The organism is Bradyrhizobium sp. BRP56, assembly GCF_020194035.1.
In the GTDB taxonomy this organism is placed as follows: Bacteria; Pseudomonadota; Alphaproteobacteria; order Rhizobiales; family Xanthobacteraceae; genus Bradyrhizobium; species Bradyrhizobium australafricanum.
The window spans coordinates 1-53,517 of sequence record NZ_JADYVV010000068.1; the positions used below are offsets into that span (position 1 = coordinate 1).

Annotated in this window: 43 protein-coding genes; 15 read left to right on the forward strand and 28 right to left on the reverse strand. The window is 64.9% G+C overall.

Annotation, left to right across the window (positions count from 1 at the left end):
• Positions 1–283: 283 nt before the first annotated feature.
• The 3 genes from I6F38_RS34350 to I6F38_RS34360 form a co-directional block, all read right to left on the reverse strand.
• Positions 284–1,228: a DMT family transporter gene (locus tag I6F38_RS34350; protein WP_167350404.1), complete on the reverse strand. Its 945-nt coding sequence runs from the start codon at positions 1,226–1,228 to the stop codon at positions 284–286.
• A gap of 233 nt (positions 1,229–1,461) precedes the next feature.
• Complete coding sequence (locus I6F38_RS34355; protein ID WP_225163542.1) at positions 1,462–2,301, reverse strand: aldo/keto reductase; 840 nt, start codon at positions 2,299–2,301, stop codon at positions 1,462–1,464.
• Between the two features lie 265 nt (positions 2,302–2,566).
• Positions 2,567–4,051, reverse strand: a complete 1,485-nt coding sequence (locus tag I6F38_RS34360; RefSeq protein ID WP_225163572.1) for an aldehyde dehydrogenase family protein — start codon at positions 4,049–4,051, stop codon at positions 2,567–2,569.
• A gap of 117 nt (positions 4,052–4,168) precedes the next feature.
• Between I6F38_RS34360 and I6F38_RS34365 the strand changes: the two genes are divergently transcribed.
• Positions 4,169–5,254: a substrate-binding domain-containing protein gene (locus I6F38_RS34365; RefSeq protein WP_225163543.1), complete on the forward strand. Its 1,086-nt coding sequence runs from the start codon at positions 4,169–4,171 to the stop codon at positions 5,252–5,254.
• Positions 5,255–5,348: 94 nt separating this feature from the next.
• Here the strand turns inward: I6F38_RS34365 and I6F38_RS34370 are convergent, their stop codons facing one another.
• From I6F38_RS34370 to I6F38_RS34395, 6 genes are all read right to left on the reverse strand, one after another.
• A complete protein-coding gene (locus tag I6F38_RS34370; protein ID WP_225163544.1) occupies positions 5,349–6,248 on the reverse strand; it encodes an SMP-30/gluconolactonase/LRE family protein in 900 nt (299 codons plus the stop codon).
• A gap of 152 nt (positions 6,249–6,400) precedes the next feature.
• Positions 6,401–6,826, reverse strand: a complete 426-nt coding sequence (locus I6F38_RS34375) for a globin family protein (protein ID WP_225163545.1) — start codon at positions 6,824–6,826, stop codon at positions 6,401–6,403.
• Between the two features lie 115 nt (positions 6,827–6,941).
• Positions 6,942–7,736 (reverse strand): ABC transporter ATP-binding protein, encoded by a 795-nt coding sequence (locus tag I6F38_RS34380; protein WP_225163546.1) that lies wholly within the window; start codon positions 7,734–7,736, stop codon positions 6,942–6,944.
• A gap of 10 nt (positions 7,737–7,746) precedes the next feature.
• A complete protein-coding gene (gene ntrB / locus I6F38_RS34385) occupies positions 7,747–8,649 on the reverse strand; it encodes a nitrate ABC transporter permease (protein WP_225163547.1) in 903 nt (300 codons plus the stop codon).
• 61 nt (positions 8,650–8,710) lie between these two features.
• Entirely contained in the window at positions 8,711–10,021 is a 1,311-nt protein-coding gene (locus I6F38_RS34390; RefSeq protein WP_225163548.1) for a CmpA/NrtA family ABC transporter substrate-binding protein, read from the reverse strand.
• Between the two features lie 343 nt (positions 10,022–10,364).
• Positions 10,365–11,279, reverse strand: coding sequence for an intradiol ring-cleavage dioxygenase (locus tag I6F38_RS34395; RefSeq protein WP_225163549.1), 915 nt, complete (start codon positions 11,277–11,279; stop codon positions 10,365–10,367).
• A 169-nt stretch (positions 11,280–11,448) separates the two neighbouring features.
• Here I6F38_RS34395 and I6F38_RS34400 point away from each other — a divergent pair, with 169 nt between their 5' ends.
• The 3 genes from I6F38_RS34400 to I6F38_RS34410 all read left to right on the forward strand — a co-directional run bounded on the left by I6F38_RS34400 (position 11,449) and on the right by I6F38_RS34410 (position 15,824).
• Entirely contained in the window at positions 11,449–12,723 is a 1,275-nt protein-coding gene (locus tag I6F38_RS34400) for a serine hydrolase domain-containing protein (RefSeq protein ID WP_225163550.1), read from the forward strand.
• Positions 12,724–12,959: 236 nt separating this feature from the next.
• Positions 12,960–14,417, forward strand: coding sequence for a sensor histidine kinase (locus I6F38_RS34405; protein ID WP_225163573.1), 1,458 nt, complete (start codon positions 12,960–12,962; stop codon positions 14,415–14,417).
• Between the two features lie 87 nt (positions 14,418–14,504).
• Positions 14,505–15,824 carry a dicarboxylate/amino acid:cation symporter gene (locus I6F38_RS34410; protein WP_225163551.1) on the forward strand — a complete coding sequence of 440 codons (1,320 nt, stop codon included), beginning with the start codon at positions 14,505–14,507 and terminating at the stop codon, positions 15,822–15,824.
• 51 nt (positions 15,825–15,875) lie between these two features.
• Here the strand turns inward: I6F38_RS34410 and I6F38_RS34415 are convergent, their stop codons facing one another.
• Complete coding sequence (locus I6F38_RS34415; protein ID WP_057017519.1) at positions 15,876–16,133, reverse strand: hypothetical protein; 258 nt, start codon at positions 16,131–16,133, stop codon at positions 15,876–15,878.
• Positions 16,134–16,754: 621 nt separating this feature from the next.
• On the opposite strand from I6F38_RS34415, the gene I6F38_RS34420 reads away from it, so the two are divergent.
• Both I6F38_RS34420 and I6F38_RS34425 read left to right on the forward strand, forming a co-directional pair.
• Entirely contained in the window at positions 16,755–17,150 is a 396-nt protein-coding gene (locus I6F38_RS34420; RefSeq protein WP_016844123.1) for a helix-turn-helix transcriptional regulator, read from the forward strand.
• Positions 17,151–17,672: 522 nt separating this feature from the next.
• The gene (locus I6F38_RS34425; protein ID WP_157347619.1) at positions 17,673–18,005 is read left to right on the forward strand and encodes a hypothetical protein; all 333 of its coding nucleotides are present in this window, start codon (positions 17,673–17,675) and stop codon (positions 18,003–18,005) included.
• 40 nt (positions 18,006–18,045) lie between these two features.
• Here the strand turns inward: I6F38_RS34425 and I6F38_RS34430 are convergent, their stop codons facing one another.
• From I6F38_RS34430 to I6F38_RS34465, 8 genes are all read right to left on the reverse strand, one after another.
• Positions 18,046–19,128 (reverse strand): isocitrate/isopropylmalate dehydrogenase family protein, encoded by a 1,083-nt coding sequence (locus tag I6F38_RS34430; RefSeq protein ID WP_225163552.1) that lies wholly within the window; start codon positions 19,126–19,128, stop codon positions 18,046–18,048.
• A gap of 109 nt (positions 19,129–19,237) precedes the next feature.
• The gene (locus I6F38_RS34435; protein ID WP_225163553.1) at positions 19,238–20,308 is read right to left on the reverse strand and encodes an alcohol dehydrogenase; all 1,071 of its coding nucleotides are present in this window, start codon (positions 20,306–20,308) and stop codon (positions 19,238–19,240) included.
• A gap of 84 nt (positions 20,309–20,392) precedes the next feature.
• Entirely contained in the window at positions 20,393–21,361 is a 969-nt protein-coding gene (locus I6F38_RS34440; RefSeq protein ID WP_057017523.1) for an oligopeptide/dipeptide ABC transporter ATP-binding protein, read from the reverse strand.
• A complete protein-coding gene (locus I6F38_RS34445) occupies positions 21,358–22,344 on the reverse strand; it encodes an ABC transporter ATP-binding protein (RefSeq protein WP_225163554.1) in 987 nt (328 codons plus the stop codon). Before I6F38_RS34445 ends, I6F38_RS34440 begins: the two co-directional genes overlap by 4 nt.
• Positions 22,341–23,213: an ABC transporter permease gene (locus I6F38_RS34450; RefSeq protein ID WP_092082680.1), complete on the reverse strand. Its 873-nt coding sequence runs from the start codon at positions 23,211–23,213 to the stop codon at positions 22,341–22,343. Before I6F38_RS34450 ends, I6F38_RS34445 begins: the two co-directional genes overlap by 4 nt.
• Positions 23,200–24,150, reverse strand: a complete 951-nt coding sequence (locus I6F38_RS34455) for an ABC transporter permease (RefSeq protein WP_225163555.1) — start codon at positions 24,148–24,150, stop codon at positions 23,200–23,202. Before I6F38_RS34455 ends, I6F38_RS34450 begins: the two co-directional genes overlap by 14 nt.
• 6 nt (positions 24,151–24,156) lie before the next feature.
• On the reverse strand, positions 24,157–25,698 hold the full coding sequence (locus I6F38_RS34460) for an ABC transporter substrate-binding protein (protein ID WP_092082772.1): 1,542 nt from the start codon (positions 25,696–25,698) through the stop codon (positions 24,157–24,159).
• 117 nt (positions 25,699–25,815) lie between these two features.
• Positions 25,816–27,048 carry a CoA transferase gene (locus tag I6F38_RS34465; RefSeq protein WP_225163556.1) on the reverse strand — a complete coding sequence of 411 codons (1,233 nt, stop codon included), beginning with the start codon at positions 27,046–27,048 and terminating at the stop codon, positions 25,816–25,818.
• Between the two features lie 153 nt (positions 27,049–27,201).
• Between I6F38_RS34465 and glgA the strand changes: the two genes are divergently transcribed.
• Together glgA and I6F38_RS34475 are read left to right on the forward strand one after the other, a co-directional pair.
• Positions 27,202–28,629, forward strand: coding sequence for a glycogen synthase GlgA (glgA, locus tag I6F38_RS34470; protein WP_225163557.1), 1,428 nt, complete (start codon positions 27,202–27,204; stop codon positions 28,627–28,629).
• A gap of 141 nt (positions 28,630–28,770) precedes the next feature.
• Positions 28,771–29,868 (forward strand): class I SAM-dependent methyltransferase, encoded by a 1,098-nt coding sequence (locus tag I6F38_RS34475; protein WP_225163574.1) that lies wholly within the window; start codon positions 28,771–28,773, stop codon positions 29,866–29,868.
• A gap of 111 nt (positions 29,869–29,979) precedes the next feature.
• Here I6F38_RS34475 and I6F38_RS34480 read toward each other — a convergent pair whose 3' ends face one another.
• The 5 genes from I6F38_RS34480 to I6F38_RS34500 form a co-directional block, all read right to left on the reverse strand.
• Positions 29,980–31,611, reverse strand: a complete 1,632-nt coding sequence (locus I6F38_RS34480) for a L,D-transpeptidase (protein WP_225163558.1) — start codon at positions 31,609–31,611, stop codon at positions 29,980–29,982.
• Positions 31,612–31,874: 263 nt separating this feature from the next.
• Complete coding sequence (locus I6F38_RS34485) at positions 31,875–33,113, reverse strand: MFS transporter (protein ID WP_225163559.1); 1,239 nt, start codon at positions 33,111–33,113, stop codon at positions 31,875–31,877.
• Positions 33,114–33,201: 88 nt separating this feature from the next.
• Entirely contained in the window at positions 33,202–33,801 is a 600-nt protein-coding gene (locus I6F38_RS34490) for a PRC-barrel domain-containing protein (RefSeq protein ID WP_225163560.1), read from the reverse strand.
• A 47-nt stretch (positions 33,802–33,848) separates the two neighbouring features.
• The gene (locus I6F38_RS34495) at positions 33,849–36,050 is read right to left on the reverse strand and encodes an amylo-alpha-1,6-glucosidase (protein WP_225163561.1); all 2,202 of its coding nucleotides are present in this window, start codon (positions 36,048–36,050) and stop codon (positions 33,849–33,851) included.
• An 84-nt stretch (positions 36,051–36,134) separates the two neighbouring features.
• Positions 36,135–37,898, reverse strand: coding sequence for an ABC transporter ATP-binding protein (locus tag I6F38_RS34500; RefSeq protein ID WP_092082665.1), 1,764 nt, complete (start codon positions 37,896–37,898; stop codon positions 36,135–36,137).
• A gap of 313 nt (positions 37,899–38,211) precedes the next feature.
• Between I6F38_RS34500 and I6F38_RS34505 the strand changes: the two genes are divergently transcribed.
• From I6F38_RS34505 to I6F38_RS34530, 6 genes are all read left to right on the forward strand, one after another.
• Positions 38,212–39,279: a glycosyltransferase family 4 protein gene (locus I6F38_RS34505; RefSeq protein WP_057017535.1), complete on the forward strand. Its 1,068-nt coding sequence runs from the start codon at positions 38,212–38,214 to the stop codon at positions 39,277–39,279.
• 302 nt (positions 39,280–39,581) lie between these two features.
• Positions 39,582–40,835, forward strand: a complete 1,254-nt coding sequence (locus tag I6F38_RS34510; protein WP_168857900.1) for an ABC transporter substrate-binding protein — start codon at positions 39,582–39,584, stop codon at positions 40,833–40,835.
• Between the two features lie 16 nt (positions 40,836–40,851).
• The gene (locus I6F38_RS34515) at positions 40,852–41,721 is read left to right on the forward strand and encodes a branched-chain amino acid ABC transporter permease (RefSeq protein WP_225163562.1); all 870 of its coding nucleotides are present in this window, start codon (positions 40,852–40,854) and stop codon (positions 41,719–41,721) included.
• The gene (locus tag I6F38_RS34520) at positions 41,721–42,707 is read left to right on the forward strand and encodes a branched-chain amino acid ABC transporter permease (RefSeq protein WP_225163563.1); all 987 of its coding nucleotides are present in this window, start codon (positions 41,721–41,723) and stop codon (positions 42,705–42,707) included. The genes I6F38_RS34515 and I6F38_RS34520 overlap by 1 nt, the downstream gene beginning before the upstream one ends.
• Positions 42,708–42,717: 10 nt before the next feature.
• Positions 42,718–43,467 carry an ABC transporter ATP-binding protein gene (locus I6F38_RS34525; RefSeq protein ID WP_225163564.1) on the forward strand — a complete coding sequence of 250 codons (750 nt, stop codon included), beginning with the start codon at positions 42,718–42,720 and terminating at the stop codon, positions 43,465–43,467.
• Positions 43,460–44,164 carry an ABC transporter ATP-binding protein gene (locus tag I6F38_RS34530; protein WP_225163565.1) on the forward strand — a complete coding sequence of 235 codons (705 nt, stop codon included), beginning with the start codon at positions 43,460–43,462 and terminating at the stop codon, positions 44,162–44,164. The genes I6F38_RS34525 and I6F38_RS34530 overlap by 8 nt, the downstream gene beginning before the upstream one ends.
• A 232-nt stretch (positions 44,165–44,396) precedes the next feature.
• Here the strand turns inward: I6F38_RS34530 and I6F38_RS34535 are convergent, their stop codons facing one another.
• Together I6F38_RS34535 and I6F38_RS34540 are read right to left on the reverse strand one after the other, a co-directional pair.
• On the reverse strand, positions 44,397–46,340 hold the full coding sequence (locus I6F38_RS34535) for an alkyl sulfatase dimerization domain-containing protein (RefSeq protein WP_225163566.1): 1,944 nt from the start codon (positions 46,338–46,340) through the stop codon (positions 44,397–44,399).
• A gap of 49 nt (positions 46,341–46,389) precedes the next feature.
• Entirely contained in the window at positions 46,390–48,210 is a 1,821-nt protein-coding gene (locus I6F38_RS34540) for an NAD(P)/FAD-dependent oxidoreductase (protein WP_225163567.1), read from the reverse strand.
• Between the two features lie 122 nt (positions 48,211–48,332).
• Here I6F38_RS34540 and I6F38_RS34545 point away from each other — a divergent pair, with 122 nt between their 5' ends.
• Complete coding sequence (locus I6F38_RS34545) at positions 48,333–49,121, forward strand: IclR family transcriptional regulator (protein WP_225163568.1); 789 nt, start codon at positions 48,333–48,335, stop codon at positions 49,119–49,121.
• Positions 49,122–49,177: 56 nt separating this feature from the next.
• Here I6F38_RS34545 and I6F38_RS34550 read toward each other — a convergent pair whose 3' ends face one another.
• From I6F38_RS34550 to I6F38_RS34560, 3 genes are read right to left on the reverse strand one after another with little or no spacing between them, the layout of a single operon-like run.
• Positions 49,178–50,281 (reverse strand): ABC transporter ATP-binding protein, encoded by a 1,104-nt coding sequence (locus tag I6F38_RS34550; RefSeq protein ID WP_225163569.1) that lies wholly within the window; start codon positions 50,279–50,281, stop codon positions 49,178–49,180.
• A 15-nt stretch (positions 50,282–50,296) separates the two neighbouring features.
• Entirely contained in the window at positions 50,297–51,322 is a 1,026-nt protein-coding gene (locus I6F38_RS34555) for an extracellular solute-binding protein (protein WP_225163570.1), read from the reverse strand.
• Between the two features lie 23 nt (positions 51,323–51,345).
• A complete protein-coding gene (locus tag I6F38_RS34560) occupies positions 51,346–53,088 on the reverse strand; it encodes an iron ABC transporter permease (RefSeq protein WP_225163571.1) in 1,743 nt (580 codons plus the stop codon).
• Positions 53,089–53,517 lie beyond the last annotated feature (429 nt).

Below are 53,517 nucleotides of genomic sequence, written 5' to 3' on the forward strand. Positions count from 1 at the left end.
TTCGATCGCTGTATTGCCGCTCGGATCGCGTGCGTGGTCGTGGCGCTGCCATGGAGTATCTGGCCCATAGGTCCTCCCGGAATGAAGGACCAGTTTGGCTGATTCCCCCACACTCCGGGACCAGACAGCTAGGGTTAGCACGCGGCGAAGTGTGAGGTTGCCGATCGTTTCCGAAATCCGGTGATTCAGCGACCCGACATCAAAGATTCCGGCCCGACTGTTGTACCCGCGCAACGCTAGTTGAAGCCGGCTTCGCAACCGACGCACGATTTCGTCCGGACGCTCAGGCGTTCGGCGACGGCTCGCTGGCCACGGTCAGTAGCTGCGACCGTCGGACGCGCTCGCGATGCGCGGTGTAGAGGCCTGAGGCGACGATGAAGCCGGCGCCGAGAATGGTCCAACGGTCGGGCACTTCGCCGAAGATCAGGAAGCCGAGGATGCTGACCCACAGCAGCTGCGTGTAGGAGAACGGCGCGAGCACCGAGGCATCGCCATAGCGGAACGCCAGCACCACGATCCACTGTCCGACGGTGGACGCAACACCGATCAGGATGCCGAACATGATGTCGTGCCAGCTCGGCGTGACCCAGACGAACGGCACCAGCGCGCTGACGATGGCGACGCCGACGATCGACGAATAGGTCATCACGGTGATCGGGCGCTCGCTGCCGCTCATCATGCGCGTCAGGATCAACGTAGCCGCCCACGCCAGCGCCGAGACGATCGGAAAGATCGCGGCGGGATGGAAGGCACTGGTGCCCGGCCGCAGGATGATGAACACGCCGGCGAGGCCGACCGCGGTCGCGATCCAGCGTCGCATACCGACCCTCTCACCGAGGAAAGCGATCGACAGCGCGGTGACGAACAGCGGCGAGACGAAGCTGGTGGCGGAGGCTTCGGCGATCGGCAGGAAGCCGAGCCCCGTGATGAAGATCAGCGAGGAACCGAGCAGCGCGGCGCCGCGCAGCACGTGCAGCCCCGGACGGCTGCTGCGCAGAGCGAACAGCGGCGAGCCCGGCAGCATCGCCGGCGTCATGATCATCGCGAACACCAGGAAGCGGATCCAGGCGATCTCGATCGAGGGCAGCGTGGAGGAGAGATATTTTGCCGTGACGTCGGAGGTACCCAGGAACACGGTCGACAGCAGGATCAGCGCGATGCCCTTGAACGGCCGGTCGGTGCGGGCGGGCGCCTTGCTTGTCGCTGCGGGCGCGGTCTTTGCGGGCAATGAAAGGGGAACGGTGTCCAGCCTGGCGGCCACGGCTGCGGGGGGCGGTGTCACGGCAATCTCGAAGGCAAAATAAAGGGAATCTGCTGCACGTACAAAACGCCAATTCCGCCGTGAGAACAATGCCCGAAAACGGGACTCCGATATGCGCCAGCGCGCACGACCGCCCGCCGCAGGCTGTGTGCCGCCGCAACTGCAACAGTTTGTTAAGAACTGTGTGGAGCGGAACGCGCTCAGAGCATCGGCAGCGAGCGCGGTTTCGGCCCGCGCGGGAACGCGGCATCGAGCGCGGCGAGTTCATCGCCGCTGAGCTTCAGAGTTCCTGCCGCCGCATTCTCCGCCGCGTGTTCCGCGTTCGACGCCTTCGGAATCGCGAGCACCGACGGCAGCCGCGTGAGGAAGCTCAGCGCGACCTGGCGCGGCGTTGCCTTGTGCGCCTGCGCGATCGATTGCAGCACCGCGCCGGCCTTGGTCGATAGCGAAGGAAAATCATTGTGACCGAACGGCGAGTAGGCGACGACGGCAACGCCGTGCTGCTCGCACCACGGAATCACGGCGTGCTCGATGGCGCGCTCCTGCAGATGGTAGAGCACCTGGTTGCAGGCAATCGTGCCCTCACCCGCGACATCGAGCAGTTCGTCGAGATCCTCGGCGTCGAAATTGCTGACGCCCCAGGCGCGGATCTTGCCCGCCGCGATCAATTCGTCGAACGCCGCGACCGTCTCGGCAAGCGGAGTGGTTCCGCGCCAGTGCAACAGATAGCAATCGAGGCGATCGGTCTTCAGCCGCTTCAGCGAGCGCTCGCAGGCGGTGATAGTGCCGCGCCGCGAGGCGTTGCTCGGCAGGACCTTCGAGACCAGGAACAGTTCGTCGCGCCGGCCGGACATCGCATCCGCGATCACGAGCTCGGCGTCGCCATACATCTCGGCGGTGTCGATATGCGTCATGCCGGCATCGATGCCGCGCTTCAGCGCAGCGACGGCCGCCTTGCGGTCACCGCGATCGAGATACCAGGTGCCCTGCCCGATCACCGAGACCTGCGGGCCGTTGTCGCCGAATTTTTTCGTCTGCACGATCGCCTCGTTCTGCGTAGTTCCCTTGTGGCTCCGCGCAGGACGATAAAGCATACCGACGACCATGTCTCCACATCGTCATCCCGGCGATATCTCCACATCGTCGTCCCGGCGAAGGCCGGGACCCATACTCCGCAGCAGTCGTTGTTGGCGCGACTCGTCATTCCACCCGTGTGCAACAACAGATATTCGTGGTTATGGGTCCCGGCCTTCGCCGGGACGACAGCTGTTTTGTGACGCGCGCTCTCGCGTCTCTCGACGCGCGTCAAACGTTGAGGTTCATCCACACCGCCTTCGGCTCGGTAAAGTTATCGAGCGCGGCGGTGCCGTGCTCGCGGCCGAGGCCGGAATCGCGCTCGCCGCCCCACGGCAGCCGCACATCGGTGTAGCCATAGGTGTTGATCCACACCGTGCCGGCGCGGGCCTTTTTGGCGAAGCGCTGCACGCGGCCCATATCGGCGCTCCAGACGCCGGCGGCGAGGCTGTAGGCGGTGCCGTTGGCGATGCGCAGCGCATCGGCCTCGTCCTTGAACTTGATCACGCTGACGACGGGGCCAAAAATCTCCTCCTGCGAGATGCGCATCTCGTGCGCGACATTGGCGAACACCGCAGGGCTGATGAAATAGCCGCGGTCACCGACCCGCGCGCCGCCGGTGGCCAGCAGCGCGCCTTCATGTTTGCCGATCTCGACATAATCGAGGATCGAGCGCATCTGCTTCTCGGAGATGACCGGCCCGAGCGCGGTGGCGCGATCGGCGGGATCGCCGATCCGCAACGCTTCCGCACGGGCGACCAGACGCTCGACCACCTCGTCATAGGCGTTCTCCTGCACCAGCACGCGCGAGCCGGCCGAGCAGACCTGCCCGGCGTTGAAGAAGATGCCGGCAGCCGCGGCCTTGGCAGCGGCTTCGAGATTGGCATCGTCGAAGATCACATTGGCGGACTTGCCGCCGAGCTCGAGCGAGACCCGTTTGAAGTTGCCGGCGGCGCCCTTCATGATGCCGCGGCCGACGCCGGGCGAGCCGGTGAACGTCACCTTGTCGACATCGGGATGATTGACCAGCGCGTCGCCGACGACGCGACCGGGCCCGGTCGCGATGTTGAGCACGCCCTTCGGCAAACCGGCCTCGAGCGCGAGCTCGCCGATGCGCAGCGCCGACAACGAGGTCAGCTCGGCCGGCTTCATCACCACCGTGCAGCCGCAGGCGAGCGCCGGCGCGAGCTTCCACATGCCGATCATCAGCGGGAAATTCCACGGCACGATCGCGGCGACCACGCCGACCGGCTCGCGCACCGTATAGGTCAACGCGTCGTCGCGCGCCGAGACCACATCGCCGCTGATCTTGTCGGCCCAGCCGGCGTAATAGGTCAGCGTGTCGATGGCGGCCGGAAAATCCTGGCGCAGCACCGCCGAGATCGGCTTGCCGGCATCAAGGCTCTCCAGCGCTGCGATTTCATCGGCGTGCTGCTTCAGCAGCTCGGCCCATCGGAGCAGAATGTGGCCACGTTCGGCCGCGCGCATGGTGCGCCACGGCCCCTCGAAGGCGCGGCGGGCAGCCGCCACGGCACGATCGACATCAGCCTCATTGCCTTCGGCAATCGTCGCGATCACCTGCTCGGTGGCGGGATTGAGCGACTTGAAGGTATTTCCGGACAACGAACGGACGCGGGCGCCGTCGATCAGCAGCAGTTCGTCCCTGATGGTCGGGGCGCGGCGGGCGTCACGCTCATAGTCATATGCAACGGACATCATATTTCCTCCTGGTGTTATCACTCAACCTAGGAGGCTTTGATCAGCAGTAAATATGATATCTTGTGCCTATTGGCATGCCAGGATATGAAGTCAACTTCATAAGTGGTGACCACGATGCTGCAGATCGAGATCGAGACCGTCTGGCGCTTTCGGAAAGAGGATAGCCCGCAGACCGCGGTCGTGATGCTCGGCATCCTCAACGAGATCCGGAAGACCGGAAAGATCACCAGTGCCGCCAGCGATGCGCAGCTGTCCTATCGCCATGTCTGGAACCTGATCGAGCAATGGACCGAGTTCTTCGGCGTGCCGCTGGTGGAGACCCACCGCGGCAAGGGCTCGAAGCTGACGCCATTCGGCGAGAAGCTGGTGTGGGCCGGCGAGCGCATGCAGGCGCGGCTCGGGCTGCAGCTCGAGAACCTCGCGCAGGAACTGGTCACCGAGATCAAGCCATTTCTCGAGCAGCGACCGTCGGTGATCCGGGTCCATGCCAGCCACGGCTTTGCGGTGTCCAAACTGCGCGAGTTCCTCGACCGCGCGGGCGGCGTCGGCGTCGATCTGCGCTATGTCAGCAACCAGAACTCGCTGGTCTCGCTGGCGCAGGGCGCCTGCGATCTCTCCGGCGTGCACCTGCCGCGCGGCGAATTGCGGGCGCAGGGCATCAAGGCCTGCCGCGAATGGCTCGACCCGCGCGAGGACCGCGTCATCAATTTCGTGACCCGCGAGATGGGCCTGATGGTCAAGCGCGGCAACCCGCTGAAGATCACGACGCTGAAGGATCTGGTCGAGCGCAAGGCCCGTTTCGTCAACCGCGACCACGATTCCGGCACGCGGCTGCTGTTCGATCAGTTGCTGGCGCTGCACAAGATCCCGGAAGGGCGGATCAACGGCGCCCAGCACATGGAATTCACTCATGCGGCGGTCGCCGCCTATGTCGCCAGCGGAATGGCGGATGCGAGCTTCGGCGTCGAGGCTGCCGCGCGGCAGTTCGGGCTCGATTTCATCCGCCTGCTCACGGAAGATTATTTCTTCGTCTGCAAGCGCGCCTTCCTCGAGACCGAGCCGATGCAGCGCGTGCTCGACATCATGAAGAGCAGCGAGTTCCACAAGGCGGTGGGCGCCCTTCCCGGCTATGTCGCCTCCAACACCGGCGCCGTCAGCGGCGTGAAGGAGTTTCTCGAGAAGCTGCATTCCGACCGCTGATCGGCCCCACCCCGGCGGCGGCCGACCTGATGGCCGTCGATCCTTCGGGGCTCGCGCCAGGTGCGATGACGAGGATCGACAGACAGGAAGATATCTAGCCGAGGCCGCCGATGTCGGCGACCAGCACCGAGCCCGTCACCGATTCCGTGATGTAAAGACGGTCGCGGTTGGCGCCGCCGATCGCGACGTTGGTGCAGCTCGGCCCGGCGCAGGACTTGATCCGCGCGATGCACTCGCCGTTCGGCGCAAACACGAAGACATGACCGAGCGAGGCGTGCGCCACGAACAGCCGACCGGCGGCGTCCATCGTCATGCCGTCGGGTCCGCTCGGGCCGAATAGCGAGCAGAAGCGGCCGACCTTGGAGACGCTGCCGTCCTTCATGAACGGCGCGCGCCAGACCGCATTGTCGCGCGTCATCGCGACGAACAGCACCGCCTCGTGCGGATCGAGCACCAGGCCGTTCGGGCTGATGCCGGTGTCGATCAGGCAGTCGAGCGCTCCGTTCACCCGCAATCGATAGACGCGGCCGGTCGGATCGTGCAGCCCGGTCTGGCCCTGATCGGTGAAATAGACGTCACCGTTCGATGCGACGTGCAGGTCGTTGCAGCCGCGGAACGATTCCGAATTGCGCGAGCGCAGCAGGGGCGTGACCTCGCCCGACCTGGCGTCGAGTTCCATCAACCCGTGCCGATAGTCGGCGATCAGGATGCGGCCCATCGCATCGATCTTCAGCCCGTTCGGCCAGCCGTCATACTCGGCAATCTGCGACCATGACTTGTCCGGCGCGATCCTGAAGATGCGGCCAAACGGAATGTCGACGATGTAGAGATTGCCGTCGGCATCGAACGACGGTCCCTCGATGAAGCAGTCGGTCACCGCGCCCGGGCGGTTGGCGTCAGCCCATTCGCTCGCCATCCTGCGGCGGAATTCGGCCGGCACGGCGGAGAAGATTTCGGTCGGAATCAGTTTCGGCGGCGTTTCCAGGAACATCATTGTTGGTTCACCCGTTGGCGGAACGGGGCGAACCATAGATGCTTGCGTATGTCATTGCGAGCGCAGCGAAGCAATCCACCTATCCGCCTGAGCGATGGCCCGACGGAAGGGCTCTTGCAGCGACGTGGAAGGCTTCAGTCTGTCGCCGCCTGCTATTCGGCCGGCTGCGCCGGGCCATAGGCTTCCGAGATCATGTAGCCGGACAGCGTGCCGTACGCCGCGGTCCACGCGGCGGCGACGTCAGGCGTCCAGGCTTCGCCGAGCCCCTTCTCCAGCGTCCACAACAACGCGCCGCCGACCACCGGATAATGCTCGGGCTTGGCGCCATAGCCGACATGCCGCTTGGCCAGCGCACTCGCGGCCGGCAGGATCGTGTCGAGATTGCTCAACCCATTCACGACGACGGCGAGCGTCGTCATCAATTTCTTGCGCTGCTCCTTCATGTCGACCGGAAACATCGCCTTCACGGCGGGCGCGACTTCGAACAAGCGGTCGTAGAAAATGACCGCGGCCTGCTCCGAGATCGGCGCGACCTTGCCAAAGCTGTCCTGAACCAGCTTGATTTGGGCCGGATTCATCTCAATTCTCCTCGGTCATGAAATGAGTTCTGAAACGATTCTTCAAAACGCGAGCATTGGTAACCGAAGCCGGCGTTCCGGTTCAAAGCGGAAACGCTTGCCGTCGACGTGATCATCACGCCGCCTCGACGAAGCTGTGGCGCTCATAGAGGAATTCGAGCACGCGCTGCCGGCACTTCAGGTAGCCCTGGTTGGTCGCGAGCTCGAGCCGCTTGCGCGGCCGCGCCAGCGGCACCTCGAGCACCTCGCCGATCCGCGCGCTCGGGCCGTTGGTCATCATCACGATGCGGTCCGACAGCAGCACCGCCTCGTCGACGTCGTGGGTGATCATCAGGATGGTGTTGCCGAGCTTCTGGTGCAGCGCCATCACCGAATCCTGCAGATGCGCGCGGGTCAGCGCGTCGAGCGCGCCGAACGGCTCGTCCAGCAGCAGCACCTTCGGCTCCATCGCGAGCGCACGCGCGATGCCGACGCGCTGCTTCATGCCGCCCGAGATCTCGCTCGGCCGCTTGTCCTTGGCATGCGCCATTTGCACGAGGCTGAGATTGTGCATCACCCAGGCGTCGCGCTCGGCCTTGCTCTTGGTCCTAGCAAACACCTTGTCGACGCCGAGTTTGACGTTCTCGTAGACGGTGAGCCACGGCAGCAGGCTGTGGTTCTGGAACACCACGGCCCGATCCGGTCCCGGCGAATTGACCTCGCGGTTCTCCAGCAGCACGCCGCCATTGGTGGCGCCGGTGAGGCCGGCGACGATGTTGAGCAGTGTCGACTTGCCGCAACCGGAGTGACCGATGATCGAGACGTATTCACCCTTCTCGATCGTCAGGTTGATATCCTTCAGCACCTCCGTGGTGGCGTTGCCGCGGGCGAAGGTCTTGTCGATGTGATCGAGCTTCAGATAGGCCTGCATGACTTCCTCCTCAGTTCGCAGCCGTGCCGCGGGTCACCACTTTGCCGAGGCCCGCAATGAGCCGGTCGAGCACGAAGCCGATGATGCCGACATAGAACAGTGCCAGGATGATTTCGCTGATATGCGAGGAATTCCACGCATCCCAGATGAAGAAGCCGATACCGACGCCGCCGATCAGCATTTCCGCAGCGACGATCGCGAGCCAGGACAGGCCGATGCCGATGCGCAGGCCGGTGAACATGTAGGGCGCGGCCGCCGGGATCATGATCTTGGTGAAGAACTCCAGCGGGTTGAGCTGCACGACGGCCGCGACGTTGCGGTAGTCCTGCGGGATGTTGCGGATGCCGACCGCGGTGTTGATGATGATCGGCCACACCGAGGTGATGAAGATCACGAAGATCGCCGAGGGCTGGCCATCGCGGAATGCGGCCAGCGACAGCGGCAGCCAGGCGAGCGGCGGGATGGTACGCAGCACCTGGAACAGCGGATCGAGCCCGCGCATCGCCCAGACCGACTGTCCGACCAGCGTGCCGAGCGCGATGCCCGCGATCGCCGCGAGCGAATAGCCGTAGGCGACGCGCTGCAGGCTGGCGGAGAGATGCCAGAACAGGCCCTTGTCGATGCCGCCATTATCGAAAAACGGATCGAGGATCAGCTCCTTGGTGTCCTTGAACACTTTTGACGGCGGCGGCAGGCTGGAGCCGGCGCGCCGGCAGATCAGCTCCCACACCACCAGCAGCAGCGCGACCACGATCAGCGGCGGCACCACGCGCGCCGCGGTCTCCTTCGCCATCCTGGCGTAGGCCTCGGCGCGCGGCGCGCGCTTCGGCGTCATGGTCACGACCGGCGCCGCGGCAGCGGCCGGCGGGATCGCCGCCGCCGACACTTCGGTCTTCATGGCAGGCATCGACATTGAACGAAAATCTCCGTGGTCAAAAAAAGGAGAGCCGCACTGCTCGCGCGGCTCGCTCAAATCAGACGTCAACACGCTTGATGGACAACGACTTCAGATAGGCGGCGGGATCGGTGGGATCGAACACCTTGCCGTCGAAGAAGGTCTCCTTGCCGCGCGAGGTCGAGGCCGGAATGTCCGACACGCCAAGCTCCTTGGCGGCCTCCTTCCAGAGATCCTCGCGGTTGACCTTGGCAATCAGCGCCTTGGTGTCGAAACCCGCCTCGTACTTGCCCCAGCGGATGTCTTCCGTGAGGAACCAGAGGTCGTGGCTCTGATAGGGATAGGAGGCGTTGTCGCTCCAGAACCGCATCTGCTGCGGCGAATTCTCGACCACGCGGCCGGTGCCGTAGTCGAACTTGCCCTTCATGCGGTCGGTGATGTCCTCGACCGGGCAGTTGATCCACTGCCGCTTGGCGCAGATCGCCGCGGTCTCCGCGCGGTTCTCCGCCTTCTCGCACCACTGCTGGGCTTCCATGACAGCCATCAGCAGCGCCTTCGCGGCCTTCGGATTCTTGTCGACCCAGGCGGCGCGCAGGCCGAACGATTTCTCCGGATGCTTGTCCCAGAGCTCGCCGGTCGTGATCGCGGTATAGCCGATCTCCTGATGTATCAGTTGCAGATTCCACGGCTCGCAGACGCAGAAGCAGTCCATCGTGCCGACCTTCATGTTGGCCACCATCTGCGGCGGCGGCACCACGATGGTCTCGATGTCCTTGTCGGGATCGATGCCGCCGGCGGCGAGCCAGTAGCGGATCCACAGATCATGCGTGCCGCCCGGGAAAGTCATCGCGGCCTTCACCGCCTTGCCGGAGGCCTTCTTCTTCTCCAGCGCCGCCTTGAACGGCGCGGTGTCGATGCCGACCTTGAGATCGGCATATTCCTTGGCGACCGAGATGCACTGGCCGTTCAAATTGAGCCGCGCCATGATGTACATCGGCGTCGGCTGATTGTTCTGCGTTACCTTGCCGGCCGAGATCAGATACGGCATCGGGGTCAGGATATGCGCGCCGTCGATGCCGTTGCCCTCGGAGCCGAGCACGAGGTTGTCGCGCGTGGTGCCCCACGAGGCCTGTTTCTGCACCTCGACATCGGGCATGCCGTATTTGGCGAAGATGCCCTTCTCCTTGGCGACGAACAGCGGCGAGGCATCGGTCAGCGCAATGAAGCCGAGCTTGGCAGCCTTCACTTCCGGACCGGCGCCCTGCGCGAATGCACCTGCGGGAAAGTTGAGCTTGGCCGCGGCGAGCAGCGCGGCGGCGCCGCTGCTTGCCTTGAGTAGCTGACGGCGGCTGAGGCCGCGGCTTGGCGGCTTGTCGGTGGGCTTGGTCATCGGTCGTCCTTTGCGTCGTTGCGGTGCGGTGTTGCGTCAGTGCGTCGAGCGCCGCCCTTCGGATGGCGACGCGCGCAGGGCGCAAAAAGGCGTGCACCGGGAAGGCCCCGGTCTGGCGGCGTCAGAAATCCGATGGGGTAGCCTCGAGGGACGGCTTCAATGGCGTCGGCTAATGATTATTCAAGCCTTGTGCCAATCTACCGCAGTGCAAAAATCGATTTTGATGCAAAGCCTTGCGCAACATGTCGCAGCGCGCGCGAATTTTCCGCGCGCTGTCAAAACTTGCGATTCGCCCAATCTTTGTGCGGCGCACAAGGATTGGGCAGAAGCGTTCAGAAACCGATCAGGCGTCTTCGGTGACCTTGGTGCCGAGCGGCGCGGGCGCCATTCCGCCGCCGGGCTTCACATGGAATTCGTAGGTCATCAGGCTCCACGGCCCATCGGAGCGCTGGCCATCGGGCATGACAGGATCGGTGCGGCGCTCGACCTTCGCGATCAATTCATCCTTCACGCCGAACACGACATCGGAATCGATGTACTTGTCGCCCTCGACGAAGACATGCGTGATCAGCGGCTCGTAGCCCTTGGCGTTGACCAGGAAGTGCACATGCGCGGGCCGCATCGGATGACGGTTGGTCTGCGTGATCATCTGCCCGACCGGGCCGTCGGTCGGGATCGGATAGCTGCACGGCACGATGGTGCGGAAGAAGAAGCGGCCGTCGGCATCGGTGATGAAGCGCGCCCGCGACGACGGACCTTCGGTGGCATAGCTCGGCTTCTGCGAGTCATAGAATCCGTCATCGTCCGCGTGCCAGATATCGACCGGCACATTGGCCAGCGGCTTGCCGTCGAGGTCGGTGACGCGGCTCTGCACGAACATGCGCTCGCCCGGCAGGCTCGCCGAGATGTCGGTGCCGTGCGGCGTCACCTTGTGCTCGCCGACATAGAACGGGCCGAGCACGGTAGTCTCGGTCGCGCCGTCGCGATCGCGATGGTTGACCGCATCGACCAGCATCGACACGCCGAGCACGTCGGACAGCAGGATGAACTCCTGGCGGATGTCCGTGCACTTCTGCCCGGTGCGGGTCAGGAAGCCGATCGCGTGGTCCCATTCCTCGAAGGTGAGATCGGTCCTGCGCACATAATCGTGCAGCGACTTCACCAATTCCTGCAGCAGGAACTTGGCCCGCGGATCGGGTGTCTGGTCGAAGCTGCGGATGACGGCGGCGGTGAGCTCGGTTTCGTTGAACTGGGTCATCTCGGCGTTTCCCTTGACGGATACCTTGGCAGATACTTTGGGCCCCTTCGGGGGCGCGATTGCAGGGGCGACCGTACACCACCAGCTCAATGCCGGTAAGCGGCAGCGGATTGGTGCAGCAGACACTTTTCGGCTATCAAGGCTGCCTTGCAAGCCGGAGAAACGCCTGATGCTAGCCCCCACGCCTGCCTCGCCCGAATCCGCGGGAATGTCGACCATTGCCCTCAACCGTCTCGAAGCGCATCTGAAGAGCCGCTACATCGATGCCGGCCGTTTTCCCGGCACGCAGGTCCTGATCTATCGCCGCGGCAAGATCGTGCATTCCACGGTCCAGGGCTTTGCCGATCTGGAGCGCAAGGTGCCGGTCAAGGACGACACCATCTTCCGCATCTATTCGATGACCAAGCCGATCACGTCGGTCGCCTTCATGATGCTGGTCGAGGAAGGCAAGGTCGCGCTCGACGAGCCGGTCGCGAAATATATTCCGGAATGGAAGAACCTCGGCGTGTTCGTCGCCGGCACCGCGCCCGCCTTCCTGACCCGCCCACCGACGCGGCCGATGCAGATCGTCGACCTCTTGCGCCACACCTCGGGCCTCACTTACGGCTTCCAGCAGCGCTCCAATGTCGACGCGGCCTATCGCGAGAAGAAGATCGGCGAGGTCATCAAGGCCGGCACGCTCGACGGCATGATCGAGGATCTGGCGAAGATCCCGCTGGAATTTTCGCCGGGCGAAGCCTGGAACTACTCGGTCTCGACCGACGTGCTCGGCTATCTCGTCGGCAAGATCTCAGGTGTGCCGTTCGAGCAATTCCTGAAGGAGCGCATTTTCAAGCCGCTCGGCATGAACGACACGGATTTCTTCGTGCCGGCCGACAAGGCGCATCGGTTTGCCGCCTGCTATTCCGCCGATCCGCAGGGCGGCTTCAACCCGCTCGCCGCCGAGCGCAAGGGCACGCTGACGCTGCAGGACGATCCGACCACCAGCTCGTTCCTGGCGCCGCCTTCGCTGATCTCGGGCGGCGGCGGACTGTGCTCGACCGCGGCCGACTACCTGACCTTCTGCCGGGCGCTGCTCAATGGCGGCGAGCTCGGCGGCGTCAGGCTGCTCGGCCCGAAGACGCTGAAGCTGATGACCTCGAACCATCTGCCCGGCGGCGTCGACCTGCCGGCGATGTCGCGCTCGATGTTCGCCGAAGCCGCCTATAACGGCATCGGCTTCGGCCTCGGCTTCGCCGTCACCATGCACCCGGCGCAGACGCTGATCGCCGGCAGCCCGGGCGAATTCAACTGGGGCGGCGCCGCGACGACGTCGTTCTTCATCGACCCGGCCGAGGAGCTGATCACGATTTTCATGACCCAGGTGCTGCCGTCGAGCGCCTATCCGCTGCGGCGCGAGCTGCGCACCATGGTCTACGCCGCGATCACCGAGAGCAATCTCTGACATGACGTCATTCCGCGGCGCACACCTCGTTTGAGCATGATCTCCGCGCGAGCGCGTTCCGCGTTTGCCGCGAGGGATCATGCTCAAAGCGCCGCGGAACCTTTCTGATATAAAACTGTTTCCTTTGGCGAATTTTTCCCGCCTCCCCTAAGCTCGCAGCGAATGGGCACCGCCCCGGGGACTTCGTGCCGAAACTGACATTGCCAGTCCGTCTCGCGCTTCTGGTCGCGGGAACGATGTTGCCGCTGATCATTTTCGCGGTCGGGATCGTCTTCCACAATTATCAGCGGGATCGCCAGGCGGCCACGCAGCGCGTGCTGGAGACGGCGCGCAGCATCCGCCTGCTGCTCGATGCGGAAATGCAGCGCATGACCGGCGGGCTGCAAGTGCTGGCCCTGACCAACTCGCTGCGCAACAGCGACTTCGACAATTTCCGCCGCGTCGCGGTCGGCTTCATCGACCAGTACGGCAAGGACGGCGTGGTGCTGGTGGCGGACCGCGCCGGACGCCAGGTGTTCTCCTCGCTGACGCCGGACACCGCGAGCCTGCCGCCGCGCAACAATCTCGAGATCCTCGAGAAGGTGTTCGCGACGCGGCAGCCGCAATACTCCAACCTGTTCTTCGGCGCGGTGAAGCAGCGGCTGATCATCACCGTCGAGGTACCGGTGATACGCGACGACGAGGTGCTCTACGACATCTCCTTCAGCCCGCCGATCGAGGTGTTCCAGGCCATCATCGAGAAGCAGCGCCTCAACCAGGACTGGACCATCTCGATCTTCGACAGCGACGGCGTCAACCTGGCGCGGGTGCCAAATCCGCAGGCGACCATCGGCCAGCGCGCGTCGCCATCGTTGTTTGCCGAGATGTTCCGCCGCGGCGAGGCGACGCTGCCGACCGTCTCGCTGGAGGGCGTGGCGCTGATCACCGGTTTCACCCGGTCGCGCGTCACCGGCTGGACCGTCGCCGCGGGGATCGCGGAGAACTCGCTGGTGGCGCCGCTGTGGCGCTCGCTGGCGATCACCAGCGTGATCGGCGGCGTCCTGCTGCTGGTCGGGCTCGGCTTTGCGGTGCGGATGGCAACCACGATCGCGCGCGGCGAGATGCTGCACGACCTGCTGATCGAAGAGCTCAACCACCGCGTCAAGAACACACTGGCGATCCTGCAATCGATCGCCACGCAGACCTTCCGCAGTGCAAGCCGCACCGAGCGCGACAAGTTCGAGGGGCGGCTCGGCGCGCTGGCCGAGGCGCACAATCTGCTCTCGACCGACAAATGGCAGGGCTCCGACTTCCAGGACGTCGTCAGCCGCGTGCTGCGGCCCTACCTCTTGAACACGTCCGCGCGGGTCAGGATGTTCGGCCCCCGCGTGCCGCTGTCGCCCCGGCTTGCTTTGGTGCTGTCGATGATCCTGCACGAGATGGCGACCAACGCCGCCAAATATGGCGCACTGTCCAACGACACCGGCACGGTGACGCTGGACTGGGAAATCCTCAACGAGAGCCCCGGACCGAAGCTCCGTATGATCTGGACCGAGGCCGGCGGCCCACCGGTCACCGCACCGGTCCAGCGTGGCTTCGGCTCCCGCCTGATCGAGCGCAGTGCCCGCGACCAGCTCGGCGGCGAGGCCATCGTGGATTTCCTGCCCCACGGCGTCGTCTACACCGTGACCAGCACCCTCGAAATCGACGGCTGACTGGGCAGGAGTGGCCGATCCTGCGACATCTTGGCACGCAAGTTGCTACGATGGGCGGGTTCGGCCGGCCAGAACCAGGGGGAAGTCATGTCGACCATCGCAGCGGAAGCGACAGTTGCGCGCAAGCCGCTTTACACATCACTGTTCGTGCAGGTGCTTGTCGCGCTGCTGCTCGGCATCGTCATCGGCATGGCCGCGCCCGATTTCGCGATCGGGTTGAAGATATTCAGCGATGCCTTCCTGAAGCTGATCTCGATGATCGTGGCGCCGATCGTGTTCTGCGTCGTCGTGCACGGCATTGCGGGTGCCGGCGACCTCAAGAAGGTCGGCCGGGTCGGCGTCAAGGCGCTGGTCTATTTCGAGGCGATGACGACGGTTGCGCTCGTGGTCGGCCTGCTGCTCGCCTATCTGTTCGGCCCCGGCCACGGCATGAACATCGACACCGCGACGTTGGATGCCAAGGCGCTCGGCAACTATGCCAGCAACGCGCAGAAGCTGAAGGGCGAAGGCATCGGCAGCTTCTTGCTCAACATCATCCCGACCACCTCGTTCGACGCGCTGTCGCGCAACGACGTGCTGCAGGTCTTGTTCTTCGCCATCATCTTCGGTGTCAGCCTGGCACTGGTCGGCGGCGAGAAGGGCGAGAAGATCTCCTCCTTCATCGACGCGGTCTCGACCGTGCTGTTCCGCGCCATGGGCCTGATCGTGCGCTTCGCTCCGATCGGCGTGCTCGGCGCCGTCGCCTATACGGTCGGCAAATACGGCGTCGGTTCGCTGAAGCAGCTGCTGTCGCTGGTCGCGCTGTTCTACGTGTCGGTCGCGATCTTCGTGCTCGGCGTGCTCGGCGCCGTGATGGCGCTCGCCGGCATCAACATTCTCAAGTTCCTCGGCTACCTGCGCGAGGAGCTGATGATCGTGGTCGCCACGGCATCGTCCGACGCGGTGCTGCCGCAGGTGATGCGCAAGCTGGAGCGTTTCGGCGTCAAGGATTCGGTGGTCGGCCTCGTGATCCCGACCGGCTATTCCTTCAACCTCGATGCCTTCTCGATCTACCTGACGCTCGCGGTCGTGTTCATCGCGCAGGCGACCAACACGCCGCTGTCGTTCGGCGACCTGATGCTGGTGCTCGGCGTGTCGCTGATCACCTCGAAGGGTGCGCATGGCGTGCCCGGCTCGGCGATCGTCATCCTGGCGGCGACGCTCAACGCCGTGCCGAGCATCCCGGCGATTGGCCTCGTGCTGGTGCTCTCGGTCGACTGGTTCATCGGCATGGCGCGCGCAGTCGGCAATTTGATCGGCAACTGCGTGGCCACCGTCGTGGTCGCGGCATGGGAAGGTGACCTCGACCGCGACAAGGCCCGTCGCGTGCTCGAAGGCGCCGAGGCGGTTGACGTGACTGCGGGCTGAGCCGCGCGTCCCAAGCCGAGCGGCGTCCCGCGCGTGGCGCGGGGCGCTGACTTACTTGATCAGCCTCAAATACGGTGGCAGTTGCCGGGCCGTCGATTGTTCCAGCACGGGCTCATCCGAAGCGATCATGTCACAGAGGGCTTTCAGCTCGGAATCCGTCACCTTGTGGAGCTCCATCCGAAGCTCGAGGATGGCGAGGGACAACAGCCGTGCCGTCTCCGTGTTCGCCCGGTCGGTCAGGAACGCCTGACATTCCTCCAGCGTTGCAAGCAGCGCCAGCAACCGTTCTTCCGTGTTTGCGACCGGCATATCTTCAACTCCCGAAGCCGCGAGGTAGAGTCGAGGCGTTCCCCTCTTTCGCTTCATTGGCCCCTCCCGCCAGAGTTCGCCGGCTTGTCGTAGGCACACATTTGTTCCAGATGATTGAGAACTTTTGGGCAATTGTCCAGCAACATTCCGAAAGCCTGACTTGGACTTACGTCAAACTCTTGCAAATCGGATGATTCAGTCAAGCACCCGCCGGCCCCTTCTCGACCTCAGGCTGCACTAGCTGGGGTTGCATCCGTGCAACGACGCCCGTACAATATAGTGGCCCGTAGAACTACGGGCGCTGTGCATTGACGCCTATTATGCATGTGCGCAAAATCTGTGTCGATCAAACTCGCGCTAGTTGTGGTTTGGTCAATATTTTGCCAAATGTAGAGGGCGGGGTGTCGACAGACACCTTGGCGCGGTCGACTTCAGGTAGTCGACCGAGTCGGTACTAGGGTGTTTCCTTGCGCGTTTGCGTTTGGATACCATCCCGCGATCTTCCTGGATTTCGTAGTTCAGACGAACTGGCGATCCACTCGAGCTTAACGCGGTACATCATGAACGTGTCCCTGACCCAGCCGGGCCAGGGATTCTCGATTTGAAGGACGGGTCACAAGAATGAACAGATCAGCAGCAAAGAAGATGAAGCAGCGCAGTGCCGGCAAGCCGGACATTGAGTTGGGCAAGCGGATTCGCCTGCGCCGTGTCGAGCAAAAGATCTCGCAGGCCGAACTCGGCGACAAGCTTGGCGTCAGCTTCCAGCAGGTTCAAAAGTACGAGAAGGGCGTCAACCGTGTCGGCGCTGCCCGCCTTCAACAGATCGCGACCGCGCTGGATGTGCCGGTCACCTTCTTCTACGACGGCGACAATAAGGCCCGCGAAGTCGAGAGCCTGCTGTTCCTCGACAGCGCGTTCAGCCTCCGGTTGCTGCGCGCCTACAGCAAGATCAAGGATCAGACGGTGCAACGTCAGCTGGTGTCGCTGATGGAATCGATCGCCGCCAACGAAGACTGAGCGCAGATCGGGTCGCGTCACCGCGAACGCGATCCCACCACACCGCAACGGCCGGTCGTCGGCCGCCGCGGCCGCACACGCCGGTCGGGCCAGGAAGACGTCGAAGCGCTGCCATCGCCGATGGCGGCGCTTTTTCTTGAGGCGCTTCTGTCTTTCAAGATTTTGTGATCCAGGCGGATAGCTTCAATACCCGCCGGATGCACGGTTATGAAGCGGCGACGAGCATCGCGCCATGATCTCACCGCTCCACGTGAGCATGATCTTCGCGCAGGTAGCCGCGCATGCGCGTCGCTCTTTTCAGCTCGCGCTTCGACTGCCCATCTCGCGCAGCGCATGCGCGCGCAATGCGTCGCTATTCTGTCGCGCGGCCAATTGTCGCCCGCACATCAGGCGACCTCATAACTCCCGCATTTCCTCAGTTGAACCGGCGCCGCCAGAACCAAGTGCACGAGCCTGTCTTTTTTGTCGCAGCAACGAAGTGGCCCGCATGGACGTTCTCAGGCTTCAACCAAGGAGATCTCGATGAATATCAAGCTTGCCGTTATTGGACTCGCCGCGCTTGGAAGCGCAGCGTTGATGTCCGGCGCGGCATCCGCGATGCCCAACGGGCTTCCGCAAGCCGGTCACATCGCGGACGAAACGTCCAATGTCGACAAGGTGCGCCAAGTCTGCGATCGCTGGGGCCGCTGCTATTGGCGACCGGGCGCATACGGCTACTACGGACCGCGCCATCACGGATGGCATCATCGTCCGCAATTCCACCATCGCCCGCATCATTACGGGCACCGCCCTCATCACGGCGGACATCATGGTGGCCATCACGGCGGCGGACATCACGGCGGACACCATCGCTAATCATCAGCGAGGGGGCCTTCGGCCCCCTCACCCTTCCGCGCTAGAGCGCTGCCAGCACCGCCTTCGCGACATCGGTCGTGCCGTTGCTGCCGCCGAACTCGAACGGCTTGATGCCGTCGGCGTAGACCTTGTCGACCGCGCGCTCGATCCGCTCGCCGGCCTCGGCGGCGCTTTCGAGTCCATGCTTGTCGGCGAGCCAGTCCAGCATCATCGCGGCCGACAGGATCATCGCGGTCGGATTGGCCTTGCCCTGCCCCATGATGTCGGGCGCCGTGCCATGACACGGCTGAAACACCGCGTAGCGGTCACCGATGTCGGCTGACGGCGCCATGCCCATGCCGCCGATCAGACCGGCGGCGAGATCGGACAGGATGTCGCCGAACATGTTCTCGGTCACCATGACGTCGAAGTCCCACGGACGCTTCACCAGCGCAGCCGCGGTCGCATCGATGTAGAGGTGGTCAGCCCTGACGTCGGGATGACGCTTCGCAGTCTCGTCGAAGATGTTCCGGAAGAATGCGAACGCCTTGAACACGTTCGCCTTGTCGACGCAGGTCAGCCCGCCATTGACCTTGCCGCGCGCCTTGCGGCGTTCGGCGAGCCGGAACGAGAACTCGAACAGCCGCTCGGAGGTGTGGCGCGTGATCACCATCGTCTCGCGCGCCTCGCTGTCGGTGACGACGCCCTTGCCCATCGAGGCGAACAGCCCCTCGGTCGATTCCCGGATCACGACGAGGTCGATGCCCTTCTGGTCGGCGCCGACGATCGTGCTCGATACGCCGGGGATCAATCGCGCGGGCCGCACGCCGGCATAGAGATCGAAGATCATCCGCAATTCGATCTGCGGCGCGATCTCGGTGTTGTCGGGGTAGCGCACCGACGGCAGGCCGCAGGCGCCGAGCAGGATCGCGTCGGCCTCCTCGCACAGCCGGATCGTGCTCTCCGGCATCGACTTGCCGGTTTCCTTGTAATGGCCCGCGCCGGCCGGCGCCTCGGTGAAGCGGAATTTGAGGCCGGCCGACGCCTCGATCTTGCGCAGCACGTCGAGCGCCGGCGCCATCACCTCGGGGCCGATGCCGTCGCCACCGAGGACGGCGATGTGAAGTGCGTTGTTGGCGGACATGAGAATCTCCGGAGCTCAACAGTCATTCCGGGGCGATGCGAAGCATCGAACCCGGAATCTCGAGATTCCGGGTTCACGCTTCGCGTGCCCCGGAATGACGGAAGGGAGACTACGGCGTCAGCACCGCGCGGCCGACCAGCTGGCCCTTCTGCAGGTTGGTCAGCGCCTCGTTCGCCTTTGCCAGCGGCATCGGCGTGACCGGGATCGCCGGAATCTTCTTGGTCCGCACCAGGTCGAGCAGCTCCTGGGTCTCGCGCAGATTGCCGACATAGCTGCCCTGGATGGTGACCGCCTTGATCGGGATCAGCGGCAGCGCCCAGGGCGCGCCGCCGCCGAACAGGCCGACGATCACGAGCTTGCCGCCCTTGGTCAGGCAGTCGAAGCCGAGTTGCGAGGTCTGGGCGTTGCCGACCAGATCGATCGCGGCACGGATCGGCTGGCCGGCCTTCTTGACAAGCTGTTCCAGCGCGTCGGGCGCCTTGCCGTCGACGGTCGCGAGCGCGCCTGCGGCTTCGGCCGCCTCGCACTTCCTGGCGTCGATATCGACCACGATCGCGCCCTTGCCGCCCATCGCCTTCAACAGCGAGAGCGCCATCAGCCCGAGACCGCCGGCGCCGAAGATCACGATCGGTGTGTCGAGATCCTTCTCGACCTTCTTCAGCGCGCTGTAGGTCGTGACACCGGAGCAGGCATAGGGCGCGGCCGTGACGGGATCGAGCCCCTTGAGGTTGAGCAGATACTTCGGATGCGGCACCGTCATGTGGTCGGCGTAGCCGCCGTCGCAATAGACACCGAGCGCATTCGGCTTGATTGCGCACATGTTCTCGTCGCCGCCGAGGCAGGTCGGGCACTTGCCGCAGCCGAGCCAGGGATAGGCCAGCGCGACATCGCCGACCTTGAGGCCGCCCTTGTCGGCGTCCTTGACGTCGGGCCCGAAGGCCACGATCTCGCCGACCGTCTCATGGCCCATCGTGCGCGGCAGCGAGACGCCGCGATCCTTCAGCGACAGCGGCTTGCGGCCGTGGCCGAGATCATAGCCGCCCTCCCAGATGTGCAGATCGCTGTGGCAGACGCCGGCGGCCTTGACCTTGATCAGCACCTGCGTGCCCGACGGCTGCGGCGTCGGCTGATCGACCTCCTTCAAGGGGGCGTTGAAATCGACGACCTGGAAACTCTTCATCGCTGTTCTCCCGTAGCTTGTTCTTGCGGCGGACCTTGCCACGCCTGCCCGTCCGGGACAAACGCGGTGTCGGCCTCCGGATATTTAGATCAGGGGATGATGGCAAGCCGCGAACTGGCCGGGCGCAACCACGCGCAGTTCCGGCACTTCGCTGGCGCAGCGCGCGTCGGCCCGCGGGCAGCGGGTGCGGAAGCGGCAGCCGGAGGGCGGCGCGATCGGCGACGGCGGCTCGCCGACCGGCACGCTTTGGGTCGGGCGGACATCCGGATCCGGCACCGGGATCGCCTCGATCAGCAGCGCGGTATAGGGATGCGCCGGCCGTGCAAACAACTGCTCCGATGGGCCGACCTCGCAGAGCCGGCCGAGATACATCACCGCGACGCGATCCGAGACCGCCTTCACCACGGCAAGGTCATGGGCGATGAACAGCAGGGTCAGGCCGTAGCGCGCCTTCATCTCCTCCAGCAGATTGAGGATCTGGGCGCGGATCGAGACATCGAGCGCGGACACCGGCTCGTCGCAGATCACGAATTCCGGATTGAGCACCAGCGAGCGGGCGATGCAGATGCGCTGGCATTGTCCGCCGGAGAATTCATGCGGCAGACGTCCGCTCACCAACGCCGGATCGAGGCCGACCGCCGACAGCACGTCGCTGACCCGCCGCCGCCGTTCCTCGGGATCCTTGACGCCCGCGATCACCAGCGGCTCGGCGACGATGTCGCCGATCCGCCGCCGCGGATTGAGCGAGGCAATCGGGTCCTGGAAGATCAGCTGCACGCGCCGGCGCATCTTGCGCAGTGGCTCGCCCTTCAGCGTGGTGAGATCGTGCCCATCGAACAGCACCTTGCCGGAGACGGCCTGGCGCAATTGCAGCACCGCGCGGCCAAGGGTGGACTTGCCGCAGCCGGATTCGCCGACCAGCCCCAGCGTCTCGCCGCGCGCGATCTCGAGACTGACATCGGAGACGGCATGGATGGTCTTGCCTCCCACCGAATATTCGACGACGAGGTTTTCCACCTTCATCAGCGGATCGGGTGCTGCCTGCAGCATCATGCGCGGATCCCCGCGGTGATCGGATGGAAGCAGGCGTAGAGATGCTCCGGGGTTTCGGCCCGGCTGAGCTGCGGCTTCTCCGCGCCGCAGCGCTCCGCGGAATAGCGGCAGCGCGGCGAAAACGAGCAGCCCTTGAGCGGCCGGGTCGGATCGGGCGGCCGCCCCGAAATCGCCGGCAGCGGCGTATGCGGCGCGACGTCGAGCTTCGGCAACGCGGCGAGCAGTGCCTCGGTGTAGGGCATCCGCATCTGCTTGAACAATGCCGGCGTCGGCGCGCGTTCGACGACGCGTCCGGCATACATCACCGCGACCTCGTCGGTGCGGCCGGCGACCACGCCGAGGTCATGCGTGATGATGATCATCGCCATGTGACGGCGCTGCTGCTCGCGCGCCAGAAGATCGAGGATCTGCGCCTGGATCGTGACGTCGAGCGCGGTGGTCGGCTCGTCCGCGATCAGGAGCTGTGGCTCGCAGGACAGTGCCACCGCAATCGCGACGCGCTGGCGCATGCCACCGGAGAGCTGGTGCGGATATTGCGCGAGGCGCTGCTCGGGCGCGGGAATGCCGACCGCCGCCAACAGTTCGATGCTGCGCTGCCGGGCCTCGGTGAGATCGAGCTCGAGATGTTCCACAATGGTCTCGATCAGCTGGGTGCCGATGGTCAGCACCGGATTGAGCGAGGTCATCGGGTCCTGGAACACGACCGCGAGCGAGCGACCGCGCAGCTTGCGCAATTTCTCCGCCGGCAGTTTCGTCAGATCCTGCCCGTCGAACATCACGCGGCCGGACAGTTTCGCCTTCTTGGGCAGCAGCTGAAGGATCGCGCGCGACAGCATGGTCTTGCCGCACCCGGACTCGCCGACGATGCCGAGCGTCCTGCCGGCGCCGACGGCGAGATCTACATGATCGACCGCCCGCAGATTGCCGCGCGGCGTCGGCAGGTCGACCACCGCATTCTCGACCGAGAGCAGCGTCCGGCTCATAGCGCCCCCTGCCTAGGATCGGTCAGCGCGCGCATCGTATCGCCGATCAGGTTGAACGAAAGCACGGTCAGGAACATCGCGATCGCCGGAATGAAGGCGAGCCGCGGCGCCACCTCGAGGCTCTCACGGCCCTCCCCGATCATGCTGCCCCAGCTCGAGATCGGCGGCGGCACGCCGAGGCCGAGGAACGACAGCGACCCCTCGACCACGATGGTGACGGCGACGCCGAGCAGGAAGAAGGCGAGCAGCGGCAGCATCACATTGGGCAGCAGCTCGCGCAGCAGGATGCGCGCATGCGTGGCGCCGAGCGCCTGCGCCGCGATGACGAATTCGCGCCGCGCCAGCGACAAGGTCGCCGCCCGCGCCACCCGCATGAAGGCTGGAATGCCGAGCACGCCGAGGATGCAGGTCAGATTGAAGATCGACTGGCCGAGATAGGCGGTGACCGCAAGCGCCAGGATCAGCGGCGGGAACGCCAGCAGCACGTCCATGCTGCCGACCACGAAGGATTCGAAACGGCCGCGGAAATAGCCCGCGAGCATGCCGAGCGCGCCGCCGATCGTGACACCGATCATCGGTGCGCAGAGACCGACGATCAGCGAGATGCGCGCGCCATAGATCAGCCGCGACAGCTCGTCACGGCCGAGACCGTCGGTGCCGAGCCAATGCTCGGCGGAGATCGGCGCCCGCCGCTCCAGCATGTCCATGTCGGTCGGGCTCGGCAGCGGCAGCAGGTCGGCAAAGATCGCGACCGTGAACACCAGCGCCATCCAGCCGATCGCGATCCAGAACAGCATGCCGAGCCCGCGGCGGCGCCGGGCGGGCGTCGCACCGGCCTCTTCCTCGAGGCTGAGCTCAAGCGTGGCCATGGCGGATCCTCGGATCGAGAAGGGCGTAGAGCATGTCGACGATGAAGTTCATGATCACGAAGCCCGCGGCAACCAGCAGCACCACGCCCTGCAGGATGATCAGATCGCGGGTATAGATCGCGCCGACCAGGAGGCGGCCGATCCCCGGCAAGGCGAAGATCGACTCGACGATGACGGCACCACCGATCAGGCGGCCGATATTGATGCCGGTGATGGTGACGAGAGTCAGCGACGACGGCTTCAACGCGTGCACGAACAGGATGCGCGATGGCTTGAGGCCCTTCGCCTTGGCGAGCGCGATATAATCCTCCTGCAGCGCCGCGATCATGTCGGAGCGCAGCACGCGCATGATGCCCGGCCATTCCGCAAGCCCGAGCGTCAGCGCCGGCAGCACCATGAAGCGCAGATTGGCGACCGGGTCCTCGGTGAACGGCACATAGCCGGTCGCCGGCAGCAGGCGCAGCTCTACCGCAAACAGATAGATCAAGAGGATCGCGGACAGGAAGGTCGGCACCGACAGCATGCCGAAGGCCGAGCCGGTCATGAAGCGGTCGAACGCGCTGCCGGCCCTTGCCGCGCAGGCGATCGCGAGCGGCACGCCGATCGCAAGCCCGATCAGCTCGGCCAGGATCATCAGCTCGAACGAGACCGGGACGCGGTCGCTGACAGCCTGCAGCACCGTCTGTCCGGTGCGGAAGGATCGTCCGAAATCACCCTGCAGGATGTGCCACAGCCAGCCGAGGTAGCGCAGCCAGATCGGCTGATCGAGCCCCATGTCGTGACGCAGGGCCGCGACGTTCTCCGGCGTCGCCTGGTCGCCGAGGATCACATAGGCCAGATCGCCGGGCAACAACGAGGCGATCACGAAAGTCAGGACCGAGACCGCGATCAGCACCGGTACCAGGTACAGGAGCCTGCGCGCGACGAAGAACAGCATGAAAGGCTATTCCTTCCAGGCGTCGGAGACGTCGAGCACCCCGTTGAACATCTTCGGCACGCCCTTCACCTTCGCGCTCGAGATTGCGTAGTAGGTGTTCTGGAAAGTCCAGAACCAGATTGCTTCCTTGTTGATCAGGCGGCTGATCGCGCAATAGTCCTCGGTGCGCTGGGCGACGTCGGCCGTGGTCCGCGCATGCTCCAGCAACCGGTCCAGCTCTGGATTGGAGTAGTTCGCGAGCGCCACCGGGCTGCCGGTGTGGAAATTGGCGTACATCTGCGGATCGGGATCGGCGAGATCGACGATGCGCCACGGCGTGAGCTGGAACTGGCGCATGAAGGCGCGCGGTGGAATGGTTGCCTGATCGACCTGCTCGATCTCCATGTTGGCGCCGATACGCTTCCAGAATTGCTGCAGCACCTGGCCGCCGGTGCGGCCGCGCGGCGTCGCCGTGACCAGCATCTTGAATTCGACCGGCTTGCCGTAATCCTTGATCAACGCCTTGGCCTTTTCGACATCGTAGGGCAGCGCGCCGTCATCCTTGCACTTCACCCAAGACCCGTCGCCGTAGGGATTGCTGGCCGGTCGCGCCAGGCCATTGGTAATCGCCTGCGACATCTTCGTGCGGTCGAGCGCCATCACCAGCGCCTGGCGCACGCGTACGTCGTCGAACGGCGGGACCTTGGTGTTGAAGGCGGCGACTGCAGCCCCCGAGCCTTCATAGGTATGCACGGTCAGGCTCGTGTCCTTGCGCGCCCTGATGATGTTGTCGGCATCGGCTTCGTCGTCCCAGATGATGTCGGCCTCGCCCGATTGCAGCGAGGCAAACCGCGACTGTGCATCCGGCAAGGGCTTCAGGACGATGCGGTCGAGATAGGGCTTGCCCTTGTTCCAGTAGTCCGGATTCTTCTCGAGCACCATGCGGTCGCCGGCGGTCCAGGACTTCAGGATGTAGGGACCGGTGCCGACCGGGTTGCGGTTGTAGTCGTCGCCCTTGGTCTTCCATGCGGTCGGCGACTGCATGACGTTGTTGGAGCTTTGAATGGTCTGCGTCGCCGGGAAGTTCACGGCCGGGTCGCTGAAATTATAGACCACCGTCAGGTCGTCGACCGTGTTCACGCTGATGATGTTCGTGATGTAGAAGGCGCAACGGCATTTGTTGGCGGGATCCTTCTGGCGGTCGAAATTCTCCTTCACAGCCTGCGCGTTGAACGGCGTGCCGTCATGGAATTTGACGCCTGGACGGAGCTTGATGGTCCAGGTCTTGAAGTCTTCCGAATGCTCCCACGACAGCGCGAGCTTCGGCTTCACCTCGCCCTTGTCGTCGAGTGTGGTCAGCGTGTCGAAGATTGCGGCCGCCGCGGTATTGGCTGAGGTGTCGTAGACGCCGACCTTGAGCGGGTCGAAGCCGGGAATGTCGAGTTCCTGGCCAACGTTGAGCGTGCCGCCCTGCTTCTGCGCATTGGCCGGTGCAGCGAATGCCGCGGCACTGAATCCCGCCACAAGAAATATGCGCGCAACGGCGTGCGCGCGCCCGACCAGCTTCATCAATGCTCCCTCCCAAGTGGGCGACGTCCGGTGTTCCGGATCGTCGTCTGTTGGGCGGCAGATTGTCCGGAATCGCCGCGCGCGACAAGACCGTAATGCGGATGAAAAGCCGCAGGCTTAATGACGCGCCGTCTTCGCCGGTTGCGCTGCGAAGCCTGCGATCTGATCCTCGGAGAGCCCGATCTCCTTCAGATAGGACAGCGTGTGCTCGCCAAGCGTCGACATCCGCTTGCGCGCACCGACCGCAGCGCCGGACAGGCGGAACGGCAGATTGAGCACCTTGAAGCTGCCGCCGCCGTCCGCAACGTCGGCCAGCGCGCCGCGATGGGCGATTTGCGGATCGGCGAGCGCCTCGCGCACGGTGCGATAGGCCGATGACGGCACGCCATATTCATTGAGTGCGGCAAGGCAGGCCTGCGTGCTGACCGAGCGCGACCACGCCTCCACGCCCTCCATCAGGCCCGCCCAGTTCTCCCGCCGATCGGCATATTTGGCGAAGCGCGTATCGGACACCCAATCGGGACGGCCGATCACCTGCATCAGGTTCTGGAACGTCTTCTCGCTGGCGATCGCCACCATCACGTAGCCGTCGGTGGTTTCGATCGGGCCGAACATCGGGCGCTGGGTTTGCTTCACCTCGAATTGCGACCACTGCAACTCGTTCAGGGTCAGGCTCAGCATCGATTCCAGCATCGAGACGTCGATGTGCTGGCCCTTGCCGCTGGCGGCGCGCTGGTAGAGCGCCGCCGAGATCGCACCGAAGGCGTAAACGCCGGTCAGCACATCGGCGTGGTAGATGCCGCAATAGTCCGGCCGGCTACGGCCCGGCTGATAGGCGAGATGCGCCATCTCGTAGCCCGAGGCGGCATGGATCACCGGCGCATAGGCCGGCAATTCCGCCGACGGGCCGGTCTGACCGTAGCCGGAGATCGAGCAAAAGATCAGTTTTGGATTGATGTCGCGGATAGAGGCATAGTCGAGCTTCAGCCGCCGCATCACGCCGGGACGGAAATTCTCCACCAGCACGTCGGCGGTGGCGATCAGCCGGCGCACGGCTTCGACGCCGGCCGACGACTTCAGGTCGAGCACCAGGCTGTTCTTGCCGATATTGAGCTGGCCGAACGCCGTCGAGCAATTGTTGCGCACCGGCGGCCGCGTTCGCATCGTCTCGCCCTCGGCGGGCTCGATCTTGATTACCTCGGCGCCCATGTCGGCGAGCATCCGCGTGCAATGAGGTCCGGCGATCGTGGTCGAAAAATCGAGCACGCGAAGGCCGTCGAAGCTCCGTGTCAAATTCCCCTCATCGTCAGCGGCTATGGTCGTCGGCAAGGCTTCCTCCACCTTCGTCATTGGTTGTTTGGCGTCGCGTGACCCTAAAGTGAGCCGCCCTGGCAGGAAAGCGTCTCGTCCAGACCGGGAGCGCGGGCCGTCTTGCATTTTACTCAAAGGCAGATTGGACCCGATCTTGCATAGCCCTGTCACGGGCTGGAACGAGGGCGCTTGTTGAAGGTCTTATTCGTCACGACGGAGATGGACGATTTCGTCCGCGTGGGCGGGCTCGCCGCCGTTTCCGCTGCCCTTCCGCGGGCTCTCCGCCCGTGGAGCGACGTCAGGATCATGCTTCCCGGCTACCGGGATGTGGTCGAACAGTTCACGCATATTGAAATCGTTGGGCAATGCCGAGCGCTCGCCGAGATGCCGGCCTGCACGCTCGGGCGTGCGTCGACCAGGGACGGACTTCCGGTCTACGTGCTGCTGTGCCCGCAACTCTACGAGAGGCCGGGCAATCCCTATGGCGATGAGTCCGGTCGCGACTGGCCCGACAACGACATCCGCTTCGGCCGCTTTGCCTCCGCCGCTGCCGAACTTGCAGCCGGGATGCTGGACAAGAATTGGGCAGCGGACCTCGTACACGCCAACGACTGGCAGGCCGCGCTCACACCGGCCTACCTCGCCTGGCGCGGCGCGCGGATCCCCTCGATCCTGACCATCCACAATCTCGCCTATCAGGGCCTGTTTCCGAAGGACTCGCTGCGACGGATCGGCGCACCGGAAAGCTCATTCCACATCGACGGGCTGGAGTTCTACGACAAGCTCTCCTTCCTCAAGGGCGGCCTCGTCTACGCCTCGCATCTGACCACGGTCAGCGCGACCTATGCCAGGGAGATCACGACCGCAGAGCTCGGCTGCGGCCTGGAAGGCCTGCTCCGGGTGCGCTCCGATGCCGACCAGCTGACCGGCATCCTGAACGGCATCGACGAGAGCTGGGATCCGCGCCACTGCGCGCAGCTCGCACAGCCGTTCGGCGCCGGCGACTGGAAGGGCAAGCAGGCCAACGCCGACTATGTCCGCCGCCAGTTCGGCCTTGCGGTCTCGCGCGGGCCGATCTTTGGCCTCGTCGCCCGCCTCGTGCATCAGAAAGGCGTCGACCTCGTGCTGTCGGCCGCCGACGAGATCGTCAGGGACGGCGGACAGATCGTCGTCACCGGCAGCGGCGAGCCGGCCATCGAGGATGCGCTGGTGGCCGCGCATCGCCGCCGGCCCGATGCGATCGGCGTGATCATCGGCTTCAACGATGGGCAGGCGCGCCGAATCTTCGCCGGCAGCGATTTCACCCTGATGCCGTCGCGCTTCGAGCCCTGCGGCCTCAGCCAGATGTATGCGCAGCGCTTCGGCTCGCTGCCGATCGGCCACCAGACCGGCGGGCTTGCGGAAACCATCGCCGACGGCGAGACCGGCTTCCTGTTCGCGCAGCCGTCGGCGGAATCCTTCCTCGGTGGCGTCAGGCGCGCCTTCGACGCCTACCGCGCCAAGGACCGGCTCAACGCCATGCGCTCCAGCGCGATGGCCAAGTCCTACAGCTGGGACCTGTCGGCCGCCTGCTACGGAGCGCTGTACAAACGGCTGGTCATGCCGCGCGTGATGGCGTAGGCGGCCCGCGTCGCGGGCTTGTGAAGCCGGGCGGCTGTGGGATCCCACCGGCCCGGTAACAATCGGGTCATTGCACCGAACCTTTCAGGCGATCACGTCGCCACACGGCTGGACGACGACGCATGCGTGAAATTGCGAATGATGACTTTTGGCCAAACGCGATTGCGATGGAGGAACAGCAAGGACGTCAACGAAGAGCGCCTCAATTCATTCATGGGAAAGATGATCGGCGATGTCGGCGCGGCAATGAACGCCTCGTTGATGCTGCTGGGCGACAAGCTCGGGCTGTACAGGGCCCTCGCGCAGGGCGGGCCGATGAATGCCGCGGCCCTGGCCAAGGCAACAGGAACCGCCGAGCGCTACATCCAGGAGTGGCTGTCGGCGCAGGCGGCCTCCGGCTACATCGAGTACGACAAGCCATCCGGAAAATTCTCGATGCTGCCCGAGCAGGCGCTCGCGCTGGCCGACGAGGACAGCCCGGTCTTCCTCGGCGCCGTCGGAAGCCTGGTCGGCGCGACCTTTCTCGATGAGCCCAAGATTACTGACGCGTTCAAGACCGGCAAGGGCGTCGGCTGGAACAGGCGCAGCGAGTGCCTGTTCTGCGGCACCGCCCGCTTCTTCCGTACCAGCTACAAGCACTATCTGGTGCAGGAATGGCTGCCGACGCTCGAGGGCGTCGTCGACAAGCTGAAGAAGGGCGCTGTCGTCGCCGACGTCGGCTGCGGGCACGGCGTCTCGACGCGATTGATGGCGGAGGCGTTTCCGAAATCAACCTTCTACGGCTTCGACTATCACGACGGCTCGATCGAGGCGGCGCGGAAGTCTGCGCGGGAAGCGGGACTGTCGGACCGCGTTCATTTCGAAACGCATTCCGCCAAGACATTCCCGGCCAAGGGCTATGACCTGGTGTGCTTCTTCGACTGCCTGCACGACATGGGCGATCCGGTCGGCGCCCTTAAGCACACCCGCTCCACCCTCGCCGACGACGGCACCTGCATGCTGATCGAGCCGTTCGCCAACGACCGGCTGGAGGACAACCTCAATCCGATCGGGCGCGTCTACTACGCCGCCTCGACGATGATCTGCACGCCGGCGTCGCTGGACCAGGAGGTCGGGCTCGCGCTCGGCGCGCAGGCCGGAGAGGCAAGACTGCGCGAGGTGGCGCGCCAGGGCGGCTTCTCGCGGTTCCGCCGCGCCGCGGAGACGCCGTTCAACCTGATCCTGGAAGCTCGCCCGTAAGATGGGCAACCGCACAATGCGATTGGGCGGCGGCATCACGCCGCCGCCCAACGCTGCAATGCCGATCTGACGCCGCGGCCGCTCGTTGCGGCCTGCGTCCTCGACGCTCCGTTACCAGTCCTGTTGCGATTGCCAGAAGTACTGGCCGCCGCGCCGGCGCGGATTGGCCGCTTGCGGATTGCCGTAAATCTGGGGATTGCCGTACTGGGGATTGCTGTATTGGGGACTGCCATACGGGGTGCCGTATTGGGTGCCCGATTGGGGATTCCAGCTGCGCTGAGAGAAGAAGCCGAAACCGTCGTCGTCCCTGCTCGCAACCATGTCGTCGGTCATCATGGGCCGGGTCGGCTTGCGCGTGATGAAACCACCCTGGGGCTGGTTGCTCAGAACGGCGACGAACTCGGTGCGATAGTTGGTCTCGGCGCTCAACGGCTCGTCCGAGATGATAATCGAAGAGCGCGCAACGGCGGTCGGCGCGATGCGATCCAGCACATCCTGCGGGATGGTGACACGATCGAGCGCATTCCTGGCGTTGTCTCCGTCGTCGATCGTCACCTGGGTCCAGCGCAGGCCGCCCGCGTCGTTGCGCGCCATCGCCGTGTAGATATGCGTGCCGATCGGTTTGTCCGGATCGCGGATCGTGACCGGAACCTCGATGCTTGAATCGAACACCTCGCCGCCATCCGCCCATGGCTTATGGGTGTTGCGGCGGACGTAAAGCTTCTGCGTTGCACGGCTGATGTAGACGGACACCGGCTCGAGCGCGAGCTTCGCCTCGGTCGCCGCCTTCTGGGTATCCGCTTTCTTGGTTTCGGCCGCCTTGGCGGCGTCCTTGGCGGCGGCTGCAGCGTCGAGCTTCGGCTTGGCGTCGCCCTGGGCGGCCTCGAACTGCGCGGTCGCTTCCGCGGCCTTGGCCACCGCCTTCTGCTTCAGATCCTCGGCGCGCGCCTTGGCCTGGTCGGTCTTTGCATTAGCGAGCGTCTTGTCGGCCGACGCAACCGCAGCGTCGGCACGGGTCTTGATCTGTTGCAATTTGCGCAGCGACGCAGGCGTGAACAGTGCGGCCTCCTTGGTCGCGGCTATCGAAGCCTTCTTCGCCTCGTCGGCTGCCTTGGCGGCATCCGCGGCCTCGCGGCTGAGCTTCTCGGCGCGCGCCGGAGCTGCCGCAATGGCTTGCGCGTTCGGCACGAACAGCGCCGGATGGGTGAAATCGACCGGGGCCGGATCGTTCGGCGCGATGATCACCCGCATCCCGATCCGGGTCTTGTCGAACAGCTTCTCGGCAAAATCGTAGGGCATCCGCACGCAGCCGTGGGAGGCCGCATATCCCGGCAGCGGCCCGCCATGCAGCGCGATGCCGTTCCAGGTGATGCGCTGCATGTTGGGCATCCAGGCATCGTCATACAGGGTTGAGTGGTGGTCCTTGTCCTTCTCGATCAGCGCAAAGACGCCGGCCGGCGTCTCGCGTCCCTTGACGCCGCTCGACACCGGCGCACGGTAGATCCAGCCCTCGGCGTCGTAGAGCGTCACCTTCTGGGCCTTGATCGACACGATCGCCATGATCGGCTCGCCAGCGGTGCGCGGCGCGGTCGCCTCGACGGCTGCCGCGGGACGCTGCTCTTTCGCCGCGACGCCACCGGTCAGTGACGCAAGTGTGACCATCGCTGCGAAAGTCACAAAGGCGGGTTGGCCCCAACGCCGCATCGCTCCGGTGGTTTGCGCCGTCGTCGTTCGATGTACCATGCCGCTCCTCGGTCGAAATGCCTGCCCGCGCTCCGTCAATCCCGTACCAGACCGCGATTTTGGATTGATTAATCGCCGCCACGGTCCAACGCGCGAACTCGCTCCTGGGGACCATCGGGCTCGTTCCAGCAGCAAATCACTTATGTATTTACTCATATATGACGGCACATGCAGGAGAAAGTGTGCCGCGCAGCAAAACCGACCGGTAGCCGTATCCCAGTCTGGTCGGTGGCGGCCAATGGTGCCGCGGTTGCGCCCTGCCATCATGCCGTCCGCCGCGTCTCCGGCATCACCAGCCAGATCACGAACAGCCCGAATGCGGCGATCCCGGCGAGGCCCATGAAGGCCGTGCTGCTGCCGAGCTTGTCGCTGACATAGCCGGCCAGCACCGTGCTGAGCGACGCGCCAATGCCGACCGCGGTGCCGACAATGCCCTGCGCCAGGTTGAAATGGCCGCTGCCGAAGGCGATGTCGGCCACGATCAGCGGCACCATTACGCTGAAGATCGCCGCGGTGATGCCGTCGAAAATCTGCACCATGACCAGCACATAGGGGTCACGCACCGTCGCGAACAACAGGCCGCGGATCGCCAGCGCGGCGAATGCGATCAACAGCAGCGGCCGCCGCCCCCAGGCCTGGGCCTTGCGGCCGACCGACGGCGAGGACAGCGCGACGATCGCCTGCGGCACAATGATGCAGGCAGCGATCAGGACCGGCGCCCATTGGCTCGACCGTGTCGTCACCACGCCCGCCATCAAGGGCAGCATCGCGGCATTGGCGAGCTGGAACAGCATCATCGCGCCGGCAAAGATCAGGAGCGGCCGCTGCCGCACCAGGCTGACGACGCTGGTGGCGCGCTTGTCGGGGACTTCCCGTTTCACCTCGCCATGGGCCTGCGCGATGTCGATCTCGCGCTCGCGGATCCGCGCCAGTGACAACAGCGTCGGGATCGCCAAGATGAAAGTGACGAGGAACACTGAGCGGCTCGACAGCAGATAGCCGCAGGCGCCCATCAGTGCCGCGGCCGAGCCGCTGCCGAGCGAGGCGAAGCGCGCATTGCGGCCGAGCCGCTCGCCGATCGCAAGCGGCCCGACCAGGCCGAGGCTGATCGCGGCGATCGCCGGGCCAAGCACGCAGCTTGCGAGCGCGTGCAGCGTCGCGGCGAGCGTCACCACGGGAAAGATCGGCCAGAGCGCATAGGCCAGCGCGCTGGCGCCGATCGCGGCCACCGCACAGCCCGCAACGACCCGCTCGGAGCGCGCCGCATCGACGATCGCCCCGCCGGGCATCTGGCCCAAGAGGCCGATAATGCCGCCGATCGAGAGCACGAAGCCGATCTCGACCTGGGTCCATTTCTGCGTCGTCAGATAGACCGCGACGAACGGGCCGAAGCCGGTCTGCACGTCGGCCAGGAAGAAGATGAACCAGTCGAGGCCGCGCTGGCTTTCCCGCGACGGCCCGCGCGGTTCCTCCGGAGTGGGCTGATCGGGGACAATTGACACAACGTTGGTGCTGCCGGCTGATCGCTCGCCACGATCGTCGCCAACCGTCTCTAAAGAAGAGTTCGGACGCGCGACCAGCTCTACCCCCCTAATGTTCGTAATCCCATGGATGCAGGCTTCCCGCCGCGCCCAGCACGATCAGCGGCGTATCTTCCTTGTACTCGGGCGCAGCGCTCACCTGCTGCTTGTTGAGGTCCAGCGTGATGCTGTCGCTCTTGCTGGAAACACCGGCAAAACGCAGCGCGTTCCAATCGACCACGATCTTGCGGCTGCCGACGCCGAGGAAGCCGCCGAAATCGATCACTGCGGCGCGGACCTTGCCGTCGCGGTCGACAATGACGTCGACGATACGGCCCATGTTCTCATTGGCGGAACTGCGAACGTCGCGCCCGAGAATGCCGTGCGCATCGCGAGCACCGATCACGGTCACCGACGGCGGCGGCGACGGTTCCTTGGATGGTTCCTTGGACGATTCCTTTGAGGGCTCCTTCGCTTGCTCCTTCGGCGTCGCAGAGGCTGCTGGCGGCGCCTGGGCTGCCGGCGGCGCAGGAGTTGCTGGCGTTGCTGGCGGCGCCTGCACGGCCGGCGGCGATGGTGTCGGCGCCGGCGCTTCGTCGTCGGCGGCGCGGACACCCGCGCATGTCAGCAGCGCCGCTGCGACCAGCATCATCATCATCCTCGGACGCATGTTACTCTCCCCGCGATTTCCGGCGCACGCATGCCGCGCGACGACGCTCAATGCGTCAGCACGATCGACACCTGGATCTGGCCGCGTGTGCGCAACACTTCCAGCGACACCTCGTCGTCATGGCGGCGCAGCCTCAGATCGACACTGGAAGCGCCGAGCCTGAGGTCGCGCAGCACCACATCGTTGAGGAACTCCGGCAGCCGCGGATCGCGCAAGCGAATCTCGCCGCGCGCGGTGTCGAACTCGAGGCCAAGCGCCGCCTCCAGCAGCGTGAACGGCGTCGCGCTCGCCCAGGCCTGCGGTGCACAGGCCACGGGATAGAGCACCGGGCCGCGCCGGCGCTCGCGGCGGAAGCCGCAGAACAATTCCGGCAGCCGCCGCAGTTCCATATAGCTCGCGGCGTCGAACAGGCCCTTGAACAGATGCGCGACCGAATGCTTGAGGCCGTAGTGCGCGAATCCGAGTGCGATCAGCGCGTTGTCATGCGGCCAGATCGAGCCGTCGTGATAGGACATCGGGTTGTAGCGCACTTCGCCCGCGGCGACGGTGCGGATGCCCCAGCCCGAGAAGAACTTCTGGCTCATCAGGTCGGCGGCGACCCGTCGCGCGCGGTCTTCCCGCACCATGCCGGAAAACAATGTCTGGCCGGCATTCGAGGTGCGCACCTTGCACGGCTGCTTGGCGCCGTCGAGCGCGACCGCATAGGTGCCGAGCTCCTCGCACCAGAATGCCTCCTCGAACCGCTCGCGCAACAGCTCGGCCTCGGCTTCCAGCTTCGCGGCCTTGTCCGCAAAGCCGAGCTTGCGCGCCGCTCGCGCGGCAAGCTGCTTGCCGGCAAACACATAGCCCTGCACTTCCGCCAGCGCGATATTGCCCTCGGCAAGCGTACCGTCTGCGTGGAAGATGGCGTCGAACGAATCCTTCCAGCCTTGATTGCGAAGCCCCTCTTCGGTGGCGCGCTGATATTCGACGAAGCCGTCACGGTCGGGATCGCCCGGGCCGTCGATCCATTGCAGGCCGGCCTCGACCGCGGGCCACAGCTCGCGCAGCGTGTCCAAATCGCCGGTGCGCTCCAGATAGAGCCCGGCGAGCAGCACGAACAGCGGAGTCGAATCGACGCTGCCGTAATAATGCGCGAACGGCACCTCACGAAGCGCGGCCATTTCGCCGCCGCGCATCTCATGCAGGATCTTGCCCGGCGCGGCATCGGCCAGCGGATCGACCGCCTTGGCCTGGAACAGCGCGAGCCGCTTCAGCACGCCCTTGGCGATCCGCGGATCGACCCACAGCATCTGCAACGCGGTGATCAGTCCGTCGCGGCCAAACGTCGTCGAATACCAGGGAATGCCGGCATAGGGGTAACGGCCCTGCGGTGTCTCCGTCATCAGCATGTTGAGGTCGGCCATCGCCTGGCACAGCACCTCGTTGAAGATGTTGTTCGAGGTTTCGATGCTGGCTGCGCCGGCCGACGAGGTCCGCATCTCGCGGCGGTGCGCCAGCAGCCCGCGGAAGAACGGCACCGGCTTCTGCATGATCGGCTTGTTGCAGGAGACCGCGACGAACAGCGACGTCACCTGCCCGGGCTCGAGATCGAAATGATAGGTCGCCGCGTTGACCGACAGCCGCGTCGGCCGCGGATCGAAATGCAGCGCGGTGATCCGCGTCTGCTCGTCGAGGCCGCAATATTCCAGCACCACGTCGGTCGGTCCGAGCAGCTTGCTCGAGCCGATGCCACGCCGCGGCCGGCGCTCGCCGCGCACCTCGAACAGATCGGCAAAGTCGTTGTCGAACAGCAGCGTGAGATCGAAGCTCGCGGCATGATCGCCGTGATTCTGCAGGCCGATACGCTGATAGGCCGTGCCGCGCCACAGGAAGATCGAGCGTACGATGTGCAGCGTGTCCTTCGGCAGGGTCAGACGGTCGTCGCGATAGACGTCGGAATTGGTGAGATCGACCGTCAGCGCCGAATTGTCGTCGCGCATGTTGGAGCCGAGCAGGAGCGGCTGCACGTCCTCCAGCACCATTTCCAGCCGCGCCAGGTAGCGGGTGTCGGCGTTGAACAGGCCGTCCGGCCCGCCGGCCGAGGCGCCGATGTCGCCATGGCTGTCGAGCACGATGAAGGTGTCGTCATGCTTGAGCGAGCGCCGCGGCCGCGCCGCGGGCCCGGTCATCGGAATGTAGAACGGCGATTCGGCGACGTGCTCCGTGATGCGAGCGGTGATGATCTGCGTAACGACGTCAGCTGCCATCTGAACCTCTGGCGACTTTGCTTGGCCCGTATCCTGGTTCGAACGAACGCACCGGAACGCACAAACGCACTTGACGACGCGGGGTCAGGCCGCGCTGGTGGAAAGGCGGCCCATTTCACGCGCGACCAGGTCGCGGTAGGGGCCCCTTCCCTTCACGAGGATATCGGGCGGACCGTCCTCGACGATCCGGCCACCCTGCAGCACAAGCACGCGGTCGAAGCTGCGCAGCGTCGCGAGGCGGTGCGCGATTGCGACCACGGTACGCCCGCGCATCAGCCGCGACAACGCCTCGCGGATCGCCTCCTCGGAGTCGGCATCGAGCGCCGCGGTGGCCTCATCGAGCAGCAGGATCGGCGCATCCTTCAGGAAGGCGCGCGCGATCGCGATGCGCTGGCGCTGGCCGCCGGAGACCTTGACGCCGCGATCGCCGACGATGGTGTTCATGCCCTCGGGCAAGCTCTCGATGAAGTCGCAGCGCGCCGCGATCGCCGCCCGCAGCACCTCGTCGTCGGTGGCGTCCGGCCGGCCGTAGCGGATGTTCTCCAGGATCGAACGGTGGAACAGCGAGATATCCTGCGGCACCACCGAGATTGCGGCGCGCAGGCTCTGCTGGGTGACGCGCGAGATGTCCTGGCCGTCGACGGTGATGTTGCCCTGCTCGACGTCGTAGAAGCGCTGCAGAAGGGTAAACAGTGTTGACTTGCCGCCGCCGGAGTGGCCGACCAGGCCGACCCTCTGGCCGGGCTGGATGCGCAGGCTGAAGCGCTCGAACACCTGCAGGCCGCCGGGATAGCGGAACGAGACATTGTTGAAGGCGATCGCCGCGCCGCTCTTCACCAGCGCCTCGGCCTCCGGATGGTCCTTCAGCTCGTGCGGTTGCAACAGCGTCGCCAGGGCCTCGGTCAGCCGCGCGACATGCTGGGTGACATCGACCAGCGCAACCGCGAGATCGCGGGTGGCGCTGAGGATCGAGATGCCGAGCGTGCAGACCAGCACGACGTCGCCGGTGGTCGCCGCGCCCTGCTGCCAGAGCGAGAGGGCCCAGGCCAGCATCGCGATGGTCAGGATGACGGTCACGCCGGCGTGAATGAGACGAAGCTTCTCGAGGTAGCGCAGGGAACGGCCACGCGCGACGAGTTCCCGATTGACGGTCGCATCGAAGCGTTCGTGCTCATAGCCGAGGCCGCAGAACGCGCGTACCAGCGGCAGGTTGTTGATGACGTCGACCATTTCGCCGTCCACGGCAGCCGCCCTGTTGGCGAAATCGTCATGCAGCGGCCGGCCGGCGGCGGCGATGCGGAACATGGCCACCACCATGGTTCCGGCGATCAGGATCAGCACTGCTGACATTGTCACGCTGACTGTTCCAACCAGGGCGATCGCCGCGAAGGTCGCGATGCAGGGCGGCAACACATTCCATACGAACATGTTCTCGACGGTGAACACCGCGTTCGAGGTCGCCGTGATCCGGCTGGTCAGCATGCCCGGCAGCCGATCCGTGAAATAGCTCGGCGCGTGGCCGGTGAGATGGCGGAACATGTCGCGGCGAAGATCGCCGGTGACGCTGACAAAGGTGTAGCTCGCGGTCCAGCTCGCGATCCGCCACAGGAAGTTGTCGGCTGCGATCAGTGACATGAGCAGAGCGAATGCCAGCCATACGCCGTTCGCGGCCGACGGCCCCGCCGACAACGCATCGACCAGATTCTTCACGCCGTATTGCGTGCCTACCGAGCAGGCAACCGCCGCAACAACGGCTGACAAAATCACAACATGCGACGGCAGACGCCGGCGCAGATAGCGCAACACAAAGGGAAACGGACGATGCGCGTATCCTGACAGATGGTCCATGACGTCCTGCAAAGCTGTTGAAGGTGAACGAGAAAATTCTAGTCGAAGCTCTCGCGCACGATGACGTGAAGGGCGGCGGTGGGATTCCTTGATGCAGCCATCACTGCGCAACAATTTTGCAACGCTGGCATAGGCAAAACCGTGTTGGAGCGTGATGGCATCAGCAAGACCACAGTGTGATGGAAGAAAGAAGCGGCAGATCTCCCACATCTAAGGAACCTCGCACGTGCGAGAACGTTCCCGTCTTTGGCATGTCGGTGCCATCTGAGGGCTGAGGGTAGTTCATTCCACATTACAAACAGGAGACGGAGAGATGCGCATCGCGCAGGTTGCCCCGCTGACGGAGGCTGTTCCCCCCAAGCTCTACGGCGGCACCGAACGGGTCGTGCACTGGCTGACCGAAGAACTTGTAACACTTGGACATGACGTGACGTTGTTCGCCAGTGGCGATTCTCAAACCTCCGCGAAGCTCGATGCGACCTGGCCGAAGGCACTGCGGCTCGACGGCTCGGTCCGCGATCCCAATGCGCTCCACATGGTGATGCTGGAACGCGTGCGGCAGAAGGCCGACGACGAGGAGTTCGACTTCCTGCACTGCCATCTCGACTATTATCCGTGGTCGCTGTTCGCGCGGCAGCCGACGCCGTTCGTCACCACCTTGCACGGACGGCTCGACCTGCCGGAGCATCAGCCGGTCTTCAACACCTTCTCGAAGATTCCGGTGATCTCGATCTCCAACGCGCAGCGGCGGCCGGTGCCGCAGGCGCATTGGGTGCGCACCATCCATCACGGCCTACCGGAGAATCTGCTGACGCCGCAACCGGCGAAGCCGTCCTATCTCGCGGTACTCGGGCGCATCGCGCCGGAGAAAGGCGTCGATCGCGCGATCAAGATCGCAACCCGCTGCGGCATTCCGCTGAGGATCGCGGCCAAGGTCGATCGTGCCGACCAGGAATATTACGATGAGTTGATCAAGCCGCTGATCACCAGCAACCCGTTGGTCGAGTTCATCGGCGAAATCAGCGACCGCGAGAAGCCGGATTTTCTCAGCGGCGCGATCGGGCTCCTGGTTCCGATCGACTGGCCGGAGCCGTTCGGCCTCGTGATGATCGAAGCGATGGCCTGCGGCACGCCCGTCATCGCCTATAACCGCGGCTCGGTGCCGGAGATCATCGAGGATGGCCTGACCGGCTTTATCGTCGAGGACGAGATCAGTGCGATCTCCTCCGTCGGCCGCCTCGGAACGCTCAACCGCGACGCGATCCGCAAGCAGTTCGAGACCCGCTTCACCGCGCGGCGCATGGCGCTCGACTATCTCGCCGCCTTCCGCGGCCTGATGGAAGCCGAGCCGCGCTTCAAGCTGGTGGCGAGCGCGGAGTAGCAGTTGCAGCGGCCGATCGAATGATCCGGCGGGCCGGCCGGCACCATCCGTGCCGGTCCGTCGGGTCGTTCGATTGTCAATAATACCGTCGTCCGCGGCGGCAACTCTCACGCAGCAAAACACTACGCATGCCCGCGTCGCACGATTGCTGCGACGCACCAGCGACGACATGTTTCCCCATCAGTTCGGCTGATATCGCCTTTGCGAATGCCGAATTACGTGCTCTTATGCGCCGCGCTTGAGCAAAAAATAATAAGCGAGCGGACGGAGCAACCGTGCCGTGATCGCGCAGGGGGAACGCCATGACAGGGGACCGCAAGCCGTCGGCCATTAATAATGCCGCACCGACCAGAGCCTCACAAAACAAGCTGAACCGTCGCAAATTCCTCGCCAAGACCGGCGGCGTGCTGGCGGCAGGCGCGTTCGGCGCCGTTCCGCTGCGCGGCTGGGCGGCCGATCCGATCAACATCGGCGCGCTCTATCCGACCACCGGCAGCATGGCGCAGATCGGCGTCGGCTGCGTGGCTGCGGCCAAGCTCGCGGTCGACATGGTCAACGAGGCCGGCGGCATCAAGTCGCTCGGCGGCGCCAAGCTCAACCTCATCGTCTCGGACGTGCAGAGCGACACCACGGTGACGCGCACCGAGACCGACCGCCTGATCACGGGCAACAAGCTGTCGGCGATCCATGGCTGCTATGCCAGCGCGCTGACCTTGATCGCGAGCGAAGTCTGCGAACGGGCGAAGGTCCCGATCATCACCGGATCGAGCTCCGACCAGCTCAACAAGGGGCGCACCTACACCTTCACGCCGTTCGCACGCGCCTCGCAGTTTGCCAAGGCCCAGTTGCAGATGGCCAAGCTGGTCAGCGAGCAGGCCAAGGTCGCCGTCATTTTCGAGAACACCGCGTTCGGCACCTCGACATCGAACGGGCTGAAGGAGCTGGCGCCGGGCGAAGGCGTCGAGATCGTGATGTTCGAGCCCTACTCGGCCGGCTTCACCGACGCGAGCCCGCTGATCAACAAGGTCAAGGCCTCCGGCGCCAACACGCTGTTCTCACTGTCCTATCTCAACGACCTCATCCTGATCGTGCGCACCGTGAAGCAGGTCGGGCTCAACATCGCGATCAACGGCGGCTCCGGCGGCTTCGTGATGCCGGACTTCTACAAGAATGTCGGCAATGCCGCCGAGGGCCTGCAGGGCGTTGCGCACTGGAACCACGACGTCAGCGACGACGCGCAGAAGGTGAATGTCGAATTCAAGAAGCGCACCGGCGAGTTCGCGTTCGAATATGCCGGCGGCCTGGTCGCGCAGACCTTCATGCTGGCCGACGCGCTGGAGCGCGCCGCCTCCGCCGATCCCAAGAAGGTGCGCGAGGCGCTCTCGACGCTCGATGTCTCCTCGGGCTTTGCTGCGATGGCGCCGGGCGGCAAGGTGAAGTTCGGGCCGGACGGCAAGAACGTCTACGGCCGCCCGGTCGGCGTGCAGTGGCAGAACACCGATCTCGTCAGCGTCTTCCCGAAGGAAGACGCCCGCGCCCCCCTGATGAAGACCTGAGCCGCGGTCGCATCGCATGTGGGAGACACTGGCCCAGGCCGTGATCAACGGCCTGCTCATCGGCGGCATCTACGCGCTTGTCAGCATCGGCGTCACGCTGATCTTCGGCGTGGTCAAGATCGTCAACTTCGCCCAGGGCGAGTTCGTGATGATCGGGATGTATATCTCGTTCTTCCTCGCCACCCAGTTCGGCATCGATCCACTGGTCTCGCTCGTGGTCTCGATGCCGGTGCTGTTCCTCGCCGGCGTCCTGATCCAGCATTTCCTGATCCGCAGGGTGCTGGGGCCGAACGACATGCCGCAGATCTTCCTGACCTTCGCGCTGTCGCTGTTGCTGCTCAATCTCTCGCTGATGTTGTTCAGCGCCAATTACCGCACCGTCCACGCGTCCTATTCGGATGCGGCGTGGCATATCGGCGGGCTGTACATCCCGGTGGCGAAACTGATCGCCTTCGCGGTCGCGATGGCGCTGAGCGGGCTGCTGTGGGTATTCCTGCACACCACCGATCTCGGCCGCGCGATGCGCGCCGCATCGCAGAACCGCGACGTCGCGATGCTGATGGGGATCAACCCGAACCGCGTGTTCGCGGTCGCGTTCGGCACCGCGCTGGCGCTCGCGGGCGCCGCCGGCTCGCTGCTGATGCCGTTCTATTCAGCCTATCCATTCGTCGGCCAGGTGTTCGTGCTGATGGCGTTCGTCGCGGTCGTGATGGGCACGCTCGGCAATGTGATGGGCGCGCTGATCGCAAGCCTGATGATGGGCGTCGCGGAATCGCTCGGCATCCAGTTCGTCGGCGCCGATTCCGGCTTGATCGTGGTGTTCGCGCTGCTGCTGCTGACGCTCGCGGTCAGGCCGAGCGGGCTCGGCGCCAGGAGGGGCCGGTGATGCAGACGTCCAGCAACTTCAAATGGCTGTGGCTCGCGATCGGGGCGGTCGTCATGCTCGCCTTGCCCCAGCTCGTCACCTCATCGTTCGCGATCGACATCTTCATCCGCATCCTGCTGTTCTCCTTCATCGGCGTCGCCTGGAACCTGATGGGCGGCTACGCCAAGCAGCTGTCGCTCGGCCACGCCGCGTATTTCGGGCTCGGCGCCTACACCTCCACCATCATGCAGGTGAACTACGGCATCTCGCCCTGGATCGGGATGATCGCGGGCGGCGTGGTCGCGATGCTCGCAAGCCTGCCGATCGGCTGGCTCTGCTTCCGCCTGCGCGGCCCCTATTTCACCATCGCCACCATCGCGACCGCCCAGGTGCTGATGCTGATCTTTCTCAAGTTCCGCGACTTCGCCTGGGGCGCCGAAGGCACCACGATCCCGAACCTCGGCAGCGCGCCGCTGATGATGCAGTTCGAGGAGAAGTCGTCTTACTATTACGTCGTGCTCGGCCTGCTCGTGGTCGGGCTGTGGATCACCCACAGGATCGAGAAATCCTGGATCGGCTACTATCTCGTCGCGATCGGCGAGGATGAGGACGCCGCCGAGGCGGTCGGCGTCAACGCGCCGAAGGTCAAGCGCGACATCTACATGATCAGCGCGCTCCTGACCGCGCTCGCCGGCACCTTCTACACGCAATACATCTACTTCATCGATCCCGCGACCGCATTCAGCTTCAACGTCTCGATCGAGGCGGCGCTGGTGTCGATCGTCGGCGGCATCGGCACGCTGTGGGGCCCGGTGATCGGCACCGTGCTGCTGGAGACCACCTCGGCGCTGCTGCAAAGCTGGCTCGGCAGCTCGGTCGGCGGTATCCAGCTCACGGTCTACAGCCTGATCCTGATGGCTGTCATCCTGTGGCGTCCGACCGGACTGATCGGGTTCGCGACCGACATCTATCACCGCACCGCCCGGCGCAAGCCGGCGCGCGCCTGAGGTCGTCGCGATGGCAGAAGCACTCGTCATCAAGGGTCTCAGCAAGCGCTTCGGCGGCCTGCGCGCCGTGCAGGACGTCAGCTTCACGGTGCAGGAGAACGAGACGGTCGCGCTGATCGGGCCGAACGGCGCCGGCAAGACCACGAGCTTTCACCTGATCACGGGATTTCATCGACCGGATTCCGGCTCGGTGCTCGCCTTCGGTCACGAGATCGTGGGGCTCAAGCCGCATGATGTCTGCGCGCTGGGCCTTGCCCGCACCTTCCAGGTGGCAAAGCCGTTCGGCGCGATGACCGTGCTCGCCAATGTGATGACCGGCGCGTTCCTGCGCGACCGGCATATCGCGGCCGCGCGCAACAAGGCGCTCGAGGCGATCGAGTTCGTCGGCCTCTCCGCCAAGGAGCAGACGCCGGCCAAGGACCTCACCACCATCGACCAGCGCCGGCTTGAAATGGCCCGCGCGCTGGCAACGCAGCCCAGGATCCTGCTGCTCGACGAGGTGATGGCCGGACTCAACCCGGCCGAGATCGACCAGGCGGTGGCGCTGGTGAAGAAGCTCTCCGCCAGCGGCCTGACCATCGTGATCGTGGAGCATGTGATGCGCGCGATCATGGCGGTGGCCCGCCACATCGTGGTGCTCGACCACGGCCAGAAGATCGCCGAAGGCGCGCCGAAGGAGATCGTGGAGAATCCGGAAGTGATCCGCGCCTATCTCGGGTCCTATGTGCATCCGCCGGCGCAGGGAGACGCCCATGCTTGAGCTGTCCCGCGTCAGCGCCAGCTACGGCTCGGTCCCTGCCATCACCGATGTCAGCATCTCGATTGGTGAAGGCGAAGCCGTCGGCCTGTTAGGCGCCAACGGCGCCGGCAAGAGCACGACGCTGCGCGCCGTCTCCGGCCTCGTCAAGCTGTTCGGCGGCAAGGTCACGTTCGACGGCGTCGACCTCGCCACGCTGCCGCCCTACCGGATTCCCGAGCTCGGCATCGCGCATGTCCCGGAAGGCCGCCAGGTGTTCCCGGAAATGACGGTGCAGGAGAATCTCGAGATCGGCGCCTACACGCCGAAGGCCAAGGCGGACCGCGCGCGCACGATGGAGCTCGTCTACAGCATCTTCCCGCGGCTCGCCGACCGCAGGAAACAGCTCGCCGGCACCATGAGCGGCGGCGAGCAGCAGATGGTCGCGGTCGGCCGCGGGCTGATGCTGAAGCCCCGCCTGCTGATGCTGGACGAGCCCTCGCTCGGCCTCGCGCCTGTGATGACCGACGTGACCTTCGAGAAGATCGGCGAGATCCACAAAATGGGCACCGCGATCCTCTTGGTCGAGCAGAATGTCAGCCGCGCGCTGTCGCTGGTGCAGCGCGCCTATGTGCTGGAGAGCGGCAACGTGATCATGCAGGGCACCAGCGCCGAGCTCGCCAACAACAAACAGGTGCAGGCGGCGTATCTCGGGATTTGAGACCGCGCCCCGGGGGCGACCCGTCCCGTCATTGCGAGCGAAGCGAAGCAATCCGCTTCGTCGTTCACAATGACGCAACACATCTGGGCATCCCGTCATCCTGAGGTGCGAGCCTTGCGGCGCCATTGCGCCGCTGGGCGAGCCTCGAAGGATGAATCGGCCGGGCTGTCGCCCTTCGAGACGCCGCTGCGCGGCTCCTCAGGGTGACGGTCGTTGTTCTGTATGTGCGGCTCTACGTCACCGCCGTCCGCTTCGGCTCGACAATCTCGAACATCCGCGGGAATTCGTCCATCAGCGCCATCAATTCATCGAGCCGCTGCGGCTCGCCTGATGCCTTGATCCTGCCGGCATCGACGGCGTCCAGGAAAGTGGTCAGCTTGGCGATGACCTCGTCGAGCACGCTGCGCGCCAGCGTGAAGCTCGCATGCGCATCGGCCGCCTGCGCATCCCCAACGTAGGTCAGGGCTGAATTCTCGAGATTGAGCACGAAGGTCTCGCCGGTATCAGTGAAGCTCCAGTTCAGCACGATGCGCTTGCCCTCGGCCTTGGGGCCGTTGAGGCGGATGCCGAGCACGTCCCAAAGCTGCTCGGTGCGCAGCGCGGCCAGCGTCTCGCGCGGCATCGGCGAGCGCGGCGGCGTCTTCGGCATGCCCTGCCGCAGTTCCTGCGCGCCGAACAGATAGGCGTTGCGCCAGGTCGAGCTTTCCGCGGCATAGCCGAGCTGCTCGAACGTGTCGGCGAGGAGCGAACGCGCGGCCTGATTATCAGGCTCGGCGAACACGAGATGGCTGACGGCCTGCGCCACGAAGCGGAATTCGCCCTTGGCAAAATCGGCCGCGGCGCGTTTCAGGATCGCGTCGGCGCCGCCCATATACTCGACATATTTCCTGCCGGCCTCGACCGGCGGCAGCGGATCGAGGTTGACCGGATTGGCGTCGTACCAGCCGAGATATTTCTGGTAGATCGCCTTCACATTGTGCCTGATGTGGCCGTAGTAACCGCGGCCGTGCCAGGCGCCCTCCAGGCTCTGCGGCAGGCGGATCGTCTCGGCGATCTCGGCTGCGTTGAGCCCATGGTTCATCAGCCGGATGGTCTGGTCGTGCGCGTATTTGTAGAGGTCGCGCTGTTCGCGGATCATGCTGTCAATCCGCGCCTGCCCCCACACCGGCCAGTGGTGCTGGCCGCACATCGCTTCCGCCTTGCCGCCCCACATCTGCAACGCCTCGCCGAGATATTTCGACCAGGCCAGCGCATCGCGCACATCGGCACCGCGGAACGGCAGCAGATTGTGGAAATTGTGGGTGCAGTTCTCGGCGAGATTCAAGAGCTTGTAGCGCGGGATGAAGAAATGCATCTCCGCCGGCGCCTCGCTGTTCGGCGCCATCTGGAATTCGAACTCGACGCCGTCGATCACGCGCTTGTCGCCGGTCGCGATGATCAAATCGGTCGGCCGCAGCAGCGCCACACCGCCCGCCGCCATGGTCTTGCCGAGGCCGCAGTCGACATGGCCGCGCACGCCCTTGGCGAGGAACGGCCCGAACTGGTATTGTGCACGGCGCAGCATCGCCGGCCCCGCGATGATGTTCTCGGAGACCGCGTGCTCCATGAAGAAATTCGGCGCGATGATCGGCACGCCCGCCGCCAGCATGGCGTCGTCGAGCACGCCGCGCGCGCCGCCCCAATGGTCGGTGTGGGTGTGGGTGAAGATGACGGCGGCGACCGGCCGCTTGCCGCGATGCTGGAAGTATAGCTCCATCGCGGCGCGCGCGCCCTCGATCGAGGTCAGCGTGTCGACCACGATGACGCCCTTGTCGCCCTCGATCAGCGTCATGTTGGCGATGTCGAGGCCACGCACCTGGTAGACACCCGGCACCACTTCGAACAGGCCGTGATGCATGTTGAGCCGCGACTGCCGCCACAGGCTCGGATCGACGGTCGCGGGCGCTTTCTCCTCCGACAGGAATCCGTAAGGCTCGAGGCTCCAAACTACCCTGCCCTGGGTCGAGGTCACGCGCGCGTTCTCGATCGTGCCGAGAAAGCCGCGCGCGGCGTCGTCGAAGTCCCTGGTGTCGGCGAACGGCAGCGCCTTCAGCGTCGCCGCGTGCTGCGCGATGACCGGCGCGGATGCCGCCTTCGGACCTTCGTGTGACGTTTCGCTTGCGGTTGTCTGGGCCATACTCAAGCACTCCCTCGATTGGCGGAAATCGGTTCCGATCGCGCTTCCCTCAGCGGAATTGCACGCCCTCGAACTGGCCACTGCGACGCCAGCCGTCGATATATTTGAAGTAAGCCAGCGCGCCCGACGGATGGCCGACATTGAGCTTTGCAGCGGGACCCGGCTCGCGCCCCTCATTGTTGTAGTAGCCGGGCGTGCAATCGGGGCCGCCGATCATCCGGCCGACACCAGTCAGCAGCAGTTCGACCCAGCGATCCTCGGCTTCCTTGCTGACTTCGATTTCCTTGAAGCCGTTGTCCTGCGCGTGGCGGACCATCAGCGCGATGGTCCGCGCCGCTTCGGTCAGGTTGTGCGGCACGTTGGAGATCAGATTGGCGCCCTGGGTCGGCTGCACGAAGAACACGTTGGGGAAACCGTGCACGTGGATGCCGTGCTTGGTGCGCATGCCCTCGGCCCAATGCTCCGACAGCTTGATGCCGTCGCGGCCGATCAGATCGAAGCCTGCGCGACGCTTGTACTCGGTACCAACCTCGAAGCCGGACGCATAGATGATGCAATCGAGCGCGTATTCCTTGTCCCCGACGACGATCCCGTTCTCGGTGATCTCCTCGACGCCCTTGCCGTCGGTATCGACCAGATGGGTGCCCGGCGTATTGAACGCCTGCAGATAGGCGTCGTGGAAGCACGGGCGCTTGCAGAGCTGGCCGTACCAGGCCTTGAGATTCCTGGCGGTGTCGGCATCGCGGACGATGGTGTCGATCCGGTTGCGGATTTCCTCCATCTTCTCGAAGTCGGAATCCTCGAACGCCGCCCGCATGTTTTCCACGCTTCGCTGCTCGCGCGGCAGCAGCATGATCTTGGCGCGGATCCGCTTCGACAGGTCGGTCCAGCCGTCCTGCACCAGATCTTCCTCGGCCGATCCGCCGGCCTGGTTGGCGGTGAAATTCTCCAGCCAGCGCTGTTGCCAGCCCGGCGTCGCGATCTCGGCAAACCAGTCGGGATCGATCGGCCCGTTGCCACGCACATCGACCGACGACGGCGTGCGCTGGAATACGTAGAGCTCCTTGCAGGCGCGCGCGAGGTGCGGAATGCATTGCACCGAGGTCGCGCCGGTGCCGATGATGCCGACGCGCTTGTCGGCAAGCTTCTCCATGAGCGCGCCTTTGGGGTCACCGCCGGTGTAGTCGTAATCCCAGCGGCTGGTGTGGAACGAGTGGCCCTTGAAGCGCTCGATGCCGGGAATGCCGGGCAGCTTCGGCACGTGCAGCGGGCCGGTGCCGATGCCGACATATTGCGCGGTGAACGCGTCGTCCCGCGTGGTGCGGATGATCCAGCGCGATTGCGCCGTGTCCCAATCGAGGCTCGTCACCTCGGTGTGGAACAGCGCATTGTCGTAGAGATTGAATTGCCTCCCGATCCGCTGGCAGTGCGCGAGGATCTCCGGCGCATGCGCGTATTTCTCGGACGGCATGTGGCCGGTCTCTTCGAGCAGCGGCATGTAGACCATCGACGCCGTGTCGCATTGCGCGCCGGGATACCGGTTCCAGTACCAGGTGCCGCCGAAATCGCCGCCCTTCTCGACAATGCGGACGTCCTTGATGCCGGCCTCGGTCAGCCGCGCCGCGGTGGCGAGCCCGGCGAAGCCGCCGCCGATAAAGGCGAAGGTGACGTGATCGGTCTTCGGCGCGCGCTCAACGACCGGCGTGTAGGGATCGTCGAGATAATGCGCGAGCTGGCCCTTGATCTGGAGATACTGGTCATTGCCGTCGGGACGCAGCCGCTTGTTGCGCTCCTCCTGATACTTCAGGCGCAGCCGCGCCTTGTCGATCGCGGCGGGCTTTGCGTCTCGGGCTTGCTCGGTCATCGTCATCGGAGGGCGCCTCGCTCCAGCGGTCCTTATCCTTATTCTCGGCAGATAAACCGATATCGATACGATTTGCAAATTCATTCCGATATATTGACAAATCCGACCATCTGAGACCAATATTCCGTATGACAGCATCTTCCCCTGCCGAGGTTCAGGCGGATCCGTCCTTTGCAACCACCCTGGCGCATGGCCTCGACGTGCTGGCGGCGTTTCGCCGTCATCCCGGCTCGCTGTCGAATGCCGAACTCGCGTTGCATACCGGCCTGTCGCGACCGACGGTGTCGCGGCTGACCTACACGCTCGAGCAGCTCGGCTATCTCAGGCGCGACACCAAGGGCCGCTTCGTGCTCGGACTGGGCGCGCTCGCCGCCGCCTACCCCGTGCTGTCGGCATTGAAGGTGCGCCAACTGGCGCGTCCGCTGATGCGCGACTTCGCGACCTATGCCGGCGGCACGGTGTCGATCGCGATGCCGTTCGGGATCGACTTCATCTATGTCGAGACGCTGCGCACGACGGATACGGCGCCGCACGTGCCCGACGTCGGCTTTGTCAGCACGCTGGCGCCGACCGCGGTGGGGCGCGCCCTGCTGTCGCTGTTCACCGAGCAAGAGCTCGGCGCCTATGTCGCGCGCGTCAAGGCCGAGCGCCCCGACGAGTTCGACTACGTGCAGAAGCGCACCTTGCCCGACATCGAATTGTGCCGCGAGCGCGGCTTTGCCGTCTCGCTCGGCGAATGGCGGCGCGAGATCTTCGGCGTCGCCGCCCCGCTCTATCGCACGCCGACCGGCGAATGCCTGTCGGTCAATTGCGGCGTCCCCTCCTTCCGCTTCAGCGCCGAGCAGATCGAGCGCGAATGCGGCCCGCGCATCCTCGGACTCGCCCGCAGCATCCGCGCGCTGGTGGAGGAAGGTTAGGCGGCGAACCGACGGCACGCTCACATCATTGCGAGGCGGCGACGGCCGCGGCGCCACTACTCATGCGATGCCGGACCGCTGTCGCGATAGGCCCACAGGCATTCGCGCGGCAACGCGACCTGTGCCTCGACGCCGACCTGATGGCGCGCGGCGGTGCCGAGCTCGATCGCTTCCAGCCGCTTGCCGAACAGCTCGATGCCGTAGGCAGTCTGGGTGCCCTGATATCTGCGGTCGAGCACCTTTGCCGAGAACGTGTTGGCGCCGTCGGGCCGGCCGATCGCGATGTTCTCGGGCCGCAGCGCGATCCGCACTTTCTCGTCGGGCTTGAGCGTCTGGCACAGCGCGACCTCCCCTTGCCGGCCGTCACCGAAATCGACCACCCCATAGCGGCCATTGCATGTGACGAGCGTGCCTGCGAGCTCGTTGGTTGCGCCGGTGAAATTGGCGACGAACAGATCGGCCGGACGATTATAGATCACGTCGGGCGTGTCCATCTGCAACAGCTTGCCGTCGCGCATCACCCCGATCCGGTCGCCGAGCACGACCGCCTCGGCCTGGTCATGGGTGACGTAGAGCGCGGTCATCCCGGTCTGCTTGAGGATGACGCGAAGGTCGTCGCGCAGCCGCAGGCGCAATTTGGCATCGAGGTTCGACAGCGGCTCGTCGAGCAGCAACAGTTGCGGCCGGTACACCATGCTGCGCGCCAGCGCGACGCGCTGCATCTGGCCGCCCGACAGCGCCACCACCGGCCGGTCGGCATAATCGGACAGTCCGACCAGCGCCAGCGCCTCCTCGACCATGCGGGCAGCATCGGTGCGCCCGATCTTGCGGTGCTTCAGCGGATAGATCACGTTCTGCCGCACCGTCATATGCGGCCACACCGCATAGGACTGGAACACCATGCCGAGATCGCGCGAACGCGGCGGCACGAGGATGCCGTTTGCCGGCGAGGAGACCACCCGCCCGGAAATGCTGATCTCGCCGCCGGTCGGATGCTCGAGCCCGGCGACGCAGCGCAGCGTCGTGGTCTTGCCGCAGCCGGACGGCCCCAGCAGCACCACGATCTCGCCGGCCGGCACGCCAAAGCTGACGCCGTCGATGGCCGGGCGGCCGATCGAAAACTGCTTCCTGAGATCGGTGACTTCGAGCGTCGCCGTCATCGCTGCACCATCAGCCTATTGCCGGTAGCCAAACGTCTTATCCCAGTCCGCGACCCACGCCGCATGCAGCTTCACATACTCGTTGAACTTCGGATACCAGAGCTTGACCACCTTTGGATCGAACCCCTCCGGATATGCCGGCGGTGCCTTCAGGGATGTGAGATTGCCGAGCTCCTTGATCATGAAGGTCTGCCCTTCCTTGGACAGACACCAGTTCAGGAACAGCTTTGCTGCATTGGGATGGGCCGCCGTCTTCGGAATGCCGGTCGCGTAGGGATTGACCGGGGCACCTTCAGGCGGAAAGAAGATCTCGATCGGCGCGCCGTCCTTCTTCTTTTGGTAGATCACGTTGTAGAGCAGCGGCGCGATCGCGATCTCGCCGCGCACCAGCGCATCGGCCGTCGGCGCGCCGGAGGGATACAGCACCGGATGGGTCGCCGCCTGCTTTGCCCAATAGTCTTCGCCGAGCACCTGGCGCTCGAACATGATCCGCGTCCAGGTGGTGCCGCCGGACTGCGCGAACACCTGCCCGATCAGCTTGTCATATTGCGGCTTGGTCAGGTCCATCCAGGATTTCGGCGGGTCCTTCACCAGCTCGGTGTTGTAGGCGATCGACCAGGCGATCGTCGCGCGCGGCCAGTATTTCGGCGAGATCAGCGCGTGCGGATCGTAATCGGCCGCGTTCGGCGGCGCGTAATCCTGGAACAGGTCCTCCAGCGGCTGCATCAGCGCGCGGTCGGAATGGTCGACGACGTCGGCGATCAGCTTGCCGGCCGCGGCCTCAGTCTTCACGCGGGTGATCAGCTGGCCGCCGGGCGCCCGGACCATCTCGACCTTGATCTCGGGAAAGCGCTTGTTGAAGGCCTTGATGACCTGCTGCTCGATCTCGGCGAAGTTCGCGGTGTAGTAGACGAGCTTGCCTTCGGACTTGGCCGCCGCGATCAACTCCGCCGAGCCGAACTCCTGCGCCTGTGCCGCAGGCGCCAATGCAAGCGTCGCCACGCTTGCCAAGGCCAGTGTGGTGAAGGTTCGTCTATCCATCGCAATCCTCCCCTTATTCGTTGTTATCCGGTCCGCGCCACGTTGCCCTGCGCCGATCCGCGCGACAGCCAGTTGGCGCCGCCGATCAGGACACCGAGCAGCACGGTCTGCACCAGGCTGAAGGCCGCGGTCTTGCCGATATTGCCGCCCTCATAATAGTCGAGCAGCAGCACCGACATCACCATGGTGTTGCTGGTGTAGAGGAACAGCGACGAGCCGAGCTCGCGGATCGCCAGCACGAACAGCAGCGTCATCGACGCCAGCACCCCCGGCCGCGCCAGCGGCAACACGATCGTCCTGATGGTGCCGAGCATGCCCTTGCCGCAGACCCAGGCGGCCTCCTCGAGTTCGCGGTGGATTTGCAGGAACGAAGTCGAGAGCGCTTTCACGGTGTCCGGCATGAAGCGCGCAATGAAGGCCAGCGCGAGAATCCAGATCGTGCCGTAGAGCCCGCCCGGCACGCCGATCCAGGCCCAGAGATAGGCGACGCCGACCACCAGCCCGGGGATCGCGACCGGCAGGGCCGAGATCAGGTCGATGGCGCCGCGTCCGCTGACGCGGGTGCGATGGATGGTGTAGCCGATCGCAAAGGCGAGCGCGCCGCCGACAACAGCCGTGATGACGCCGACCTCGACCGCATTGTAGATCGACCGCATCGTCAACGGATTGTCGAAGATGCTCTCGAAATGCGTCAGCGAGTATTGCCGCATGTCGAACAGGCTCGCGACGTCGCGGATGAACATGAATTTGCGGAACGCCGCGACGATCAGCGCCAGCGACGGCAGCACCACGACGATGAGAAGGTAGACGATGCCGATCGCGAAGGTGAGCCAGCGCCACGGCCCGAGATCGAGGCTGCGCGGCCGGAACGCCTTGCCCGCGACGGTGGTATAGCTGCGTCCGCTCAGCAATTTCTGCTGCAGATAGACCAGCAGCCCCGTGACCACCATCAGGATGATCGCGACCGCCGCCGCGGTGTTGTAGAGCGGCGGCGACCAGTTGGTGAGCTTGAAGATATAGGTGGTGAGCACGTTCAGGTTGGTCGGCGCGCCGAGCACGGCGGGGATGCCGTAGATACCGAGCATCACGATGAAGGACAGCAGCATGCCCGAGACGATCGCCGGCATGATCAGCGGGAACGTCACCGTGAACAGGGTCGCGACCGGGCTCGCGCCGGAGATTTCCGCGGCCTCCTCCAGGCTCGGGTCCATGTTGCGCAGCGCCGACGAGGTGAACATGTAGACATAGGGCGCGTAGTAGATGCCGAACACGAACACCAGGCCCCACATCGAATAGAGATCGACGCGCAGGTCGGAGCCCATCCACTTGAACATCGTGTTGATCAAGCCGGTCTTCGGCGAGCCGAGAATGGCCCAGGCCACCCCCGCGACCAGCGGCGGCGCGAACAGCGGCAGGATGCTGGCCGCGGCGATGAAGCCCTTGAACGGCGTGTTGGTGCGCACCACGATCCAGGAGAACAGGAGCCCGATCGCGACCGCGATCACCGTGCCGCCACCGCAGGCAATCAGCGTGTTGAGCAGCGCTTCGGCGACGTTCGGATTGGCCAGCACGGCGAGGAAATTGGCGATCGACAAATGGCTCAGGCTGAGACGGATGCCGTCGACCACCGGATTGGTGTCGGTGAGCGCGCCGAGCAGCAGCATGAAGACGGGATAGATGACCAGGAAGGTCAGGATCGCCAGCAATGCCGCGACCCAGAGGCCGGTGAACGCGCGGCGGCGAGTTCCCTCGCTGGCGCTTCGCATGGCTTCGCTGCGCCGGTCGGCCTGTCCGTGCAATGCGCGTTCCCTCTTGCGGCCCGATCTGACGCCGGGCCTGCTTGTATACCAAGGTAGTCGATCGCGACTGTGACGCAAGCTATCCGAAAGTCGCTTCGGCGCGTTTCTGTGACGCACCATGGGAACACGAAATCGATTGATCGCGTTCGCACGCTGCATCCACCGCCGTCGTCCCGGCGAAGGCCGGGACCCATACTCCGCGGCGGATGTCTTGAACGGGACTCGTCGTTCCAACACGCCCGACAAGCAGCATCGGTGGTTATGGGTCCCCTGAGTTCACAAACGAAGTGCAACACTTCCTTGAGGAGGTGTTGCCATGGGGCGGACTTACAAGCAGCTCTCTCTGGACGACCGATGCGAGATTGCCTGCCTATCGGCCAATGGCAGCTCGGTCCG

Coding starts and splice junctions, on each gene's coding strand:
- I6F38_RS34360 (WP_225163572.1), bottom strand. CDS start 4,051: ATGTCCGTTGCATATGACTATGAGCGTGACGCCCGCCGCGCCCCGACC.
- I6F38_RS34365 (WP_225163543.1), top strand. CDS start 4,169: ATGCTGCAGATCGAGATCGAGACCGTCTGGCGCTTTCGGAAAGAGGAT.
- I6F38_RS34370 (WP_225163544.1), bottom strand. CDS start 6,248: ATGATGTTCCTGGAAACGCCGCCGAAACTGATTCCGACCGAAATCTTC.
- I6F38_RS34375 (WP_225163545.1), bottom strand. CDS start 6,826: ATGAATCCGGCCCAAATCAAGCTGGTTCAGGACAGCTTTGGCAAGGTC.
- I6F38_RS34380 (WP_225163546.1), bottom strand. CDS start 7,736: ATGCAGGCCTATCTGAAGCTCGATCACATCGACAAGACCTTCGCCCGC.
- ntrB (WP_225163547.1), bottom strand. CDS start 8,649: ATGTCGATGCCTGCCATGAAGACCGAAGTGTCGGCGGCGGCGATCCCG.
- I6F38_RS34390 (WP_225163548.1), bottom strand. CDS start 10,021: ATGACCAAGCCCACCGACAAGCCGCCAAGCCGCGGCCTCAGCCGCCGT.
- I6F38_RS34395 (WP_225163549.1), bottom strand. CDS start 11,279: ATGACCCAGTTCAACGAAACCGAGCTCACCGCCGCCGTCATCCGCAGC.
- I6F38_RS34400 (WP_225163550.1), top strand. CDS start 11,449: ATGCTAGCCCCCACGCCTGCCTCGCCCGAATCCGCGGGAATGTCGACC.
- I6F38_RS34405 (WP_225163573.1), top strand. CDS start 12,960: ATGTTGCCGCTGATCATTTTCGCGGTCGGGATCGTCTTCCACAATTAT.
- I6F38_RS34410 (WP_225163551.1), top strand. CDS start 14,505: ATGTCGACCATCGCAGCGGAAGCGACAGTTGCGCGCAAGCCGCTTTAC.
- I6F38_RS34415 (WP_057017519.1), bottom strand. CDS start 16,133: ATGCCGGTCGCAAACACGGAAGAACGGTTGCTGGCGCTGCTTGCAACG.
- I6F38_RS34420 (WP_016844123.1), top strand. CDS start 16,755: ATGAACAGATCAGCAGCAAAGAAGATGAAGCAGCGCAGTGCCGGCAAG.
- I6F38_RS34425 (WP_157347619.1), top strand. CDS start 17,673: ATGAATATCAAGCTTGCCGTTATTGGACTCGCCGCGCTTGGAAGCGCA.
- I6F38_RS34430 (WP_225163552.1), bottom strand. CDS start 19,128: ATGTCCGCCAACAACGCACTTCACATCGCCGTCCTCGGTGGCGACGGC.
- I6F38_RS34435 (WP_225163553.1), bottom strand. CDS start 20,308: ATGAAGAGTTTCCAGGTCGTCGATTTCAACGCCCCCTTGAAGGAGGTC.
- I6F38_RS34440 (WP_057017523.1), bottom strand. CDS start 21,361: ATGATGCTGCAGGCAGCACCCGATCCGCTGATGAAGGTGGAAAACCTC.
- I6F38_RS34445 (WP_225163554.1), bottom strand. CDS start 22,344: ATGAGCCGGACGCTGCTCTCGGTCGAGAATGCGGTGGTCGACCTGCCG.
- I6F38_RS34450 (WP_092082680.1), bottom strand. CDS start 23,213: ATGGCCACGCTTGAGCTCAGCCTCGAGGAAGAGGCCGGTGCGACGCCC.
- I6F38_RS34455 (WP_225163555.1), bottom strand. CDS start 24,150: ATGCTGTTCTTCGTCGCGCGCAGGCTCCTGTACCTGGTACCGGTGCTG.
- I6F38_RS34460 (WP_092082772.1), bottom strand. CDS start 25,698: ATGAAGCTGGTCGGGCGCGCGCACGCCGTTGCGCGCATATTTCTTGTG.
- I6F38_RS34465 (WP_225163556.1), bottom strand. CDS start 27,048: ATGACGAAGGTGGAGGAAGCCTTGCCGACGACCATAGCCGCTGACGAT.
- I6F38_RS34475 (WP_225163574.1), top strand. CDS start 28,771: ATGACTTTTGGCCAAACGCGATTGCGATGGAGGAACAGCAAGGACGTC.
- I6F38_RS34480 (WP_225163558.1), bottom strand. CDS start 31,611: ATGGTACATCGAACGACGACGGCGCAAACCACCGGAGCGATGCGGCGT.
- I6F38_RS34490 (WP_225163560.1), bottom strand. CDS start 33,801: ATGCGTCCGAGGATGATGATGATGCTGGTCGCAGCGGCGCTGCTGACA.
- I6F38_RS34495 (WP_225163561.1), bottom strand. CDS start 36,050: ATGGCAGCTGACGTCGTTACGCAGATCATCACCGCTCGCATCACGGAG.
- I6F38_RS34500 (WP_092082665.1), bottom strand. CDS start 37,898: ATGGACCATCTGTCAGGATACGCGCATCGTCCGTTTCCCTTTGTGTTG.
- I6F38_RS34505 (WP_057017535.1), top strand. CDS start 38,212: ATGCGCATCGCGCAGGTTGCCCCGCTGACGGAGGCTGTTCCCCCCAAG.
- I6F38_RS34510 (WP_168857900.1), top strand. CDS start 39,582: ATGACAGGGGACCGCAAGCCGTCGGCCATTAATAATGCCGCACCGACC.
- I6F38_RS34515 (WP_225163562.1), top strand. CDS start 40,852: ATGTGGGAGACACTGGCCCAGGCCGTGATCAACGGCCTGCTCATCGGC.
- I6F38_RS34520 (WP_225163563.1), top strand. CDS start 41,721: ATGCAGACGTCCAGCAACTTCAAATGGCTGTGGCTCGCGATCGGGGCG.
- I6F38_RS34525 (WP_225163564.1), top strand. CDS start 42,718: ATGGCAGAAGCACTCGTCATCAAGGGTCTCAGCAAGCGCTTCGGCGGC.
- I6F38_RS34530 (WP_225163565.1), top strand. CDS start 43,460: ATGCTTGAGCTGTCCCGCGTCAGCGCCAGCTACGGCTCGGTCCCTGCC.
- I6F38_RS34535 (WP_225163566.1), bottom strand. CDS start 46,340: ATGGCCCAGACAACCGCAAGCGAAACGTCACACGAAGGTCCGAAGGCG.
- I6F38_RS34540 (WP_225163567.1), bottom strand. CDS start 48,210: ATGACGATGACCGAGCAAGCCCGAGACGCAAAGCCCGCCGCGATCGAC.
- I6F38_RS34545 (WP_225163568.1), top strand. CDS start 48,333: ATGACAGCATCTTCCCCTGCCGAGGTTCAGGCGGATCCGTCCTTTGCA.
- I6F38_RS34550 (WP_225163569.1), bottom strand. CDS start 50,281: ATGACGGCGACGCTCGAAGTCACCGATCTCAGGAAGCAGTTTTCGATC.
- I6F38_RS34555 (WP_225163570.1), bottom strand. CDS start 51,322: ATGGATAGACGAACCTTCACCACACTGGCCTTGGCAAGCGTGGCGACG.
- I6F38_RS34560 (WP_225163571.1), bottom strand. CDS start 53,088: ATGCGAAGCGCCAGCGAGGGAACTCGCCGCCGCGCGTTCACCGGCCTC.